The sequence below is a fragment of the Amedibacillus sp. YH-ame6 genome (assembly GCF_053848845.1).
Genome location: NZ_JBSPEZ010000003.1, coordinates 115,344 through 173,014 on the forward strand (window position 1 = coordinate 115,344; position 57,671 = coordinate 173,014).

General features: G+C 34.1%; 57 protein-coding genes and 1 riboswitch (2 of these 58 cut by a window edge). Of the genes, 27 read left to right on the forward strand and 30 right to left on the reverse strand.

Features of this window, described 5'->3' with window-relative positions; all coding sequences use genetic code 11:
• The 4 genes in view from ACWG0P_RS04030 to eda are tightly spaced (at most 17 nt apart) and all read left to right on the forward strand, a layout consistent with a single transcriptional unit that may run on beyond the window.
• On the forward strand, positions 1–526 hold the 3' portion of the coding sequence (locus tag ACWG0P_RS04030; protein WP_455790855.1) for a KpsF/GutQ family sugar-phosphate isomerase. It extends 98 nt beyond the left edge of the window; only the last 526 of its 624 coding nucleotides appear in the window; the start codon falls outside the window, past its left edge; the stop codon is at positions 524–526.
• Complete coding sequence (dapA, locus tag ACWG0P_RS04035; protein WP_455800591.1) at positions 523–1,401, forward strand: 4-hydroxy-tetrahydrodipicolinate synthase; 879 nt, start codon at positions 523–525, stop codon at positions 1,399–1,401. The genes ACWG0P_RS04030 and dapA overlap by 4 nt, the downstream gene beginning before the upstream one ends.
• Positions 1,402–1,418: 17 nt before the next feature.
• A complete protein-coding gene (locus ACWG0P_RS04040; protein WP_455800592.1) occupies positions 1,419–1,919 on the forward strand; it encodes a hypothetical protein in 501 nt (166 codons plus the stop codon).
• Positions 1,912–2,526: a bifunctional 4-hydroxy-2-oxoglutarate aldolase/2-dehydro-3-deoxy-phosphogluconate aldolase gene (eda, locus tag ACWG0P_RS04045; RefSeq protein ID WP_455800593.1), complete on the forward strand. Its 615-nt coding sequence runs from the start codon at positions 1,912–1,914 to the stop codon at positions 2,524–2,526. The genes ACWG0P_RS04040 and eda overlap by 8 nt, the downstream gene beginning before the upstream one ends.
• A gap of 25 nt (positions 2,527–2,551) precedes the next feature.
• Here eda and ACWG0P_RS04050 read toward each other — a convergent pair whose 3' ends face one another.
• The 3 genes from ACWG0P_RS04050 to ACWG0P_RS04060 all read right to left on the reverse strand — a co-directional run bounded on the left by ACWG0P_RS04050 (position 2,552) and on the right by ACWG0P_RS04060 (position 6,835).
• The gene (locus ACWG0P_RS04050; protein WP_455800594.1) at positions 2,552–4,372 is read right to left on the reverse strand and encodes a hypothetical protein; all 1,821 of its coding nucleotides are present in this window, start codon (positions 4,370–4,372) and stop codon (positions 2,552–2,554) included.
• 142 nt (positions 4,373–4,514) lie between these two features.
• Entirely contained in the window at positions 4,515–5,750 is a 1,236-nt protein-coding gene (locus tag ACWG0P_RS04055; protein WP_455800595.1) for a pyridoxal phosphate-dependent aminotransferase, read from the reverse strand.
• Entirely contained in the window at positions 5,747–6,835 is a 1,089-nt protein-coding gene (locus ACWG0P_RS04060) for a chorismate mutase (protein WP_455790847.1), read from the reverse strand. Before ACWG0P_RS04060 ends, ACWG0P_RS04055 begins: the two co-directional genes overlap by 4 nt.
• A gap of 273 nt (positions 6,836–7,108) precedes the next feature.
• Between ACWG0P_RS04060 and ACWG0P_RS04065 the strand changes: the two genes are divergently transcribed.
• Positions 7,109–7,420 carry a PTS sugar transporter subunit IIB gene (locus ACWG0P_RS04065; protein WP_455800596.1) on the forward strand — a complete coding sequence of 104 codons (312 nt, stop codon included), beginning with the start codon at positions 7,109–7,111 and terminating at the stop codon, positions 7,418–7,420.
• The gene (locus tag ACWG0P_RS04070; RefSeq protein ID WP_455800597.1) at positions 7,421–8,062 is read left to right on the forward strand and encodes an RDD family protein; all 642 of its coding nucleotides are present in this window, start codon (positions 7,421–7,423) and stop codon (positions 8,060–8,062) included.
• Positions 8,063–8,153: 91 nt separating this feature from the next.
• On the opposite strand, the gene ACWG0P_RS04075 is transcribed toward ACWG0P_RS04070, so the two are convergent.
• The gene (locus ACWG0P_RS04075; RefSeq protein WP_455800598.1) at positions 8,154–8,876 is read right to left on the reverse strand and encodes a MurR/RpiR family transcriptional regulator; all 723 of its coding nucleotides are present in this window, start codon (positions 8,874–8,876) and stop codon (positions 8,154–8,156) included.
• Positions 8,877–8,939: 63 nt separating this feature from the next.
• On the opposite strand from ACWG0P_RS04075, the gene ACWG0P_RS04080 reads away from it, so the two are divergent.
• From ACWG0P_RS04080 to ACWG0P_RS04120, 9 genes are all read left to right on the forward strand, one after another.
• Positions 8,940–10,346: a family 4 glycosyl hydrolase gene (locus tag ACWG0P_RS04080; protein ID WP_455800599.1), complete on the forward strand. Its 1,407-nt coding sequence runs from the start codon at positions 8,940–8,942 to the stop codon at positions 10,344–10,346.
• Between the two features lie 5 nt (positions 10,347–10,351).
• Entirely contained in the window at positions 10,352–11,650 is a 1,299-nt protein-coding gene (locus ACWG0P_RS04085) for a PTS sugar transporter subunit IIC (protein WP_455800600.1), read from the forward strand.
• Positions 11,650–11,955: a PTS lactose/cellobiose transporter subunit IIA gene (locus tag ACWG0P_RS04090; protein ID WP_455800601.1), complete on the forward strand. Its 306-nt coding sequence runs from the start codon at positions 11,650–11,652 to the stop codon at positions 11,953–11,955. Before ACWG0P_RS04085 ends, ACWG0P_RS04090 begins: the two co-directional genes overlap by 1 nt.
• Before the next feature lie 356 nt (positions 11,956–12,311).
• Entirely contained in the window at positions 12,312–13,322 is a 1,011-nt protein-coding gene (gene aroB / locus ACWG0P_RS04095) for a 3-dehydroquinate synthase (RefSeq protein ID WP_455800602.1), read from the forward strand.
• Complete coding sequence (gene aroC / locus ACWG0P_RS04100) at positions 13,319–14,416, forward strand: chorismate synthase (protein ID WP_455800603.1); 1,098 nt, start codon at positions 13,319–13,321, stop codon at positions 14,414–14,416. Before aroB ends, aroC begins: the two co-directional genes overlap by 4 nt.
• A gap of 23 nt (positions 14,417–14,439) precedes the next feature.
• Positions 14,440–15,456: a 3-deoxy-7-phosphoheptulonate synthase gene (gene aroF, locus ACWG0P_RS04105; protein ID WP_455790844.1), complete on the forward strand. Its 1,017-nt coding sequence runs from the start codon at positions 14,440–14,442 to the stop codon at positions 15,454–15,456.
• On the forward strand, positions 15,456–16,721 hold the full coding sequence (gene aroA, locus ACWG0P_RS04110) for a 3-phosphoshikimate 1-carboxyvinyltransferase (protein ID WP_455800604.1): 1,266 nt from the start codon (positions 15,456–15,458) through the stop codon (positions 16,719–16,721). Before aroF ends, aroA begins: the two co-directional genes overlap by 1 nt.
• Positions 16,718–17,566, forward strand: coding sequence for a prephenate dehydrogenase (locus tag ACWG0P_RS04115; protein ID WP_455800605.1), 849 nt, complete (start codon positions 16,718–16,720; stop codon positions 17,564–17,566). Before aroA ends, ACWG0P_RS04115 begins: the two co-directional genes overlap by 4 nt.
• 12 nt (positions 17,567–17,578) lie before the next feature.
• Positions 17,579–18,643: a CPBP family glutamic-type intramembrane protease gene (locus ACWG0P_RS04120; protein ID WP_455800606.1), complete on the forward strand. Its 1,065-nt coding sequence runs from the start codon at positions 17,579–17,581 to the stop codon at positions 18,641–18,643.
• Here ACWG0P_RS04120 and ACWG0P_RS04125 read toward each other — a convergent pair.
• A complete protein-coding gene (locus tag ACWG0P_RS04125) occupies positions 18,634–19,362 on the reverse strand; it encodes a nucleoside/nucleotide kinase family protein (protein ID WP_455800607.1) in 729 nt (242 codons plus the stop codon). The genes ACWG0P_RS04120 and ACWG0P_RS04125 overlap by 10 nt on opposite strands.
• A gap of 104 nt (positions 19,363–19,466) precedes the next feature.
• Here ACWG0P_RS04125 and ACWG0P_RS04130 point away from each other — a divergent pair, with 104 nt between their 5' ends.
• A complete protein-coding gene (locus ACWG0P_RS04130; protein ID WP_455800608.1) occupies positions 19,467–21,242 on the forward strand; it encodes an ABC transporter ATP-binding protein in 1,776 nt (591 codons plus the stop codon).
• A gap of 48 nt (positions 21,243–21,290) precedes the next feature.
• On the opposite strand, the gene ACWG0P_RS04135 is transcribed toward ACWG0P_RS04130, so the two are convergent.
• Positions 21,291–22,340 carry a lactonase family protein gene (locus ACWG0P_RS04135; protein ID WP_455800609.1) on the reverse strand — a complete coding sequence of 350 codons (1,050 nt, stop codon included), beginning with the start codon at positions 22,338–22,340 and terminating at the stop codon, positions 21,291–21,293.
• Between the two features lie 294 nt (positions 22,341–22,634).
• On the opposite strand from ACWG0P_RS04135, the gene ACWG0P_RS04140 reads away from it, so the two are divergent.
• Together ACWG0P_RS04140 and ACWG0P_RS04145 are read left to right on the forward strand one after the other, a co-directional pair.
• Positions 22,635–23,414, forward strand: a complete 780-nt coding sequence (locus ACWG0P_RS04140; protein WP_455800675.1) for an IS91 family transposase — start codon at positions 22,635–22,637, stop codon at positions 23,412–23,414.
• Between the two features lie 215 nt (positions 23,415–23,629).
• Positions 23,630–23,836: a hypothetical protein gene (locus ACWG0P_RS04145; protein ID WP_455800610.1), complete on the forward strand. Its 207-nt coding sequence runs from the start codon at positions 23,630–23,632 to the stop codon at positions 23,834–23,836.
• 147 nt (positions 23,837–23,983) lie between these two features.
• Here ACWG0P_RS04145 and nrdG read toward each other — a convergent pair whose 3' ends face one another.
• The 3 genes from nrdG to ACWG0P_RS04160 all read right to left on the reverse strand — a co-directional run bounded on the left by nrdG (position 23,984) and on the right by ACWG0P_RS04160 (position 28,113).
• Complete coding sequence (nrdG, locus tag ACWG0P_RS04150) at positions 23,984–24,508, reverse strand: anaerobic ribonucleoside-triphosphate reductase activating protein (protein WP_455800611.1); 525 nt, start codon at positions 24,506–24,508, stop codon at positions 23,984–23,986.
• Positions 24,501–26,846, reverse strand: coding sequence for an anaerobic ribonucleoside triphosphate reductase (locus ACWG0P_RS04155; RefSeq protein ID WP_455800612.1), 2,346 nt, complete (start codon positions 26,844–26,846; stop codon positions 24,501–24,503). The genes nrdG and ACWG0P_RS04155 overlap by 8 nt, the downstream gene beginning before the upstream one ends.
• A gap of 397 nt (positions 26,847–27,243) precedes the next feature.
• Positions 27,244–28,113, reverse strand: a complete 870-nt coding sequence (locus ACWG0P_RS04160; protein WP_455800613.1) for a GNAT family N-acetyltransferase — start codon at positions 28,111–28,113, stop codon at positions 27,244–27,246.
• 258 nt (positions 28,114–28,371) lie between these two features.
• Positions 28,372–28,545, forward strand: a riboswitch (Lysine riboswitch).
• Between the two features lie 65 nt (positions 28,546–28,610).
• Between ACWG0P_RS04160 and ACWG0P_RS04165 the strand changes: the two genes are divergently transcribed.
• Positions 28,611–30,107: a Na+/H+ antiporter NhaC family protein gene (locus ACWG0P_RS04165; protein ID WP_455800614.1), complete on the forward strand. Its 1,497-nt coding sequence runs from the start codon at positions 28,611–28,613 to the stop codon at positions 30,105–30,107.
• 20 nt (positions 30,108–30,127) lie between these two features.
• On the opposite strand, the gene ychF is transcribed toward ACWG0P_RS04165, so the two are convergent.
• Positions 30,128–31,231 (reverse strand): redox-regulated ATPase YchF, encoded by a 1,104-nt coding sequence (gene ychF, locus ACWG0P_RS04170; protein WP_455800615.1) that lies wholly within the window; start codon positions 31,229–31,231, stop codon positions 30,128–30,130.
• A gap of 245 nt (positions 31,232–31,476) precedes the next feature.
• On the opposite strand from ychF, the gene ACWG0P_RS04175 reads away from it, so the two are divergent.
• A complete protein-coding gene (locus tag ACWG0P_RS04175; protein ID WP_455800616.1) occupies positions 31,477–33,945 on the forward strand; it encodes a transporter substrate-binding domain-containing diguanylate cyclase in 2,469 nt (822 codons plus the stop codon).
• Between the two features lie 42 nt (positions 33,946–33,987).
• On the opposite strand, the gene ACWG0P_RS04180 is transcribed toward ACWG0P_RS04175, so the two are convergent.
• From ACWG0P_RS04180 to ACWG0P_RS04195, 4 genes are all read right to left on the reverse strand, one after another.
• A complete protein-coding gene (locus ACWG0P_RS04180; protein ID WP_455800617.1) occupies positions 33,988–34,194 on the reverse strand; it encodes a DUF951 domain-containing protein in 207 nt (68 codons plus the stop codon).
• Positions 34,195–34,219: 25 nt separating this feature from the next.
• The gene (folD, locus tag ACWG0P_RS04185; protein ID WP_455800618.1) at positions 34,220–35,074 is read right to left on the reverse strand and encodes a bifunctional methylenetetrahydrofolate dehydrogenase/methenyltetrahydrofolate cyclohydrolase FolD; all 855 of its coding nucleotides are present in this window, start codon (positions 35,072–35,074) and stop codon (positions 34,220–34,222) included.
• A 13-nt stretch (positions 35,075–35,087) separates the two neighbouring features.
• On the reverse strand, positions 35,088–35,534 hold the full coding sequence (gene dtd / locus ACWG0P_RS04190) for a D-aminoacyl-tRNA deacylase (protein WP_455800619.1): 447 nt from the start codon (positions 35,532–35,534) through the stop codon (positions 35,088–35,090).
• Between the two features lie 133 nt (positions 35,535–35,667).
• A complete protein-coding gene (locus ACWG0P_RS04195) occupies positions 35,668–36,537 on the reverse strand; it encodes a methionyl aminopeptidase (RefSeq protein ID WP_455800620.1) in 870 nt (289 codons plus the stop codon).
• Positions 36,538–36,861: 324 nt separating this feature from the next.
• Between ACWG0P_RS04195 and ACWG0P_RS04200 the strand changes: the two genes are divergently transcribed.
• Positions 36,862–38,322, forward strand: a complete 1,461-nt coding sequence (locus ACWG0P_RS04200; RefSeq protein WP_455800621.1) for a sodium-dependent transporter — start codon at positions 36,862–36,864, stop codon at positions 38,320–38,322.
• An 8-nt stretch (positions 38,323–38,330) separates the two neighbouring features.
• Here the strand turns inward: ACWG0P_RS04200 and ACWG0P_RS04205 are convergent, their stop codons facing one another.
• Complete coding sequence (locus ACWG0P_RS04205) at positions 38,331–39,392, reverse strand: GGDEF domain-containing protein (protein ID WP_455800622.1); 1,062 nt, start codon at positions 39,390–39,392, stop codon at positions 38,331–38,333.
• Positions 39,393–39,696: 304 nt separating this feature from the next.
• On the opposite strand from ACWG0P_RS04205, the gene ACWG0P_RS04210 reads away from it, so the two are divergent.
• Positions 39,697–40,224 (forward strand): DUF5662 family protein, encoded by a 528-nt coding sequence (locus ACWG0P_RS04210; protein ID WP_455800623.1) that lies wholly within the window; start codon positions 39,697–39,699, stop codon positions 40,222–40,224.
• A 13-nt stretch (positions 40,225–40,237) separates the two neighbouring features.
• Here ACWG0P_RS04210 and ACWG0P_RS04215 read toward each other — a convergent pair whose 3' ends face one another.
• Genes ACWG0P_RS04215 through ACWG0P_RS04235 form a run of 5 tightly spaced genes read right to left on the reverse strand, consistent with a single transcriptional unit; the run spans position 40,238 to position 44,459 of the window.
• Positions 40,238–41,095, reverse strand: coding sequence for a Nif3-like dinuclear metal center hexameric protein (locus tag ACWG0P_RS04215; RefSeq protein WP_455800624.1), 858 nt, complete (start codon positions 41,093–41,095; stop codon positions 40,238–40,240).
• A gap of 18 nt (positions 41,096–41,113) precedes the next feature.
• Positions 41,114–41,422, reverse strand: coding sequence for a PTS sugar transporter subunit IIB (locus ACWG0P_RS04220; protein WP_455800625.1), 309 nt, complete (start codon positions 41,420–41,422; stop codon positions 41,114–41,116).
• Between the two features lies 1 nt (position 41,423).
• The gene (locus tag ACWG0P_RS04225) at positions 41,424–42,755 is read right to left on the reverse strand and encodes a PTS sugar transporter subunit IIC (protein ID WP_455800626.1); all 1,332 of its coding nucleotides are present in this window, start codon (positions 42,753–42,755) and stop codon (positions 41,424–41,426) included.
• A complete protein-coding gene (locus tag ACWG0P_RS04230; protein WP_455800627.1) occupies positions 42,752–44,140 on the reverse strand; it encodes a glycoside hydrolase family 1 protein in 1,389 nt (462 codons plus the stop codon). The genes ACWG0P_RS04225 and ACWG0P_RS04230 overlap by 4 nt, the downstream gene beginning before the upstream one ends.
• A gap of 1 nt (position 44,141) precedes the next feature.
• On the reverse strand, positions 44,142–44,459 hold the full coding sequence (locus ACWG0P_RS04235) for a PTS lactose/cellobiose transporter subunit IIA (RefSeq protein WP_455800628.1): 318 nt from the start codon (positions 44,457–44,459) through the stop codon (positions 44,142–44,144).
• A 169-nt stretch (positions 44,460–44,628) separates the two neighbouring features.
• Between ACWG0P_RS04235 and ACWG0P_RS04240 the strand changes: the two genes are divergently transcribed.
• The 3 genes from ACWG0P_RS04240 to ACWG0P_RS04250 all read left to right on the forward strand — a co-directional run bounded on the left by ACWG0P_RS04240 (position 44,629) and on the right by ACWG0P_RS04250 (position 48,054).
• Entirely contained in the window at positions 44,629–46,521 is a 1,893-nt protein-coding gene (locus tag ACWG0P_RS04240; RefSeq protein ID WP_455800629.1) for a BglG family transcription antiterminator, read from the forward strand.
• Between the two features lie 187 nt (positions 46,522–46,708).
• Positions 46,709–47,143 carry an HTH domain-containing protein gene (locus ACWG0P_RS04245; RefSeq protein ID WP_455800630.1) on the forward strand — a complete coding sequence of 145 codons (435 nt, stop codon included), beginning with the start codon at positions 46,709–46,711 and terminating at the stop codon, positions 47,141–47,143.
• Positions 47,113–48,054: an IS3 family transposase gene (locus ACWG0P_RS04250; RefSeq protein WP_455800631.1), complete on the forward strand. Its 942-nt coding sequence runs from the start codon at positions 47,113–47,115 to the stop codon at positions 48,052–48,054. Before ACWG0P_RS04245 ends, ACWG0P_RS04250 begins: the two co-directional genes overlap by 31 nt.
• A 298-nt stretch (positions 48,055–48,352) precedes the next feature.
• Here the strand turns inward: ACWG0P_RS04250 and ACWG0P_RS04255 are convergent, their stop codons facing one another.
• The 5 genes from ACWG0P_RS04255 to ACWG0P_RS04275 are packed head-to-tail and all read right to left on the reverse strand — an operon-like array spanning position 48,353 to position 53,349.
• Positions 48,353–48,766 carry a PTS sugar transporter subunit IIA gene (locus ACWG0P_RS04255; RefSeq protein ID WP_455800632.1) on the reverse strand — a complete coding sequence of 138 codons (414 nt, stop codon included), beginning with the start codon at positions 48,764–48,766 and terminating at the stop codon, positions 48,353–48,355.
• Positions 48,766–49,575 (reverse strand): PTS system mannose/fructose/sorbose family transporter subunit IID, encoded by an 810-nt coding sequence (locus ACWG0P_RS04260; protein ID WP_455800633.1) that lies wholly within the window; start codon positions 49,573–49,575, stop codon positions 48,766–48,768. The genes ACWG0P_RS04255 and ACWG0P_RS04260 overlap by 1 nt, the downstream gene beginning before the upstream one ends.
• Complete coding sequence (locus ACWG0P_RS04265; RefSeq protein WP_455800634.1) at positions 49,565–50,365, reverse strand: PTS mannose/fructose/sorbose/N-acetylgalactosamine transporter subunit IIC; 801 nt, start codon at positions 50,363–50,365, stop codon at positions 49,565–49,567. Before ACWG0P_RS04265 ends, ACWG0P_RS04260 begins: the two co-directional genes overlap by 11 nt.
• Positions 50,366–50,396: 31 nt before the next feature.
• Positions 50,397–50,879, reverse strand: coding sequence for a PTS sugar transporter subunit IIB (locus ACWG0P_RS04270; protein ID WP_455800635.1), 483 nt, complete (start codon positions 50,877–50,879; stop codon positions 50,397–50,399).
• Positions 50,872–53,349: a hypothetical protein gene (locus ACWG0P_RS04275; protein WP_455800636.1), complete on the reverse strand. Its 2,478-nt coding sequence runs from the start codon at positions 53,347–53,349 to the stop codon at positions 50,872–50,874. Before ACWG0P_RS04275 ends, ACWG0P_RS04270 begins: the two co-directional genes overlap by 8 nt.
• 208 nt (positions 53,350–53,557) lie before the next feature.
• Between ACWG0P_RS04275 and ACWG0P_RS04280 the strand changes: the two genes are divergently transcribed.
• Positions 53,558–54,406 carry a MurR/RpiR family transcriptional regulator gene (locus ACWG0P_RS04280; protein WP_455800637.1) on the forward strand — a complete coding sequence of 283 codons (849 nt, stop codon included), beginning with the start codon at positions 53,558–53,560 and terminating at the stop codon, positions 54,404–54,406.
• 89 nt (positions 54,407–54,495) lie between these two features.
• Positions 54,496–54,834: a helix-turn-helix domain-containing protein gene (locus ACWG0P_RS04285; RefSeq protein WP_455800638.1), complete on the forward strand. Its 339-nt coding sequence runs from the start codon at positions 54,496–54,498 to the stop codon at positions 54,832–54,834.
• Positions 54,835–54,923: 89 nt separating this feature from the next.
• On the opposite strand, the gene ACWG0P_RS04290 is transcribed toward ACWG0P_RS04285, so the two are convergent.
• The 5 genes in view from ACWG0P_RS04290 to ACWG0P_RS04310 are tightly spaced (at most 27 nt apart) and all read right to left on the reverse strand, a layout consistent with a single transcriptional unit that may run on beyond the window.
• Positions 54,924–55,751: a PTS system mannose/fructose/sorbose family transporter subunit IID gene (locus ACWG0P_RS04290; protein ID WP_455800639.1), complete on the reverse strand. Its 828-nt coding sequence runs from the start codon at positions 55,749–55,751 to the stop codon at positions 54,924–54,926.
• Positions 55,748–56,545: a PTS mannose/fructose/sorbose/N-acetylgalactosamine transporter subunit IIC gene (locus tag ACWG0P_RS04295; protein ID WP_455800640.1), complete on the reverse strand. Its 798-nt coding sequence runs from the start codon at positions 56,543–56,545 to the stop codon at positions 55,748–55,750. Before ACWG0P_RS04295 ends, ACWG0P_RS04290 begins: the two co-directional genes overlap by 4 nt.
• Positions 56,546–56,565: 20 nt before the next feature.
• Positions 56,566–57,063: a PTS system mannose/fructose/N-acetylgalactosamine-transporter subunit IIB gene (locus ACWG0P_RS04300; RefSeq protein WP_455800641.1), complete on the reverse strand. Its 498-nt coding sequence runs from the start codon at positions 57,061–57,063 to the stop codon at positions 56,566–56,568.
• A 27-nt stretch (positions 57,064–57,090) separates the two neighbouring features.
• Positions 57,091–57,534 carry a PTS sugar transporter subunit IIA gene (locus ACWG0P_RS04305; protein ID WP_455800642.1) on the reverse strand — a complete coding sequence of 148 codons (444 nt, stop codon included), beginning with the start codon at positions 57,532–57,534 and terminating at the stop codon, positions 57,091–57,093.
• On the reverse strand, positions 57,531–57,671 hold the end of the coding sequence (locus tag ACWG0P_RS04310) for an RpiB/LacA/LacB family sugar-phosphate isomerase (protein ID WP_455800643.1). Its footprint extends 510 nt past the window's final position; 141 of the gene's 651 nt are visible here — the last part of the coding sequence; the start codon falls outside the window, past its right edge; the stop codon is at positions 57,531–57,533. The genes ACWG0P_RS04305 and ACWG0P_RS04310 overlap by 4 nt, the downstream gene beginning before the upstream one ends.

The window sequence follows — 57,671 nt, forward strand, 5'->3', positions numbered from 1 at the left end:
TAGGGATCTTATCATCAATGCAGAAAAAAATAAGAATCGTGTACATGTAACAGGTATTGGAAAACCAGGACATGTGGCTGGATATATTGCAAGTTTATTATCCTCTACTGGTACCCCATGTTATGAATTACATGGAACCGAAGCAGTGCATGGAAGCAGTGGTCAAGTACAAGAAGGGGATGTTGTAATCGCCATTAGTAATTCAGGAGAAACAAAAGAATTGATGGCAACTGTGAATACGCTGAAACAAAACGGAGCGAAAATTATTTCTGTTTGTGGTAATCTAGAATCTTGGCTTGCCAAAGAAGGAGATGTTGCACTATATGCAGGTGTATCTCATGAAGGAGACACCATGAACAAACCTCCAAGATCTTCCATTCTTGCGGAAATCATCGTTCTTCAATGTTTGAGTATTCTATTACAATATGAAAAGAATTTAGATCCAAAACAATATGTAAAATGGCACCCAGGTGGTAGTCTTGGAAAAAGCATTAAAGAAACATTAAACGAAGGAGAGAGCATATGAAATTCGAAGGAATTATTACACCGTTAGTAACACCATTTAATGAACAACAAGAAATTAACTATGATGCGACAGAGCAATTGATAGAACACTTAATTGCACATGGTGTAAAAGGACTATTTATTTTAGGAAGTAATGGAGAATTCCATGTAATGGAAGATGAAGAAAAGGTTACCTTCGCAAAATTTGTAATCGAAAAAACAAATCATCGCGTTCCTGTATATGTTGGTACAGGTGGAAATTCAACAGCTTCTGTCATTCGTTTATCTAAACAAATGGAGGCATTAGGTGCTGATGCGTTATCTGTAATTACACCGTACTTCATTGCCCCAAAAGAACAAGAATTGATTACACATTATAAAATGATTGCAGAAGCAGTACATCTTCCAATTATCTTATACAACATTCCAAAAAGTACAGGTATCAATTTAAGCTATGAGGTTGTTCGTGAATTAGCTGCAGTAAAAAATATCGTAGCAATTAAGGATAGTAGTGGCAACATGGACAATATGAAAGATTACTTAAAGGCAGCAAATGGAAATGAATTTGAAGTAATGGTTGGTAGTGATTCTAAAATGTTAGAAGCATTTAAAATGGGTGCTACTGCTGCTGTTGCTGGAACGAGTAATTTATTAACAGATATTGATGTCGCAGTATATGATAACTTTAAAAAAGGTGATTTAGAAAAAGCAGCATATTATCAAAATGAAATCGAACCACTTCGTGATGTATTAAAACTAGGAACGGTTCCTTCTGTATTGAAAAAGGCAGTTCACTTGATGGGAATCCCGGTGGGTCCTGCTCGTTATCCTGTATGTGATTTGAGCGAAGAATCTGTCGATAAAATAAAAGCAATGCTTTCCTACTATCATATGTAGGAAGAAAGGATAATCTTATGAAATCAATTCGTATACCCTTCGATCGTGTAAAACTAACACTATCTTGTATCTTATATCTATTACTATTCCTCATGATGCCAGCCTTATGTCTTTATATCTCTTTAGATCCTCTCATGATTTTCTTTCTACTTACTATTTGTTGGTTTATGATAAAGGGCGCTATTCGTAATGTGAAACGCTTATTCAAGAATAAGCCGATTTGCAGTATTGATGATAAAGAAATTCAAATCAATTCTTTAAGCAATAAGACATATACCATGAAGTGGAATGATTTAGAAAAGGTAACCATGAAAGAAAAACATCATAGTGTGCAATTCTTATTATTTGGAAGTCATGTGGAACACGCGAGTGGTGTATATATGATTCATATTGATTATCCTTTTCTTGGAAAAGATTTAGAGTCAAAGAAACAAGCGTTACTAGAGTGCTTTGCGAAACATAAAGTACCTGTAGAAACAATACAAAAAGATAGAAAAGGAGTTCGTGTTCATGTATAAAACATTACAAAGACTTGATGAAATAAAAGCAATGGCTATCGTGCGTGTAGAGACAGCTCAAAGAGCTTATGAAATAGCAGATGGTTTAATTGATGGTGGAATTCCTTGTATGGAAATTAGTTTCACACTTCCTAATGCTGCCGAGGTTATCAAAGCATTAAAAGAGAAATACAAAGATACTCTACTTGTGGGAGCTGGAACTGTTTTAGATAGCGAAACAGCACGACTTGCAATACTCGCTGGTGCACAGTTTATCATTGCGCCAAACTTCGCACCCGAAGTAGCGAAGACTTGTAATCGTTATAGAATTCCTTATATGCCAGGATGTACAAGTGTAACTGAGATGGTACAAGCAATGGAAGCTGGTGCTTCTATGATCAAAGCCTTCCCTATTTCTAACTTCTATGGCAAAGATTTAGTGAAAGTACTAAAAACTCCTCTTCCTTATATGCCTATTATGGCAAGTGGTGGTGTTACATTGGAAACCATTCAAGATTGGATTTCTGCAGGCGTAGATTGCATTGGCTTTGGTGGATTATTGACCAAAGGAACAAGTGCAGATATCGCAAGTAATGCAAAAGCTATTCGTAAAGAACTAGATAAGTAAAAAAAATCTGATCACTCAGATTTTTTTATTGCTGTTTTATTTTTTTATATTTCCATACCAGGAAGCCAGCTATTGCAAGTAGCGTAACTACGAAACCCTCCCATAGGATAGAAGATGTCATTTCATCAGTTTTGCTAACGCGTTTAGTATTCACTATTGTATTCGTTTCATCTTGACTAATATTTTTATGTGTTACTTCTTTCTTAACTTTATTGAGTGCAGTTTCTTTTACAACACTTTCTTGTTGAGTGGAGTCTTCTTCTTGCTCGGGTTTATCTCTACCTGTTTCATTTTGACCTCCACCTCCACGGTTTCCGCCACCTCCATCAATTTCAGAAAACAAATTGTCAATGGTTAGCTTATTTGCTTTCCATGTTCCTTCAAAAGGTCCACCTACAATCACAGAACGAATATATCCTCCATGCTTAAGTTCTGAAAAGTATACATGTGTTATTAGCTTTTCAGATAAACGTTCACTAGAACGTAACAAATTCGTATCTTTCTCTTGATCTTGTTCACGAATACAATATCCATCAACCCAATGTATTCCATCATTACTATATTGCAATACAAGACTGGTTGCTCCATATGGACGATACATAAAAACTTTCACATTAGCCACAGTCGCATCCGCATTTATTTCTGAGAAGGATATGGTATCCATTAAATCTGCACGTACTACTTTTACTTTTAATGTTGGATTTAAGGAATTGGCTTTATAGATATGTTTACTAGCAAGTTCTTCTTGTGAGAAACTTCCTGTAATTGTAAACTCTCCATAGAAATCCAAATACTCCTCTATATGTTCAACGTTCCAAGTAACAGCAAGTTCCACTTCTTCTGCTTCCTTGTGTTCATCATATAAATAACGCAATTTACATCGTATTGTTTTTGGAAGTACCCATTGATTACTATTCATATGAATTGGTACATTCATCGTATCTGGTGAAAGGATGGTTTGTAAACGATAGATATCATCATATTTCACAGGCAAATCGATTGCTGGAAATATGGAAGTAGTAGTATCTGCGATAATATGTTCTACACCTACACTACTTACAACACTTTTCGCATCGCTTCCTTTTGCGATGATTTGAGTATTACTTAATGTGATACGATTACCTGCATGTATAGCAGTTGCTTGACTGTTATGTATACCATATTGAGGATCTATTTCAGCAAATATGTAACTATCCTGTATTGTGATATTTTGTGTTGCTTGTATGGCAAGAACATCTGCATTTTCTTCATTTCCTTGAACACATATTGAAAGATTCTTTAATACCACATTTTCTGTACGAATATCAATTACATTGCGAAATCCCCATAAGCGAAAACGATATGCATCCTCGTTATTAACGAAACTTCCCTCTTTTTTACTTTCGGGACAAATCAACTGTCCTGAATCTACACGTAAGGCGCTTGTTCCTCCTTGTATAGCTCCTTGTTTTAGAGTTAGTTGTGCCTCTTGTGTTACTACCATAGTAGGGTTGGTTGGTTCACTAGATGACGAATAAAAGGTTAAGCCATCATGATCAATTTCAACGAAGCTTCTGATATAAATAGTATGATTATTGGCATCAATATACATACTTTTGCTAGTTCCGTTAAATTGAATAGGCTGCTCAATGGTTCCTCCATCTAAATAAATGTCTTCTTTCAATTCAAACATTTCATAATTTTTATCAAAATCTTTATGTTCTTCATACCATTTTAAAAACCGCTCTGTCTCAGTATCAGCTTCAACGCTATCTTGTGCATGTATACTATCGCTTAAATTTATCCCCATAAAAGGTAGACAAAATAAAATTGTACATAGCACGATAAAATATTTTATGATTTTCATATTTGCCACCCTTTCATTTGTAATTTCATTATACAATGGTTATCCCTTTCCTTCAATTTTATATTTACATTTTTTCATAGGTATGCGAAAAAGAACGAGTTTCCTCGTTCTCAACATCATATATATATGAAGCCCTTAACCATTATGCAACAGTATCTAAAATATCTTTCATTTGTTTTGCTAAGCCTTTGCATTTATCAGTACTTAAACTACATACTGCAACACGAATTCCTTTGTTTACTTTTACAGTATAGATATGTTTTTCCATCAATGCCTCATGGAATTTATCACGACACGCATTATCTTCAATCTTAACTGTTACAAAGAATCCTTCTTTATATGGATAATATGCTAATCCACAAGCATCAGATTCCTTTAAGAAAATTTCACTTCTTTGTTTTAATAGTTTTACATAGTAATCTTTTTCTTCTGTATATGCAGCTAAGTTTGTTGTGGTAACATAGGTGAAGTTTTCCATAGCGGCATTGGGTACATTAGACCAAAATGCACGTGCTTCTTTTTCAAATACGATTTCCACTGCACGAACATCTTCTTCCTTTTGCGCCATGATAATCGCAGCTCCACAACGAAGTCCATAAGAAGTTAATGATTTACTACAACTAAAGGCAATGATTGCCATTACATTCTCACTGAATTCATTAAATGTATTGATATAATCATGACAGTGTTCTAAATCATAAGAATAATCAATGTACGCAATATCATTCAATAAGACAACTGGTACTTTCTTTCCACATTCATTTAAGAAAGCGACTACTTCTTTCCATTCTTCCATTGTAAGTGAATATCCCGTTGGATTATGACAAGGGTCATTGATAATCATCAATAATTTTTCTTGTGTTTCCATAACTTCCAAACAAGTTTTCTTGAAAGACTCCAAATGGAAGTGATCTCCATCAAATAAGGAATAGGTCTTTACTTTCAGGTTATCCATAGTTGCCATCAGTTTATAAGATCCCCAAGCAATCTCAGGAATAATGAGTGTTTCTCCATCATCTAGTATTTCTTGTACCGTTAATGCAACTGCCCCTGTTCCACCAGGTGTCGCAATAACACTGTGTGCTAGTGTAGAATTACTATCTCCCACAACCCACTGGTATACTTGTTTACGGAAAGAATCATTTCCTACAAAGCTTCCTGCATAGGCTGCCTTGGTTTCTTTTGCGATATTGTTGTAAGGTGTAAATACACTATCGAATGCGACAATGGAACCCTCTTCATTGTACAAGGAACCAATGGTTGCGTTGATGACCCCCTCAGGCCCATTCTTCGCAATATCTTCTTTTGCTTTCTTTACAATCGCAAATACTGTATCTTCAATTGGTGTAGTGTCTACTTTCTTTTTTACAAAACTCATTTTTCGTCCCTACTTTCTTTTTGATATGCCCCTAATACACGTACATAAGCACATGCCTTTTTCAAATCTTCCAGTAATTTTTGTTCTGCCTCATGTTGTAGATTCCCAACGATTTCTACATAAAAATAATATTCCCATGGGCTATCTTTCATGGATCTAGATTTAATGCTCTCCATATTAAATCCATAGTTGGATATGATTTGCATAACTTCTAACAGCGCCCCTGCTTTATGTTGTGTTTTAAATAAGATACTGAATTCATTACCATGAGGTTCTAGCTCTCTTTTAATGATAATGAATCGAGTTGTATTTTGAGCACTTGTATTGATATCTTCTGCTAAGATATCTAAGCCATACAATTCTGCATTTTCCTTTGCGGCAATCGCTGCCTTTGTTTTATCATTTTGTTTTGCGACATATTCTGCCGCAAGAGCAGTATTCGCATATGGAATAAGTTCCATATTACGTCCTTCTAAGAACTTCTTTGATTGATAAATCGCTTGGTCTTTGGAATACACTTGGCGTACATCCTCAATACGAGCACCTTTTACACCTAACAAATTCTGAGAAATTTTCAAATCGTATATGTCATGAATATATACATTTTCATATTGTATGAGAATATCCAACACTTCTCCAATTTCTCCCGTATAACTATTTTCAAAAGGAATTACACCATAAGTAATCTCACCACTGCTTACTGCATTTACAACATCTTCAAAAGTTGCATAACGTTGTTTTTTCATATCTGGAAAAACATGTGTACAGGTAATATAAGAAAACGCCCCTTGCGTTCCTTGATAACCAACCACATCTTTACTAATTACCATCTTTTGATAACGTCTTGATTGTGCCATCACATTCTTCATGAAATCTTTGTATAATTCCTTATACTCTTCCTTATGTATATAGTGAATATTCTTATCCAAAATTTCTTGTTCTCTGGATGTATCAAGTACTGCTAAATTGTTTTCCTGTTTATAATGGATAACATCTTCCACAGCCTGCATGCGCTTTTCAAACAGTTCTGCCATCTGTTCATCAACTTCATTGATCTGTTTTCGTGCATCCTCTAGCAAACTCATGTCATCACCTCATTTTCTTATATATTATACAATAAAGTAAACAATACGAACACTATTTTATGAAAATATTTGCAAAAATGTAAACAGATTACATTTGTAATTTACATAAATTGGTTTTATAAAAGATAAAGAAATAGATTTCAGTACATTTACATTTTCAAAATCAGTGATATAATGAAATTAGCCGAAGTTCAAACAATTATCAAACAATCCAATTGGGAAGATGGAATGCTTTCATTTTTGTTATGTAAAAAACATTAGGAGGATATTACCATGATACATATTGGAATGTTTTGTTTTGCTGGTATGAGTACTAGCGTATTAGTAGCGCGTATGAAAGAATGCGCAGATAATGATGGAATCGAATGCACAATCAACGCTTATCCTGAAACAGAAGTTGCGGATAAAGCAAAAGATTTAGATATTGTACTAATTGGTCCACAGATTAAATATATGAAAAAAAGAATTGAAGCACTATGTACACCTCTTGGTGTAAAAGTAATGGTTGTTTCAAATGTTGATTTTGGACGCATGGATGCACGCCATGTATTAGATGAAGCCATGAAACTATTAGAGGAAAAGTAGATGGTGAAAGCCAAACAAAAAAAGGAAGACTTATATTCACGTCTTCCTGATATTAGTGGCAATTCTTTAAAAGCACGGTATGTGCGTCGCATCAAAACACAATTAAAATATGCATCTTTGATGAAGCGCTTTTTAGCTTTTCTTATTGATTTTCTTCTTAGTTCTATATTTGTAAGTATCATTCCGATGATTATCACAAGTATCGCAACTCAAGAAAAATCATTTACAATCACTAATATGATGAAATTATCGATAGAATTGCAAATATTATGTTGTTTAATTGCCATTGTTTTTGCTATTTATTATTTTTGTATCTACCCTTCAAAATCAACACATTGCGGTCAAACTATTGGAAAACGAATTATGTATATCAAAGTTCAACGACGAGATGGACAAGACGTTTCATTACGTGATCTATTGAAGAGAGAATTGCTAGGTTCTATGTTGTTAGAAGGAGAAACAGCTTTTCCTTCCGCCTTTGTCCGTTATATAATCTTTTTATGTATACCTTCCATGGTTTCGCAAGTTTTAACCACCTTAACCATTCTTATTTCACTTTGTTCCATCCTTTACTGCATTGTTGATTCAAACCGTCGTATGCTTCATGATTTTGTAGCAAAAACAAATGTTGTTGATTTGTAAACATGTTTTTTCTTATAGGTAACATGTTTTATACTTACCTCAATTTATAGACAAAAAGAACGGATTCTCTATAATGGAAATTAGAAGAGGTCTAGTTCTTTTTTTCGATATATGTCTGCAGAATATATTCAAAGGCTAGAATCGTTAATGCGCAAAACGTGTCCGCTTCAAATAAAAGAGGATGTTTATTACTACAGATTTCAATAACAAGATCACACTTCTTTGCCAATGTACTTTCCATATTTGCTGTAAACAGGATTGTTTTGATATCAGAATTTCGGGCGATTTCAACATTTCTAAGCAAGTCTTCCGTTTCACCGCTTTTGGAAACTACCATCAACAAAGCTGCCTTCTTGTTTAATGGTCCTGCATCGTAAACATCTAAATGTGCGCCGTTATAAGACGTGAATCCTAGCATGGATAGTTTTCGGGTTATATAATCACATACGATTTCAGAATACCCTAAACCTAAACAACTAATACGATTTTGTTCACATTGTATGATAGTTGTAATTATTGCATCCATCTGTCGCTCACTGTAATTACGCACAATATCTTTTAAAGAGAAAAGAGAAGAAGTTTCACTAATAGGAGAAGATAAAGCATTTTTGATTTGGAATACCATTTCACTGTATCCATTGAATCCAAGCTTTTTAACTAACTTGAAAATTGTGGATGTTGAAACATAATTGATTCTTGCAATCTCGCGAATTGTACAGTCATCTTGTGCTAATATTTGTCGTTCAATCGAATCTAAGATTTCAATTTCTGCAGCCTTCAAATTAGAATAACTGCTTAAGTTATGTATTACCATAGTCATCACCACTTTCACTTTTTCTATTATACCACGTGTAAAAACGAAATGAGAGGAGAAACAATGAAACGTTATTCAATTGTTATTTGTGGGGGCGGAAGCACCTATACACCAGATATGTTAGAGTTATTATGTTTTGTGCAAAAAGATTTTCCTTTAAAGAAAGTCATGATTTATGATATTGACCACGATCGTCAAGAGAAAATTGGCGAATATGGAAAGATTTTATTTAAAGAATATTATCCAGAAGTTTCTTTCGATTATACAACAGATAAAAAAACAGCCTTCGAAGATATCGACTTTGCCTTTGTACAAATTCGTGCAGGAGGTATCGATATGCGAAACTTTGATGAAAAAATTCCTTACCGTTATGATTGCATCGGTCAAGAGACTTGTGGAGCAGGTGGATTATCTTATGGAATACGCTCCGTTACACAAATGATTGAGCTCATACGCGATATACGTAACTATGCACCAGATAGTTGGATCATTAATTATTCTAATCCTGCCGCTATTGTAGCAGAAGCAACAAAACGAGTTTTCCCAGAAGATAAAAAGTTAATAAATATCTGTGATATGCCAACACAGATTATGGATTCTTATTTACCACTTGTAAACCGTGTAAGAAGTGATGTAGAACCTATCTATTTTGGATTGAATCACTTTGGATGGTTTACACATTTCTATGATAAAAAAACAGGAAAAGATGTTCTTCCTGAAATACTAGAGATTTGTAAGAATGATCCTCAACGGGTACATAATGAGCTACATGAAATGTATAAAAATGATCATCACTGGGGTGGAACTTTTCAAGAACATGCAGATTTTGTATTAGACTATCCTTACTCATTGCCAAGTACATATTTACTTTATTATTTGTATCCTGAAAAATGTCTAAAACATTATAATAGTGAATTTACACGTTATGATGAAGTTTTAAAGGGTCGTGGCGAAAATGTTAAATCTTATTGTAATGGCATTGTGTCCCTTGGAAAGATGCGAGGTACGCAATATGATATAAGTAAGCATATTGATCAGAATGCAAGTGATGTGTCGCAAGCTACTTCCTCTACAATAGCTTATAATGATGTACATGCAACTTATCTAATCGAATTAGCAATCTCAATTATTAACAATAAAAATGATATCTGTCTTGTGATGGTAAAGAATGATGGAATCATACCAAATATTGACCCAGGCATGATGATAGAAGCAGCATGCCGCATTGGAAAAGAAGGAATACAACCAATTGCGATTGGAGAAATTCCTACATTTGAAAAAGGATTAATGGAGAATCAATACGCTTGTGAGAAATTACTTGTCGATGCTATCACGGAACACGATTATCAAAAACTTTTACAAGCATTTACAATCAATCGTCTAGTGAATGATACCGAAAAAGCTAAAAAGATGATTGCGGATTACATGGAAGTAAATAAAGATTATTGGCCAACCTTTGAAAGGAAGTAATAGTTATGTCTAAATTTCTAAATACATTGGAAGAAAAAACAATGCCAATCGTTGAGGTAGTTTCTAGCAATAAAATTTTAATGGCAATACGTGATGGTTTGGTTCTCTGTATGCCATTAATGATTGTAGGTTCCATTGCTTTAGTAATCTCAGACTTTCCCCTACCTGCTTTTCAAGAGATGATGGCATCAATTTTTGGGGAGAATTGGAGTTGGTGGAGTGCCACTATCTCCAGTGCAACAACCGGGCTCGTTGCGATTTTCACTACTTTTGGTGTTGGTTATTCTCTAGCTAAAAACTCTGAAGTAGAGCCTCTTCCAGCAGGAATGATTAGTGTCGCTGCTTATTTTATGCTCTTAATACAAATCGAAGATGGAGCTTTCTCCGCAGCTGACTTTGGTGCACAAGGACTATTCTGTGGTATGATTTCCGCACTCATTGCAGTTAGTATCTATGTAAAAGTAATAAAAATGAACCTTGTTATCAAAATGCCACCAAGTGTTCCTGCCTCTATTTCTCGTTCTTTTACTGCTTTGATACCAACTGCTATCATTTTGCCTTTATTTATTATCATTCGTTATATTTTTCTTATTACACCATATGAGAGCGCGAATGAGTTTATCTTAAATGTACTTCAAATTCCGTTATTAGGTGTTGGGACATCACTTATTGGTACAGAGATTACAGCTGGTTTCTTTAATACTTTCTTCTGGATTTTCGGGATTCATGGAACCCTTATTGTGCAATCTGTAATGCAACCGATTTGGGAAGCCGCAAAATATGCAAATTTAGCTGCACACCAAGCTGGATTAGCTGTCCCCTATGTTGTTACCACAGAATATTTAGATCACTTTGTTTTCCTTGGAGGATCTGGGATTACTCTTCCATTCTGTGGCATGCTTGCATTCAAAGCAAAATCAAAACAGCTTAAAGAATTAGGAAAATTATCGTTAGTCCCTAGTATATTCAATATTAATGAACCACTGATATATGGTTTACCAATCGTTATGAATCCTGTTCTCGCAATCCCATTCTTTGTAACGCCAATGCTTTCAATCTTGATCAGTTATTCCGCTATGTATACTGGTTTAGTATCTGCACCAACTGGGGTTGCTATACCATTTACAACACCTGCCTTAATTGGAGGATTCTTGATAACTGGAGATATCAAAGTTGCTATTTTACAACTCTTGATTCTGGTAATGGCTGCAGCAATTTATTATCCATTCTTTAAAATCTGGGATAAAAAATGCGTAAAAGATGAAAATGATTATGAATTATCAAATAATCAAGAGGTTAAGTAATGGAAGAAATGATATGTTTTCAGATGATAGCCAGTATGGGAGAAGCATCTTCCTCATATATGGAAGCGATTGACTGTGCAAAAGAAGGCAAAATCGATGAAGCTCGTGCATGTATTACCAAAGGTGAGCAGGAAGCATTAGAATGTCATCGAGCACATGCAAATTTATTAAAAGATATGGCAAACAATATTAAAATAGAAGTTACACTTTTACTTCTTCATGCAGAAGATCAAATGATGAATGGTGAACTCATGAAGTTGATGGCTAATGAATTGATCGAAGTCTATTCAAAAATAAACGCTTAAAAAGAGACTCTTTGTTCAAGAAATCTATTACTTAGATTAAACTTGGCAAAGAGTTTTTCTATTCAAGATAAGCTATCATTTTCTTTAAACACATCAATATCTTACATAATTTTCATTTTTCATGAAATTTTTTACATGTTTTGCTTGTTTTCCTTGTAATTCCATTCTTTTTATATTATGATATTAGAGTAATTGGAGTGATTATTTATGCAAAACAAAGGATATTATTATTTTAGCTGAATTCGTTATGAAGCCAACATTTGCATATGATGGTCATTTTCCATATTCTTTATAACGAAATATACATTAGCATCTGTCCTATGAACGGTGCTTTTTTTCTTTAAGGGAGGACTTTTATGAAACTACACATTGATTTAAAAGAAAATGGATACGACATCATACTAGAACATGGTGCTTTACATCATGTGTCAGACTATGTCAATCTTGAACGTAAAGTGATGATTATTACAGATTCAGGAGTACCTACACAATACGCGAAAATACTAAGTGAACAATGCCGTGAGAGTTACATTCATATCGTTGAACAAGGAGAAGACTCTAAGAGCTTTGAAGTATATAAGGAAATTTGTGAAGATATGTTGTCTCATAAGTTTTCACGTAAGGATTGTGTCATTGCGTTAGGTGGCGGCGTTGTAGGTGACTTATCAGGATTTGTCGCTTCTTCTTATATGCGTGGAATTGATTTTATTCAAATACCAACAACGACCCTATCTCAAATCGATAGTAGTATTGGAGGAAAAGTCGCCATCAATTTACACGAAGTAAAAAATATCATTGGTGCGTTTTATCAACCTAAGCTCGTAATTGTGGATGCGGATACATTACAAACACTACCAAAACGTCACTATATCAATGGGTTAATAGAAGCGATTAAAGCTGGTTTAATCTACGATAAGGAATTGTTTGAACTATTTGAAACAGGCGATATTTATCAGGATTTAGATAACATCATTTACAAAGCTTTATGTGTGAAAAAAGATGTAGTGGAAAAAGATGAAAAAGAACAACATTTACGTAAGATTTTAAATTTTGGACATACCATTGGACATGCGATAGAAAGTTACTATCATTTAAGTGATTATCTACATGGAGAATGTGTGGCGATGGGAATGTTGTACTTCATTGATGATAAAGATTTAAAACAAAGGGTATTAGCCCTATATGATAAATTGGGAATTTGTAAAGATGCTCCTTATGATGAACAACAAGTTTATGAAACATTATGCAGTGATAAGAAAGCTGGAAATGATAGTGTTACTCTTGTACGTGTAAAGGAACTTGGAAGTGCACAATTAGTGGAAACACCACTTACGCAGGTGCGTGAAATATTGAGAGGTCAAGTATGAAAAATACATTCGGAAATTTATTACAAGTGACAATCTTCGGAGAAAGTCATGGAGAAAGTATTGGGGCAGTGATTGATGGACTAGCACCTGGTATCAAATTAGATATGGATTTTATAGAAGCACAGATGGAGAAGAGAAAAGCGAAGGGTCGTATTTCTACACAACGTAAAGAAGGCGATGAACTTCATATTGTGAGTGGATACTTCAATGGGTATACAACAGGTACACCACTTACCATTCTCATCCATAACACAAATACAAAAAGTCATGATTATGAAAAGACAAAACATAGAGTTCGTCCATCGCATGCGGATTATACAGCAGATGAAAAATATCAAGGATATCAAGATTATCGTGGTGGAGGACATTTCAGTGGAAGAATTACTGCCCCACTTGTGGCAGCAGGAGCGATTGCTTTACAAGTATTAAAAGAAAAAGGAATTGAAATAGGCTCCCACATATTACAATGCAAGGATATTTATGATCGACCTTTTGATAGTACACATTTATTAGAAGATCTTGAGAATGTGAATGAAAAAGAGTTCCCTGTTCTTGATGATGAAAAAGCAGTGCAAATGAAAGAAATGATTACAGAAGTTGCGCAAGAAGGGGATAGTGTTGGCGGTATATTGGAAAGTTGTATTTTGAATATGCCAACGGGTGTAGGAGAACCTTTCTTTGATTCTATTGAAAGTAGATTATCTCATTTGTTGTTTAGTGTTCCTGCCTTAAAAGGTGTGGAATTTGGATTAGGTTTTGGGTTTGCGAACTGCTTGGGTAGTGAAGCAAACGATGCGCTCACGTATACAAATAAAGTAGAAACGAAAACAAATAACAATGGTGGTATCAATGGAGGTATTAGCAATGGAATGCCAATTATGATACGTAGTGTAATCAAACCAACACCATCTATTTATAAAGAACAAGATACCATTGATCTAAAGAGCCATGAAGCTGTGAAGCTTGTTATTGAAGGACGTCATGATCCTGCCATTATCCACCGTGCAAGAGTTGTGGTAGATAGTGTACTAGCAATTGGTATTTTAGATTTAATGATGGAAGCAGAAGCAACCAAATCGATGCATAAGAAATAAAAACTATATAAGGAGGAACTGTTATGATTATCACAATGAAAAAAGATGCGACAAGACAAGATATAGAAAGTGTCATGAAGCAATTAAAAGAAAAAGGTTTACAAATACATGAAAGTATCGGAGAAAATTACAATGTGTTTGGTGTAGTTGGGGATACTTCTCAAGTAGATCCAAAACGTATTGAGGCAAACCCTCATGTGGATAGCGTTGTACGTGTATCCTCTCCATACAAAAAGGCAAGTCGCATGTTTCATCCCGAAGATACCATTGTGGATGTTAATGGTATACGCATCGGGGGAAAAGAGAAACTCGTTGTGATTGGTGGTCCATGTTCTGTAGAAGGAAAAGATATGATAGTACATCTTGCGAAGGAAGTAAAAGAAGCAGGTGGCGTAATGCTTCGTGGAGGTGCGTATAAACCTCGTACAAGTCCTTATGCGTTTCAAGGGATGGGAAGTGAAGGAATTCAAGCCATGGTTGAAGCTCGTAAAGAGAGTGGACTTCCTATTGTTAGTGAACTTATGAGCGCTGATAAATTAGAGGAGTTTGTTGAACACGTGGATGTTATTCAAATTGGTGCACGTAACATGCAGAACTTTGATTTATTAAAGGCTGTTGGGAAAACCAATAAGCCTGTGTTATTAAAAAGAGGATTAGCGAATACAATTGAAGAGTGGATTATGTCCGCTGAATATATTATGTCCGAGGGAAATGAGAATGTTATCTTGTGTGAACGAGGCATTCGTACCTTTGAACCATATACAAGAAACACCTTAGATTTAAGTGTGATTCCGTTGATTAAGAAGAAAACGCATTTACCTATTATCATTGATCCAAGTCATGCGACAGGAGATTGGGAATTGGTTGAAGCTGCATCCTTGGCTGCGATTGCGGCTGGTGCGGATGGATTGATTATTGAAGTTCATGACTGTCCACAATGTGCATGGAGTGATGGAGCACAATCTTTAAAACCAGATAACTTTAAAGAAGTTATTCGAAAAGGAAAGGCAATCGCTAACGTTATCGGGAGGGATATGTAATGAAAGCAAAGGTATCCCCTTCTATATGTAATGGAAGTGTTCATATACCTCCAAGTAAATCGATGTCTCACCGTGCCATTATATGCGCTGCCCTTGCACAAGGAAAAAGCACGATTACAAACGTTGCATTCTCACAAGATATCTTAACTACAATCGAAGGGATGCGTAATCTAGGTGCACAAATTACTGTAGAAAAAGATAGTGTTACCATCGAAGGAATCAAAGATTTCCAACATTTAGCAAAGAAAGAAATCTTTTGCCTCGAATCTGGTTCTACGTTACGTTTCTTTATTCCCATCTTTTCTTTATGTAATCAAGAGGTTATCTTTACTGGACAAGGTCGTTTACTACAACGTCCTCAAAAGGTATATGAAGATATCTTCCATGAACAAGGATTGGATTTTGTGCAAAGTGAAGATGGCATTCATATTCATCAATCCCTACAAGCAGGAAGCTATACAATGAAAGGGGATGTAAGTTCCCAATTTATTAGTGGTTTACTGTTTGTATTACCACTACTTAAAGAAGACTCTACACTTCACATTCTTCCACCTTTCGAATCTAAATCTTATGTAGATTTAACATTGCAGATGATGGAACTATATGGAGTTCATGCATCTTTTATGGATGAACATACCCTTCATATTCCAGGTAATCAAACGTATGTAGCTCATGATTATGAAATTGAAGGGGATTATTCACAATTGGCGTTCTTTGCTGTACTAGCGGCTTTAAATCATGATTTAACCATTACAGGTGTACATCATGATTCTAAACAAGGCGATAAACAAATCTTATCAATCTTAAAAGATTTCCAAATACAAGTGGATGAAATAGAACGTGGATATCATATTCATAAAGGCAATCCGATAGCACATGAAATCAATTTAGAAAATTGTCCTGATTTAGGACCAATTCTATGTGTCCTTGCGATGTATTCACAAGGAGAAACACACATTTATAATGCAGGAAGATTACGTATCAAAGAGAGTGATCGCATCGAGGCAATGCAACAAGAACTTCATAAGTTCAATGTAGATATGCGTTCCACTGAAGATGAAATCTTCATTACAGGGAAACAACAATATACTTGTAGCAAAGAATTACAGGGACATAATGATCACCGCATTGTTATGGCATTGAGTATCGCAACCTCCTGTAGTCAATCTACCGCTATCATCGATGATGCACAAGCAATCAATAAGAGCTATCCTGCTTTCTTTGAAGATTTGCTTGGTGTAAATGGAAAGGTGGAAATGCTATGATTCAGAAAGATACACGTTTTTTAATCGTAGGTCTTGGTCTTATTGGTGGTAGTTATGCCATGGGTCTTAAAAAGAATGGTTATCATGTAGATGCAATCGAAATCAATCAACTTAGTATTGATTTTGCGATGAAACATAATATAATAGATAACGGCTCCACCTTTGATTTAGATTTGATTTCAGAAGCTGATTTCATCATATCAGGACTCTATCCAAATGCAATGATTGAATGGATTTCAACATACCAAAAGTATATGAAACCGAATGCGTTTATTACGGATGTAAGTGGTGTAAAAAGCAGCGTTGTTTACCGAGTACAAGAGTTGCTTAGAGAAGATCTTGAATTTCTAGGTTCTCATCCTATGGCTGGTAAAGAAGTTAGTGGTGTAAAATTTGCGGATGACGCAATCTTCAATATTGCGAACTTTATCATTACACCAACGGATAAGAATACGAAAGAAGCTATTGAAACCTTACGTTCCTTTGCGTCCATATTAGGATTCTCTAATATCACTGTATTAACTCCTGAAAAGCATGATGAAATGATTGGTTTTGTATCACAACTTACACATGCGATTGCGGTTTCTTTAATGAATACGAATGACAATACGCATTTAGTAGAGTATACTGGAGATAGCTTCCGTGATCTAACACGCATTGCAAAAATCAATGAAAATTTATGGAGCGAACTATTTTTCTTGAACAAAGATATATTGATTCAAGAAATCGATGATTTCGTAGATGAAATCAACCATTTAAAAGAAACACTGATTAACAATGACAGTGATTCTTTGAAGAAACTGTTTATTCAGTCTACATCACGCAGAAAACTGTTTGATAGATAAGGGGAAAATTTTATGTATTGTAGATATTGTGGAAAAGAACTTGATGAAAAAGCGGTAATGTGTCCGGGTTGTGGAAAGATGTTGGATGAGTCATTATTACCAAAAAAATCAAAACATGAAACAGAAAGTTATGTATGTAATGCCACAGCGGGTGCACTGCTTGCGCTGATTGGTTCAGAAGTAGGAATTATCTTATGTATGGTTCCATTTATGGTTGCCATGATGGTATCCGATATGTCGACTTCGTATTATGGAATGTATGATTTCGAAAATAGCATGGGTATGATAACCTTTACCAATGTTTCCACTATTGTGGCGACAGTAGGAGCAACCCTGTTTGTAGTTTACTTATTTAAAAAGTCTTTAAAGATTACAATTCCTACCCTAAAGAAAAATCCATTTAGTTTTGGTAAGATTTTGTATTATACGGGTATTGGAATGGGACTATCTAGTATCGCAGGCTTCTTAATATTTTTCTTGAATATGTTCTTAAACATTTTCGGAATTGCCTTAACAACACCAGACTTCTCTTTACAGTATGATTTGTTAAACAACATTTTAATGTTTATTATGGTTTGTATTGTAGCACCAATCTTTGAAGAGTTGTTATATCGTGGTTTGATTTTAACCGCATTAAAACGTTTTGGAAATATGTTTGCGATTATTATTACATCTATACTATTCGCACTAGCGCATGGCAATATCCCACAAACAATTCCAACATTCTTTATATCTCTTGTATTATGTTACGTGGTATTGCGCAGTAATTCATTATTGCCCGCCATCCTCATTCATTTCATAAATAATGCGATTAGTATGGTCGCAACTATGTATATGGATAATAATATCGTGTCAATTGGGTTTACAATTTTTGAAATTGCACTTATCCTATTTGCATGTATTGCATTATTCTTAAAAAGAGAGAAGATCGCTTCCTATATTAAAAAACATAAAGGTGCTTCTCTACTCTCCTATTTCAAACATATCACGCCGATCATTTATCTTGTTATTTATCTTCTTATTATTGCGTTTAGTGTGTCTCTTGTGAACTTAGTAAATAATGTAAATTACATTTGATGATACATTCCAAGAGCATCTAATTCTAATTTTAAATCAGCATCCGACGTATTCTCTAGAACTCGTTGGATGTTTTTTTGATCACTTTTTTGATAAAAAGCAATCGCTTCTTCTCTTGTATTGGAACTTTTTGCCTTGCGATCAATCAATCTTTTTTCAAGTACATGTTCATTTGCTTGGATATAAACAGAGTAATCACAGTACTGTTTTAACTCTTTCCACCCGTCTTCTTCCAACAATAAATAATTTCCTTCAATCAACACAATATCCTTATGGATATGAATCGCATACTCCTTAGGATTATGAATGCTTCGATCATATTCTGGCCAATCTATATCTTTTGTCTTTGTTTCTATAATATAGGTTCTAAGTTTTTCTAAATCAAAGCTTTCAGGACACCCTTTCACTTCTCTTAATAGCTTCCCTTTCATAAAATGGAAATCCAAATATTCATTGGGATAATGAAACCCATCCATACCTACAAACTGCATGTTTTCATACCCCATATCTTTCGCAAGATCACATAGGAAAGTTACCAACGTTGATTTCCCACATGCTGGAGGTGCCGCAAAGAACACCAATATTCTTTGTTGTTTTTGTTGTTGGAGCTCTTCCAGTTGTGTAATCAGTGGTTGAAAAATAGTTTCTACATTTTCTTTTGTATACTTTGCGCTGACTTGATATCCATTAATGATGTAATCTTTTTCTATCCATTCCATTATTCTCACCTTTTTCGTTTTTCTTACGCATGTTACTAGAGCTTTCTCTCATAATAGATTATAATAAGTCAGAACGTTTATGTAAAGAAGAAGGAGGATGTAACATGAATATAATGAAAAAATTTATAAGTTACTATAAACCCTATAAGCTTATATTTTTCCTTGATATGCTTTGTGCACTTGTAATCAGTGTCATAGATTTAGCTTTTCCACAGATTTTAAATTACCTAAATAGGACGTTGTACTTGGACACAAAAGAATCCATTTACAATAGCTTACTATTACTAGCGGGTGGCCTTGGAATCATGTATATCATTCGCTCCATTGCTCGATACTATGTTTCAGCACAGGGGCATGTTATGGGAGCACGTATGGAAAGTGATATGCGACAAGATTTATTTGATCAATTTGAACGCCTTTCCTTTTCTTACTATGATAAGAATAACACAGGAGAAATGATGAGTAAGCTTGTATCTGATTTGTTTGATATATCCGAACTAGCACACCATGGACCTGAAAATGTTTTTATTTCTTTATTAAAAATTATTGGTTCCTTTAGTTTATTATGTATGATCAATATCCCATTGACTATCCTATTGGTCATTATCACCATATTGATGTTAGTATTTTCTTTAGTTCAAAACAAAAAGATGCAATCTACCTTTATGGATAACCGTAAAAAGATTGCGGGTGTGAATGCTCGTTTACAAGATAGCTTAGCTGGTATTCGTGTCGTAAAATCATTTGCAAATGAAGATGTTGAACGTGATAAATTCTTCCATAGCAATCAACAGTTTTTAAAATCTAAAGAAAACAATTACTATCGTATGGGATTATTTTATGCAGGAAATAACTTCTTTCAAGGGATGTTGTTTTTAACCTTATTGGTTGCGGGTGGATATTTCATTGCGAATGGAACATTAAGTGCAATTGAATTAGCGACGTATGCATTATATATAAACATCTTTGTTGCTCCTGTTGAAGTATTGGTAGAATTTACAGAAATGTTTCAAAAGGGTTTCTCTGGTTTTAAACGTTTCCTTGAAGTTGTGGAAACAGAACCTGATATTTATGATCAACCAAATGCAAAAGATATTAAAGATGTAAAGGGAGTGATTGATTATGAGGATGTGTGCTTCTCTTACAATAACGATGAAACCGTATTAAATCATGTAGATATTCATATAGAAGCAGGTAAAGCCATTGCCCTAGTAGGTCCAAGTGGAGGAGGGAAATCCACCCTATGTTCCCTATTGCCTAGATTCTATGATGTAACAAGTGGTAGTATCCGAATTGATGGGCAGGATATTCGTGACTTAACGTTAAAGAGTCTACGAAATGCCATTGGTATTGTTCAACAAGATGTGTATTTATTCACTGGTTCTATAAAAGACAACATTGCGTATGGAAGACCAGGGGCAAATGACGAAGAAATTGTAGATGCTGCGAAAAAAGCAAATATCCATGATTTTGTAATGTCTTTGCCAGATGGATATGACACCTTTGTAGGAGAGCGTGGAACTCGTTTATCAGGAGGGCAAAAACAACGTATATCCATTGCACGTGTCTTCCTAAAAGACCCTAAAATCCTTATCCTAGATGAGGCAACCAGCGCATTGGATAACGAGAGTGAACGCCACATTCAAAAGAGTTTGGAAGAACTCGCAAAGAATCGTACGTCCATTACAATCGCACACCGTTTATCCACAATACGTAACGCGGATGAAATCATTGTCATTAATGAATTTGGTTTAAAAGAACGTGGAACACATAGTGAATTATTAGCGAAGGGTGGCGTATATGCAAATTACTATCGTTTACAGTTTGATGGATTGGATTTTGATGAAGAAACAATGAATTCCTATCATATAAGAGATTAGAAAAAAGCAGCAAACTAGTTCGTAAAACAAACTGGTTTACTGCTTTTTTTACCATGATGCAATACCCTGTGCACCAATGTTTGGTAATCCTGTATTCGCAAATACCTGAACTAACACAAGATCTCCATTTTTTCTAATTTCAAATACACTAATGGTTCCCTCATTTCCATTTAATACATATAAGTTCTTTCCATCACAAGGAGTCGTACTATCTAAAGGAGCCGCTCTACCATTAGGATCGCTCAATACATTTTTTATAAGGTTTACATTGCCCATTTGATCAATTCTGTAAATAGAAATAGTATCTGTCCCTGCATTACTTGTATAAGCATATTGCTCTTTTATATCTACAGATACCCAACAAGTTGCTTTTTGTTGATTAGGAATAGATTTTGCGATCGCATGAAGTTGTAAACAATTGGTGATATGGTAGGTAGATAGAGACGCAGCACCTGCTTCACTCACAACAAAAACTCCATTCCTAAGAAAGAGTGAACCAAATGGACCAGCTCCATTTGAAGCATTCACAACGCCTCGTCCTAAAGTACCATCACAATGAACAGGAAATACCATAAACTGATTGCTTGAGAGCTCTGAAACAATTAAATAGTCTGCTTTTGTACTAAATACCACACAAGAGGGCTTTGCACTAGGAGAGCTTAATGCATAGGTTGCATTATAAAGCTTATGCATTCTTCCATGACAATCAACTTGAAAACCACTTATATTGGATGGATGTTGATCATCACCACGATTAGATACATATAAGATATCTTGATATATAGATAAGGAATTTGGCATAACACCATTTGAAGGCACTACATCTATTAAAATTAGATTACCATTTTCTTCGATTGAAAAGCTACTAATGCTATTACTTCCAGCATTCACAACAAACAATAAACGATCACTATGTGATAGGATAATGGACCCTTGAGAACTTAATGGATCCACTATTTGTTGACCAGTTCCTTTTCCCCCAGTGTCATATCCTCCCACACGTGACAACATTCCATTCATACTACGCGAATATACCATTACTTCGTTATAATTTGAAGAATTTGTCATGGAATACACAAATCCATTTACACAGTACATACACCAAAACCCCTTTCTATATCAATATTCTAGTATATTTCTTTATTCCGATATTGGTACTATCTTTTTGCTATTTTATTTAGAAAAGTGTTTTTTCAAAACACTACAAGGAACAGATTAACATTGAGAGTATATAACATCTTGTATAATATACTTAGGCGATATTATGCTTAAAGATAAAAGTAGTGTCATAGCTTCTGGTCATTGTGATTCATATTTACCCAGAGACAAACATAGTCTTTTAACCAATTTTACAATTGGTAGAAAGGGTCTTAGCCCCGTTATCTCCATAATCTGGGCCATTCTCTTTTTGCTTGCCCTGCTTGTGATAACTTTACCTTTGTTTGGCATACGTGCAGATCTCGTTTCTGTAATAAATGTGGTATAAAATATCAAAAAATAAGATCTGCTTCCATTTTGAATAAAGTTTTTGATGTTTCTCATCGCCACGGTGTCTTTACAGTTCCTGATCCTCTTTGCTCTTTCTTTCTCGAAAATCGCAACTTGCTAAACCTTCTCTTTGACTCTGTTAATGATACGATTTCCTATGCTATACATAAATTGAGCGATAAGAATGATGATCTTATTCCTTGTGCTGTTCCTACTCTTCATACTTTTGGCAGAAGTCTTAATTGGATTCCTCATATTCATTCGCTTATTGCTGAAGGTGAACTTCGCAAAGATGGCCCTTTCAAAGCATTAAAACATACAAATTATGAAACTTTACGTAAATCTTTTCAAAAATATCTTCATAATCGTCTTGATGCTCACTTTGGTTCTTTTGATTTCAAGTGTATCAAGCGTCAAATGTATATAGATTGTCCTGATGGTTTCTATGCTTATTTTCCTCCTTCAAAACACAAATCACTCAAAGATTGTGTAGATTACGTAATACGATATGTTGGCAGATTAGTGAGGGCTTTTTCTTGTATTGATGATTACGATTTTGGTATCAATCACGTATTATGGCATTACACCGATCATGCCACAAAACATCGTGTTGATGTTTTTGAAGATACTCTTTCGCTCATAAAAAACTTGTCATTTACATTCCTGACGAGTATTTTAAAATGATTCGATATATTGATGGGTATGCAAGAAAAAAGATAAAATTTCAAATTTTGTTAAAATGATGGTTTCAAAATCTCATACTTAGATTTTGAAAAAACAGTATCAGTATCGCCGATTTCGTATTGACACCACATGCATTGACCCAATAAAATGTTCTTGTGGTCATGAAATACAATTCCTTGAAGCGCATTTTCCTGGCAATATGGAGGAACAAATTAATGAATGATGGAAGTTATTCGACTGGAGACAATGTGATCCTCTTCAAGTGTATTAAATGTGCACGTATAGAAGATATGGACAAAGACATTGCTTGTGAAGTTTTAGATGTTACTAACTACAAAGGAGAGCGTTGCTATTTTGCATACTGTGCTAAATGCAATTCAAAATTGTATCCAGCTTATATAATAGAAGCCTTAAACAAATAATTACATATACTAAATAATTTTAAGTCCCCCACTTTTGTATGTAGATTTTCTGTGCTTCTGACATTTTGAAATGTTATCTTTATCTAACAACTGTTTGTTTTTCTTGATTATGCAGATTCCTAATAGAAAAAAAGGACAAGTTTTTACTTATCCTAAAATTTGATTTCGTTCATCATAGGTTGATATGACAACTTCATTTCTTTTTAATGATTCCTGTACGTCAATAATTCTTTGATTCTTACTTCCTTTGAATACGAGTCTATAATCCTTTAATTCTTCTATAAATTTACCATCTACTAAAACATCCAAATTAGATAATAACTCTTTTTTCTGTGCGTCCATTACAAGTTCTTCAAATAAGAACCCACTATAAGCCCAAATAGAATAGTTTTTTTCTTTTGTGGCATTTGCTAGTGGCAATAAGTTCTCCGCTTGTAGAAATGGCTCTCCTCCTGAGAAAGTAATTCCTGTTTGTAGGTTCACTTCTTGAATTTGTTCAACAAGCTCATCTACATCATACACTTCTCCCCCAAAGGCATCCCACGTTTGTTGATTATGACAATTCTTACATTGATGAATACATCCTTGTGTCCATACAACGATACGCACACCAGGTCCATCTACAATGCTATCAAATTGTAATGGTGAAGCTAGGCGAATCTGATTAACCATGTTTTACACGGTCTCTCTCTTCACTTGCTTTTCCATTATTGAATCGATCTACAGTTCCAACTAGATAACCTGTAATACGACGAATTTTTTCAAATTTGTATTCACCTTTTGTTTCATCACGTCCACATTTTGGACAAATATGTCCTTCAATGACACCGCTATATCCACAACAAGGGTCACGGTCTACTGGATGGTTAATACTTCCATAACCAATACCCGCTTCTTTCATACAACGAACGATAGATTCAAATGCTTCTAAGTTTTTAGATGGATCTCCATCCACTTCCACATAAGAGATATGTCCACCATTTGTATATTCATGATAAGGAGCTTCCTTCTGAATCTTCTTAAAGGCAGCAATATGATAGTATACAGGTACGTGGAAACTATTTGTATAATAATCACGATCTGTAACTCCTGGAATAATTCCATAAATTTTCTTATCAATACGTGTAAATCTTCCTGATAATCCTTCTGCAGGAGTAGCAATAAGAGATATGTTCAATTTGTACTTCTCTGTCGCGTCATCACAAATCTCGCGCATATGTTGAATGATTTTAAGACCTAATTGTTGCGCACGTTCACTTTCTCCGTGATGTTCTCCAATCAATGCTTTTAAACACTCAGCTAAACCAATAAACCCGATAGTTAAGGTTCCTTGTTTTACTAATTCTTCAAGTGTATCTTCCCATCCAAGTTTTTCAGAACCGATCCAAACTCCTTGACCCATTAAGAATGGGAAGTTCTTCACTTTTCTCTTTCCTTGAATTTCCATGCGTTCTAATAACTGTTGAATAATGATTTGCATTTTTTCATCTAATTCATTGAAGAATGCGCCTTCATTAAATTCACCATTGATAGCAACTCCATGTTTGATTCCAATACGTGGAAGATTCAATGATGTAAAAGAGTTATTCCCTCTTCCTGTCGCAACTTCAGGACCATTTACATTTCCCATTACACGAGTTCTACAACCCATATAGGTTGTTTCTGTTTCTGGCTGTCCTTGTTTATAATATTGCAAATTGAATGGCGCATCCATGAAACTAAAGTTAGGGAATAAACGTTTTGCAGATACACGCATCGCTAATTTAAATAAATCATAGTTTGGATCTTCTGGATTATAGTTAATTCCTTCTTTTACTTTGAAGATAAGAATTGGGAATATTGGAGTTTCTCCATTTCCAAGCCCCGCTTCTTGTGAAAGCATAAGTTTCTCTGAAATCAATCTTCCTTCAGGTGTCATATCTGTACCAAAGTTGATACTTGAGAAAGGAACCTGTGCACCAGCACGTGAATGCATGGTATTTAAATTATGTACGAATGCTTCCATTGCTTGGTATGTTTTACGATCTGTCGCTTTCGTTGCTTCTTTATAACTAAATGCATTTATCATAGAAATCTGATCATCACTTAATTGATATTCTTTCTTCATCATCTCATTTAACGCAATAACGTAGTCCTCATCAATAATCATAGTTGCAGTTTTCCCTGTTTGTTCTTCTACTTCCATGAATTTTGCTTTTACATCAACATCCAGGTCTACAATCAATTCTAAAGCACGATTCATATTATTCAAATACTCTTTACGGAATGTTTTTGCAACACCTGGCGCAAGATAATAATCAAATGCAGGGATACTTTGTCCCCCATGTTGATCATTTTGATTACTTTGAATCGCAATTGCTGCTAAAGCACCATAACTCGTAATATCTTTTGGTTCTCTTAAATGACCATGTCCTGTAGAGAAACCATTTTTAAATAATTTATCTAAATCAATTTGGCAACAAGTCAAAGTTCCCATATTCATAAAGTCCATATCATGAATATGAATATCCCCATTTTCATGCAACTGCGCGTGTTGAGGATTCATTAGTTGTGACATACAGAATTCTTTAGAAACAGCACTTCCATATTGCAACATTGTTCCCATCGCTGTATTTCCATCGATGTTCGCATTCTCACGTTTGATATCTGCTTCATTACTATCCGCAAATGTAATCTCTTCAATAGATTTCATCAAACGAGACTTCATGCTACGAATTCTAGTACGTTCTGCACGATATAAAATATATGCCTCACTTGTTCTAGCGTGACCATTTTCAATCAAAACCTTAACAACGGCATCTTGTACTTCTTCTACCGTTGGAATTGTATTCTGGTACATGTTGTTCAACAAACCTACTGCTTGTTCTGTCAACATTTCTGCTGTTGCATAATCTGCAGCAGTCCCCACCTCTTGTGCTACATGTGATGCTGCCAAAAAAATTGCTCTTGTAATTTTTTCTGGAGAGAAATGGATCTCACGACCATCTCTTTTCTTAATAACTGTAATCATAATGACTTCTCCTCCTCTATCATAAGAAATACGGTAAAACATAAAAAAAACAAAAGCTTTATATACGTATTTCTTTCACATCAGCTTTTTAATAGAAAGGATTGATTTCCGTTCTATGCCCATAGAAGATGGATACTATCCATAAGCTGATCTTCTTCGTACTATTATACAGTAAAAAATCTAATTATGGCATTGTAAATAAAAAAAATTCAGTTACATTTTTTATGAAACAATTTGCCGTTATAAATTCACTATTTATACCCTAAATAGTCACAAAATCTTGAATAAAACACTATCAGAAAAATCATTAAGAATATTTTAAATTCAAAAAAACCTTAAACTACCACTTTTGTGGATTCTTAAGGTTCTCTTTACTTAAAAAGATGCAGCTATATAATCACAGATTATTCCTGAACATGAACACTTTCTCTTCACAATCTTTTTGAAATCCGACATTCACTAGATTATTACGCATTGCAAAATTATGAACATCGATATCTCCAATCAGATTATCTATTTTGGCATGATATGCAATATCCATCGCTTTATTTAATAACACACTACTATAATGATATCCTTGTTTTTCAGGTAGAACTCCAATATAGGTGATACCCGCAACACCTTCCACCAACTCGTTGATTGCGACGAATCCAACAGGAGCACCCTGTACCCATAAGATTTGAAAGAATTTATTACTATCCTTATCTTCTAGGATTTCTTTTAATGTACTTTCAACACCTTCCTCTAATCCTAAATCTTTGTACTCTTTTTGAAGAAGTACATCTAGTGTGGTGGAACTTGCCTTTATCATGAGTTCTAATACATCTTTATATTCCATATCCATCGCGCTTGTAAATGTATAACCAGAGGTATCCTTGCTTATCGGTTTGATTGTGTAACTCTCCCTTTCTATGCATAAATTTGCATAGCACTGACAGGCTTTATATATTTTTTCATAATGTATCTTATCTGTATATAAATCTAAGCGCCACTCCACATTTCTAGGTAGTTGTATGAACACATCGCTTAAGAAACTATCGACTTCCTCTTGAGGTATATCTTCTACTGTGAAATGTGCTAAATAGTGCATTTCTTCGAAGATTATCAATCTACATACTACCTTTTCATCTTGAACTTTAACAAAGCATTTTTCCAATGGAAATCCTTCTTTTATTTCTTGTCTTAAGGACTCATTTTGTGCATCACTACTTGATGGCATAGAAACCATCGATTCTACAAATTCTTTACTACATGTTGTTGTTTTCATTGTTTAATATCCTTTCCATGTATGTTTGTTGCATAGGGAAAGAAAAAGCATCCCAAAGAAGGGATGCTAAACACACTGTTAGATTATATTAAACAGGCGTTTTGTATCTTTCCTTTGTTTCATTATTAGGTTTTTCATACAAACCACCTGCCTTTCATTGTTTTTATATTAACATGCACAGCATAAATTGTAAACTGGATATTGATTTACAAGTACTTCCATTGACATTTCGTTGGAATGATGGTAGTCTAAACAACGTTAATTGATAGAGGCGCAAATCACAAGAGTACATCTTCACATCTGCTTGGTGGCAGTGAATATGGAAAGGGTTATTTGCCGAAGAAACATATGAACACCAATTCAATGTTTCTGGTATTTTGCACAACATGCACAATACTGTCACTTTACATAAAGTGGAGAGCTATCTAAAGTATAGAAATTATATGCTTTGATGGAGTCTGTCCAACAAGGCATTTTTTTATGGAGGAGATGATTTTATGGAGTTTACCGCAACATTTTTCTCGCTATTACCACCAATTATAGCGATTGCTTTAGCACTGATTACAAAAGAGGTGTACTTGTCCTTATTTATAGGGATTGTATCAGGGGCGTTACTTGTGAGTGGGTTTCAAGTACTAGACGCAACAAATGTTATCTTTGATACAATGGGTGAAAATTTAGGAGATACTTGGAATATAGGGATTCTTATTTTCCTTGTATTTCTAGGTATGATTGTTTCCTTGATGAATCGTGCAGGTGGTAGTAAAGCATATGGCGCTTGGGCAAATAAAAAGATACATACAAAACATGGCGCATTATATGCAACGTTTGCCCTTGGTTCTTTTATATTTGTAGATGATTACTTCAATTGTTTAACCGTTGGGAATATTATGCGTGAAGTGAGTGATTCCTTTAAGATATCGCGTGCTAAGCTTGCTTATATTATTGATTCTACGGCAGCGCCGATTTGTATCATTGCGCCGATTTCTAGTTGGGCTGCGGCTGTTAGTGGATATACGAGCGGTGATGGGTTTACATTATTCCTTAGCACCATTCCTTATAATTTATATGCATTATTAACCATCGTAATGGTGATTCATGTTATACGTAATGATTTTGATTTTGGTAAAATGGAAGAGAATGAGAATTGTGCTGCATTAGGTGATGTTCACTTTGGCCTACATGATTATCAAAATAATGAAGAAATACCTACATCGGACAAAGGAAAAGTACTAGATTTGGTTCTACCTGTTCTATTCTTAATCATTGCTTGTGTTACAGCTATGATTTATACTGGAGGATTTTTCGAGGGTGTTGATTTTATTACTGCCTTTACAAATTGTGATGCATCTAGTGCTCTTGTATTAGGATCGTTCTTTACTTTGATTTTCACCTTCTTGTTGTACATTCCTCGTCGTATTATTCGTTATCAAGATTTCGCAGATTGTATACCGCAAGGATTTAAAATGATGGTTCCTGCCATTATCATATTAATACTAGCTTGGACATTAGGTGACCTTGTTTCTACCAAACTTGAAGCAGGTATATTTGTATCTGAACTTTTGAAACATGCGAGTATATCTTCCGCAATCTTACCCGCAATCTTATTTATTGCCGCAGCTGCTTTGGCTTTCTCTACTGGTACTTCTTGGGGTACCTTTGGTATTTTGATTCCTATTGTGACTGCTATCTTTGCAGAAGGAGAACCTTTATTAGTAATTTGTATATCTTCTATTCTTGCGGGTGCTGTTTGTGGAGATCATATTTCACCTATTTCAGATACGACCATTATGGCATCTGCTGGTGCACAATGTAATCATATTAATCATGTTACCACACAGACACCATACGCTTTAATTGTTGCCGTTTCTTGTGTGGTTGGATATCTTGTTGCCGGATTTACTAAGAACGTTTATATCACCTTTATTGTAGCTTTACTTACAATGGTAATTGTGAATAAAATTGTATGGAAGCTAAAGAAAAGGAAACGATGAATAATCGTCTCCTTTTTCATTTACACGTTAAATCTAAAATGCAATACATCTCCATCTTGAACAACGTACTCTTTACCTTCTAAACGAAGCTTTCCAGCTTCTTTTACAGCAAGTTCTGTTTCTAATGTATCAATATCATCAAACTTGTAACATTCTGCACGAATGAATCCTTTTTCAAAATCCGTATGGATAACACCTGCACATTGAGGAGCCATCATTCCTTTTTTGAATGTCCATGCACGACATTCATCTTCACCTGCTGTAAGGAATGTACATAAATCAAGAATATTATAAGCTGCTTTCACAACCTTATCTAAGCCACTTTCCGCAATCCCTAAATCATTTAAGAATTCGGTTTTTTCTTCTGCATCTAAAGAAGATAATTCTTCTTCAATCTTTGCGCAGATTGCGACAACTTGGTTGTTTTCTGCTTTCGCAAATTCTTTCACCTTTACATAATATGGATTTTCATCAGGATTAGAAATTTCTTCTTCTGACATATTCGCAATATAAATCATTGGTTTCAATGTTAACAAACTAAAAGCTTTGATAATAAATAGTTCATCTTCATTCAGTTCTACACTACGAGCTGGACTAGCTGCCACTAAAGCCTCTTGCAATTTCTTTAAAACTGCAACCTCTTTTATAGCATCTTTATCTTTATTTGTCATAGCTTTACGTTCAATTTTACCTAAACGATTTTCTACTGTTTGTAAGTCCGCTAGAATTAGTTCTAAATTGATAATCTCAATATCACGAATAGGATCTACATCCCCTTCTACGTGTGTAATATTAGCATCATCAAAGCAACGTACAACATGACAGATTGCATCTGTTAAACGAATGTTACTTAAGAATTGATTTCCCAACCCTTCACCTTTACTAGCACCTTTTACAAGACCCGCAATATCGGTAAATTCAAATGTTGTATAAATCGTCTTTTTTGGATGAAACAATTCTACCAAGCGATCAATTCTATGATCAGGTACTTCTACTACTCCTACGTTTGGTTGTATAGTAGCAAATGGATAGTTCGCTGCCTCCACTTGTGATTTTGTTATGGCGTTAAATAATGTGGATTTACCAACGTTTGGCAATCCAACAATTCCTGCTGTTAATGGCATAATATCATTCCTCTCAATTCAATGGTTACATTTTATCATGTTTTATGCTTTATGCAAAGAACTTAAGCATTATCCCCTACTTCATTATATATCTCGAAAAATGCGAGTTGTTTTTTTTCTCTATAGAATCCATCCATTTTTATGAAGTTACTTACATTTTCATATTCTTAGTTTTTAATTTTCTTATGTTACTATTCTGTGATAAAATAAGTATAACAAATAGTTATGTTTAGAGAGGGGAATTTATGAATAATAAAAAAAGGTACACATCCTTTTTAAAAATGATAATAATCATGCTTGTTTTTAGTTTGAATGTATTTTCTATTCAAGCGAATGATAAAGAAGTAATCCGTGTAGGATTTCCTTCATTAAAGGGATTATCCATGAAGGACTCAAATGGAAATTACTATGGCTATGATTATGATTATCTTATGCAAATCGCTCAATATACTGGGTGGAAATATGAATTTGTTGAAGTAGAAGGAGATGCCAACCAAAGAATTACAACACTCATGGAAATGTTAAAAAAAGGTGAGATTGATTTATTAGGAGACACAAAGTATATTGAATCTTTATCAAACGATTATGATTATACAAGTGAGCCTTATGGAAGTGCCTATAATGTAATTGCAGTGAAAGATGATAGCAACCTATTGGATTTAAACGGAATACTGAATAAGAAAAATCTGAAAATCGGAATTATGAAAAATTCCTCAAAACGTGAATCCTATCTAAACCAATACGCCGATTCTAATGGTTTTAGCTATGAAAAAGTTCTCTGTGAAAATGAAGAAGATTTGGTAACAAAACTTGATAAGAATGAAATAGATGCCTTTTTATATGTAGATTTAAGTTTACCTGATAATTGTCATTCAATCGCTAGGTTTTCACCTGATCCCTTTTATTTCATTACAACAAAGGGTAATTCTGCATTAATGAACGATTTGAACAAAGCATTAACAACCATCGATCAAGTCAATCCTGCCTTCCCCTCTTCCTTATATAATCGTTACTTCGTAGATACATCAACAACCCTCGTCTTAAATAGCGAAGAACAATCCTTTATCAAAAATCATAAGGAAATTGCTGTACTCGTCCGTGATGGAGGCGCTCCAATTCAGTATTACGATGGGAAAACAAAAGGTATCGCAAAAGATATCCTTGATACATTAAGCGAAACTTATGATGTTTCATTTCGTTATGTATATGCCAAGGATTATGATGAATACCAAAAACTAGCACTTAGTGGTGATATTGATATCATATTAAGTCTTCCTTATAATCTTGAAACTGCAGATGAAATTAACATTATGCTGAGTGACCCATATCTCTCTAGTAATTTGCTTCTTGTTAATCACACGGATGTTGATCCAACAAAGCTGGATTCGCTGAAACAAGCTTCTGTAAAATACTCAACGGAGTTATTTGAAAGCAATAGTCTAGCTATGTCTTATGAGAGCACTGAAGAACTTATGGAGGCTCTTAATCGCCATGAGGTTGACTATGCGTACATTAATAGTTATATGTTTACGTATTATATGAACAAACACGGATACAAACATATTTCTTCTCTTAATGCCCCAGAACATTTAAAGAGCCAATACGTATTTGGAGTCTCCAAATCAGAGAATTTAACACTGTTAACTATTTTAAACAAAACAATACGTGCACAAAGTGCAAACATCGATAGCTATATATACAAGAACGCTTATATGAATACAACGTTTGATTTATCGGAATTCATTTTAGATCATATCGTTGCTATTAGCTTTATCTTTATTTCATTAGTAGGCATGATTCTTTATATCATACGCTCTTACTACAAGAAACAATTGAAGATGAAAAAGGCAGTAGAAATAGAATACAAACGTTATCAATTATTATCAGATATATCAAAAGAAATGACATTCTCTTATGATTATATCCATGATTATTTGAAGGTTTCAAATACAGGGATTGGTAAAATATCAGACAACGAATTCATTTATCATTTCGCAAGAGACACCAAGCATGGTCTTATTCAATCAGATATATTATCCATAATTCATACGTATATTATGAAAAAAGAAGATATTATCTGTGAAGTAGAAACGTGTTTACAACAGGGTCATAAAAATTGGTACCAACTATCCTTGAAAGTAATTCGTGATAAAGAAAAAGATAAAGAGTCTACGATATATGCAGTTGGTAAAATTGTTGATATACAAAAAGAAAAACAAGAGAAAGAAGCTCTACGCATCAAGAGTGAAACGGATATCCTTACAGGCATATTGAATCGTGGTGCAGTACAGAAGAAAATCTCTAGTGTGCTCTTACAACAGCGAAGCATCGGTGCACTTATTATGGTTGATCTTGATAATTTCAAACGAGTAAATGATGAATATGGGCATTTGGATGGCGATGAAGTATTAATTGAAACCGCTACCTTATTAAGTACTCTTTATAAAGATCATATCGTTGCTAGGTTGGGTGGAGATGAATTTATCATTTATATCGAAGATACGAGTGGAGTTGACCTTGAAATTCTATTCAAAGAAACATTGGACAAGTTTGAAAATCTAACATCTATGAAAAATAAAAGTTTCAATATTTCCATCAGCATTGGATGTGTGTATACTACATATAGTAGAGATTACTTAGAACTCCTTAAACACGCGGATGAGAATCTATACGAAGTAAAACGTAATGGAAGAAACAACTATGTTATCACTTAGACTTTATCTATAAAAAAGATCGTACATATCTTACGATCTTTTTTAGTCTTCACGTTCAGCTTTTTCAATCACTTTCTTAAGTTTCTTCTCGAATTCAACTCTAGGAAATAACACACTTGTACCACACCCCATACATTTGATACGAATATCTGCCCCCATACGAATCACTTTCCAATATTTTGATTTATGGCAAGGATGTTCTTTTTTCATTTCCACGATATCATTTAAATCATACTCTTTATTTACCATAAGACCTCCAGAAAATCTAAGATTTTCATTTCTCCCTTTTACAATAAGATTCCAATGTATTTTCCATTAACATCGCAATGGTCATTGGACCAACACCCTTTGGTACAGGCGTAATATAAGATGCTTTTTCTTTCACATCTTCAAAATCAACATCTCCGCACATTTTATTATTTTCATCTCTATTGATACCAACATCAATCACTACAGCACCATTTTTGATCCAATTCTTAGTGATCATCTTGGCTTTTCCAATTGCCGCAACTACGATATCTGCTTTTGAAGTCACACTTTCAATATCTTTGGTTCTTGAATGACAGATTGTAACCGTTGCATTTTTATTCATTAGAAGCTGTGCAACGGGTTTTCCTACAATGTTACTTCTTCCAATAACTACTGCAGTTTTCCCACTTAAATCATCAAAACCTATGGTTTCTAGAATACGAATAATTCCTTTCGGTGTACAAGAGATAAAGGTATCTTCTTGTAACATAAGTTTCCCTACATTATATGGATGGAAGCCATCTACATCTTTATCAGGACGAATCGCCAACAATACTTCTTCTTCGCGTATTTGACTTGGAAGAGGCAATTGTACCAAAATGCCATCGACTTTTGAATCGCTATTCAAGGATTCAATTAATTCCAATAACGCTTCTTCACTTGTATCTTGTGGAAGTCGTAGAAGTTCATTTTCCATACCTATTTCATGACATGCTTTTTCTTTTCCAGTTACATAAGAAATACTTGCTTGATTGTCTCCTACAAGAATTACTACTAATTTGGGAACTCGTTTCCCTTCTTCTTTTAATCGATCAATTTCTAACTTTAGTTTTGATTTTACATCTTTTGCAATTTCACTACCATATACTATTTCTGCCATATGTATGCCTCCTTTACCATTGTGAGCTATCTATAATGATGGTGACTGGACCATCATTGCATAAGTCTACTTTCATATCTGCACCAAACACACCTGTTTCCACATGTATTCCTTCTTGCATTAATACTGTATTAAAATATTCATATAAAGGCTTTGATATCTCTGGTTTTGCAGCCTTATCAAAACTTGGCCTTCTGCCCTTCTTACAATCCGCAAAAAGCGTAAACTGCGAAATCGATAGAATTGCTCCACCTATGTCATCTAACCCTTTATTCATCTTTCCCTCTTCGTCTTCAAATACACGAAGTTGCGCACATTTCTTTGCGACCTTGGAAACAATTTCTTCATTATCTTCATGTGTAATTCCTACAAGAGCTAAAAATCCTTGTTGTATTTGTCCATGTATTTTACCATCTATTGTTACAGAGGCATGTGTAACTCTTTGAAGTACAACGCGCATTCTATCACCCTTTCATGTTCTTACATATTTTAACAGACTTCCTCTATATTTAAAAGAAAGAACGTAAAAGATTATAATAAAAACATTCATCATATAACCAAGGTTATCGACAAATGCTTTAAAGTATTCTTTCTTAATACGTTAAGATTTCAATCCCGTGTTCCGTTACTAGAATAGTATGTTCCCACTGTGCACTCAATTTACCATCTTCTGTATAAGATGTCCATCCATTATCCGCATCTATAAACAAGTGATAATCTCCTTCATTGATCATAGGCTCTACCGTAAACACCATACCTGGTACTAATACCATACCAGTTCCCACTCTTCCAACATGAGATACAACAGGATCTTCATGGAATTCTTTTCCAACACCATGACCTGCAAAATCTACTACAACACTATATCCATTCTTTTTGGCATGTTCCATAATCGCAGCCCCAATATCACCAACATGTCCCCAAGGCTTAACCGCCTTAATACCGATTTCTAAACATTCTTTGGTAACTTCCACAAGACGTTTTGCCTCATCTGAAACATTTCCAATCATAAACATACGACTAGCGTCTGAATAATATCCATGATAAATGGTAGACACATCCACATTGACAATATCTCCATCCATTAAAATAATATCTTTATCCGGAATACCATGGCACACTTCATCATTGATAGAAGTACACACACTCTTTGGAAAGCCTTGATAATTTAAAGGTGCAGGAATTGCTTTATGCTTTGTTGTATAATCGTACACCAACTGATTAATTTCATCCGTACTCATACCTACATGAATATGTTCTGTAACATAATCTAGTACACCCGTATTAATCTTTCCACTTTTACGAATGCCTTCGATTTCTTCTTTATTTTTAATCAATGAACGTTGAGGAATTGTCTTTCCTTCTTTCGCAAGTTTCGCGAGTTTTTCGTCAAACTTTTCATGACATTGTTTATATTTCTTTCCACTTCCACACCAACAGCGGGAATTTCTTCCTATTTCCATAATTTACACCTCTTTTTTCTTTCTATAGTATAGCACTATCTAAAGATTTATGCATGTAGATATCACAACAAATCTTCACGCAATTTAAAAGACCTCTATGAGGGAGTATAGAGGTCTACAGGAATGAAGGAGGGTAATGATATATTATTTTAAATGAGGAAGAGACATTACCCTTATGATAGACAGACACCTTTCCTTGTCTGTAGCTATATCATACTCTTTGAATGTGTAATCTATGTGAATACGAATTGAAGATTATGTAAAATTATTCTTTGACTTTATGAACATTGCCCTTTACAATAAACCAAGAAAGGATGCATGCTTATGAAATCTAGGGAAAAATTATCATCACGTTTAGGATTTATATTAATATCTGCAGGATGTGCAGTTGGACTTGGCAATGTTTGGAGATTCCCTTATATTACTGGTCAATATGGAGGAGCTGCATTTGTATTACTTTATCTTGTCTTTTTAGTGCTATTAGGATTACCAATTATGGCAATGGAATTTTCTGTTGGACGCGCTTCGCAAAAATCTGCCGCTAAGAGTTTTGATGTGTTAGAACCAAAAGGCACAAAGTGGCATAGAATTAAATATATTGCTATTGGTGGGAATTATTTATTAATGATGTTTTATACGACCGTAGGTGGTTGGATGTTGAATTATTGTTTTAAAATGATGAGTGGACAATTCCATAATATTAACAAATCTACTATAGACAATACATTTAAAGCAATGACTTCAAATCCAGGAGAAACTATCTTTTGGATGATGGGTGTAATTGTGATTGGTTTTATTGTCTGTAGTCGTGGTCTGCAAAATGGAGTAGAAAAGATTTCTAAATATATGATGTCTTGTCTATTTGCGGTTATGGTTGTCTTAGTCATACGCGCCATTTCACTTCCTAACGCAATGGAAGGTTTGAAGTTTTATCTCATTCCAGACTTTCAGAAAATGATTGCGAATGGATTAGGGGATGCAATCTTTGCGGCTATGGGTCAAGCATTCTTTACTCTGAGCCTCGGTATCGGTGCACTTGCGTTATTTGGAAGTTATATTGGAAAAGATCGTAGCTTATTTGGAGAAAGTATCAACGTATGTATATTAGATACTTTTGTCGCAATTATTGCGGGATTTATCATATTCCCTTCTTGTTTTGCTTTTGGAGTAGCACCAGATAGCGGACCTGGATTAGTATTTGTCACATTACCAAATGTTTTTAATTCTATGCCCCTAGGAAGTTTGTGGGGTGCTCTATTTTTCCTCTTCATGTCCTTTGCAGCGTTAACAACCATCATTGCAGTATTTGAAAATATTGTGGCATTCGCTATGGACTTAGGTTGGACAAGAAAAAAAGCCGTGATTGTAAACTTTGTTTTGATTGTTGTTTTGTCTTTACCTTGTGCACTAGGCTTTAACGTATTATCCTTTATAGAACCGCTAGGATCTGGAACCAACATCCAAGATTTAGAAGATTTTATAGTAACGAATAATTTATTGCCTTTAGGATCTTTGTTGTACTTGATGTTTTGTACATCTCGTTATGGATGGGGATGGAAAAACTTTATATCAGAAGCAAATATGGGAAAAGGTATAAAATTTCCAATCATAGTTTTCTTCTATGTCGCTTACATCCTTCCATTCATTGGATTGTTCATTTTCTTTCAAGGATATGTAGATAAGTTTTCATTCCCTATCAATTATATACTACCAACTATACTTGTATTGATTGTAGCCTATATTCCGTTTCAAGCATGGCGATCCCAAAGGTACTCAAAAAAATAACCGCAAGGTTATTTTTTAAATATCTGTACTTGACTCTTCCCGTTATGCTTTGCATTATATAAAGCTGTATCTGCATAATAAATCATATCATCATTACTTTGCATACCCTCTACTATATAAAGTCCCATACTGATCGTTACAACTTTTCCCTTAGAATGACCGTGTTCTATCTGCAAGTTTTCAATACTTTTCACGCATTTCTCAGCTAATCCTATGATTTCTGACTCCTCTAAGTTATAAGCCACTCCTATAAATTCTTCTCCTCCGTAACGGAAAAATTCGATATTCTTATGAAGAGATGCTATGCATACACTTACCTTTTTCAAACACTTGTCTCCTGCTTGATGTCCAAACGAATCGTTATATAATTTGAATTCATCGATGTCAATCATCATTATCGCTACAATTGAAGGATTTTTTTCTTCTAACACATCAAATAATCTTCTGCGATTACTTAAACCTGTCAAAGCATCGATATTTTCTTGTATTACCGCAATCCTTTTAAAATTAAAATTTTCAATTTGAGCATACCTTAGATGTGCTCCTAATATTGTCCCCATAATGCTCGCCATGATTACATTTACACATTCATCTAGCATATGTTCTTTATCTTTAAAGCAGATCATAACCACTATATATAAAAGCAAGAAAGCAAGTTCTAATGCATGTATGTTTCTATTACGATCCAAAATCACAATAGGTATTTGAAATAAAATCATGAATGCCCACACACTCAAGCTATCATCGATTAGAAAAGCACTTGCGTAAGTGGCAATTCCCATCAGCATCACATAAGATCCATATATTAACAATAGAGATGAAACTTTCGCATATCGATTAACGAATATAATCACTATCAACAACACAATTATAAATCCATATGGTATTTTCATTACTCCATAATCATCCGCTATAAAAGTCATCACAAACAAAAGTAAAAAACTAAGCAAGCCTAAAATCAATAGCCATCCTAGCATACGTTTATTTGCCTTTCTAATATCTTCTTTGTTATTCTTCATCATTTCTATTAAGTTTTTTTGATTCCCGAAAAACGTTTTAAAAAAATTCATATATTCCCTCTTCATTCATTTTAATTTTATCACGTATGTATCTCACTGTACAATTAAATTTTTTGATTAAAAAGACCTTTGCGAGGGACAAAGGTCTAAGTATGAAGGCAGATAATGGAAAGTAAAATTGTAAACATGATAATCGTCATAAATTTTATAAGGGATGGGGAATCATTTCCATTAACTGATACAAGCTTATTTCTAGCTTGTACTGATATCATAAACTATGAATGTGAAGTCTATGTGAACAGACTATGAAAATAAGAAGAAATAATGTTATACTAGTACAGAAAGGATGATAATCATGTCAAAATTATATGGACACTTTAAAACAATTACGACACATAAACTAGCTGTCACAAAGCTATGTTTTAGGTGTGGTTTATATAAACAAGGACTCTTGCATGATCTATCTAAGTACTCTTGGATTGAGTTTCATTCTGGTGTGAAATATTTCCAAGGAAATAGAAGTCCTATTGATAAAGAGAAGGAAGTAAAAGGGTATTCTTTGGGATGGCTTCATCATAAAGGACGTAATAAACATCATTGGGAATATTGGCTTGATAACGCAAAAGGGGGAATTAAACCAATTGAGATGCCAGTGAAATACGTTGTGGAAATGTATTGTGATCGAACAGTAGCTTCGCGTATCTATATGAAAGATCAATATCATGATGGAAGTGCTTATGAATATTTTATGAATGGGTATGATCATGTCATTATGCACCCTAATACAAAGAACCTTATTCAAACGATATTAGAATACCAAAGAGAGCATGGGACAGATAAAACGATTCCATATGTACGTAAGGAAATTCTACGAAACAAATAAAGAACCTGTTTGATTATATACAATCTACAGGTTCTTTATTTATATAATACTCATACATATCTCCAGATTGTACGTAAGTATAATGAATATTGTTACCTAATATATCTGGCAAATAGGTTATCATATATTGCATCCCTGCTTCTTCTACATTAAAATGTCCTAAAATGAGCATAGCTTTTTGAAATCCTATTTGTGAACTATCTTGAATATATTCATTTACTGTAAAATCTACTGTTTCCCCTGGAATCAATAACTGTATCTCTTCATCTTGTATCTTGCTTATTAATTTATTATCATTCGAGGTCCCCCAAATATGATAGAACAACAAAATTTTCGATATTTTGGAACTTTTATCACCAATATATTTTACTCCATTTAAATGCAGTTTTTCCGATATATATTCTACAATACTCTTTAAAGACGTCTTGGGAATATTTAATAGTGTCGGTATTGCACAAGTCCCATCAACATAATCTTCCCATTCAAGCTGCTTAAGTAAACCAAACAATATTCCATCATGGTATTGGTTATTAATAAATAACCCCGAATGGATATAATCATGATTCCGCCAAACAACAATACGATGATGCTCCAACATTTTTCGCTTAGATAAAAAAGTTGTGTTTTTACTTTCCATCAACCATTCCTGACGGTCTCCATGGTTATAAAACAAAGCTTCATGGCAAATTATAAGATTTGCTCCCAAAGAAATAGCTTTTTTTATTACATTAATTGATGCAAAGCAAGTCGTCACAATTCCTTTACATTCTTGATCTACATCTCCGAAAAGAATTTGATCGCGTGTCTTATTTTCGTCAACATTTCCTTTGTAAAATCCTTTAATTTTTCTGATTGCTTCATGAATCTTCATATCAAGACCTCTTCTTGTTTATTTAGTAAAGCTTGCAATTTCTAACAAAGCTCTGTCCAAAACACTATTCGCATTCATAGATCCGTATTCTTTCATATCCATCACAACAATAGGCATATCAGGATATTGCTCTCTCATTTCTTTTTCAATAAAGCGTATTTGAGGACCAAGAAGCAATACATCTGTTTCATCCATATATTCCTCTATCTCTGAAATAGGTACAGCCTTTACGATAGAAGAAATTCCACGGTTTGCTGTTTCTTGTTCAAGCTTCATTTTCATCATACTTGTTGACATACCTGCATTACAGGCTAATATAATCTTCATGTTATTCTCCTTTATCTGCATTAGATTTTATTGTATCCATTGCGTTTTCTTCTTCTAATTTTTGCTTTTCATATGTTTTAAAGAACGGTACCCAAATGAGTGTAGAAATAAACAGCATAATAATCGCAAGAATAAGGGCACGTACATCCATGGTTGCCAAGAATTGACTAATTGGCGTTGGCATATTCCATCCAGGTAAAACAAAACTTTTATTTAGAAATCCCATTTTTGTTGCAAAATAGAATACACCTCCACATAACGGTGAAATAATTAGATATGGAATGAATAAAACTGGATTATAACAAATCGGCAAACCAAATACAAGAGGTTCTCCAATGTTAAAAATCGCTGGTACAATACCTACTTTCCCAATAGTTTTAATTTGCTTAGATTTACTTCTTATACATAAGAATGCTAGTCCAAGCATATTGGAACTTCCACCTACTAACATTATACTCCACCAGAATGGTTCTGTAACTATATATGGTAAATCGGCGACTGCTGTTCCTGCCGCAAAAGCAGCTGCATTCACTGTGAAGTTTGCCATCAAGAACGTATCAATTGGTCCTGTGATAAAGCCATCATGAATCCCAAACCACCAGCATAAACAAACAAGCATTTCCAATAGAATAAAACCAAATGGTGTATCGATAATACCTGAAACAGGAGCAAGAAGTAATCCAACTAGCTCTGGAATTCCTACCCCAGTTAAGAAGACACAAACTGTACTTAATGATCCAACAATTACCATTACAATCAAAGATGGAAATAAATTTCCAATACCATCAGCAATTGCTTCAGGAACACCTACACTTCCCATATTTATGAATCCAATTTTACGCACTACAAGAAAACGGTATATTTCAAAAGCAAGAATACAGATTACAATTGCACTAAACATACCACTAGAACCAAAGTATTGTGTGTTGACTGTAAATCCCTCTCCTTGACAGCAAATAATTAGAAATGAGGCAACTGTAACAAAAGTCGGTAATAAAGTATTCATTTTATAATGTCTTGATAAGAAGAAACCTATTCCTATCGCTACATAGATAGCAATCATTCCTAATGTAATATTATAGATTGGTAATAAAACAGGCGATAAGAAGGTAGCTAACTTTGCCCAACCTTCCATAAACATTCTTAATACGCCTGCTTCCATCGTTGTAAAATCACTAACAGGGGAGCAAATTAGCAATGCAAAGCTACCAATCGTCATAAAGGGAACTGCTGTTAAAAAAGAATTCTGCAATGCTTTTAAATGTCTTTGTCTTGCTAGTTTACTAGCAATAGGCGCAATTTTATTTTCTACAAGTGCAATTAGCTTTTTCATTTCTCCATCTCCTTCTCAATAAAATCCTTATACCAGTAATAACTATCTTTGGGTATTCTCCGATTATGATGTTCATAGTCTACATAGACTAATCCATAACGTTTCTCATAGCCATTTATCCAACTATATAAATCCATGGTTGACCATACAAAATAACCCCTCACATCAACCCCATTTTTGATTGCTTTTTTTATCCATTCAATATAACCTGAAAGGAAATCTACACGGTAAGTGTCATGTATTCTCCCTTCTATTAGTTTATCATAATAACCTAAACCATTTTCAGTAATAATAATCGGTGTTGCAGGATATTTATAGTTTAAATCCAATAAAAGATTATAAATTGATTTTGGATACATTTCCATTCCCCAAGCATTTTTTGGAATATTCTTGTCTTCATCAATCTCGAACCAATTTTTGATAACATTTCTATTTTTCTGTTTTTCATCTCCTGTGTTGTTTGTGCTTAGAATACTTTCTCCTATTGTATATGGTTTTACACAAATTCGATCATATGCATTTAACCCAAGATAATCTACCACTCCAGTAACAAATATTGCTTTATCACTCTCCAACATATATGATACATCATAACCCTCTATATTTAACTTTTCAATAAAGTCATCGGAATATTCACCATTGATACAAACATCATTTACTGAGCGATTAAAAAACAAATCGGCGAGTCTTTGAGCCTCTTTATAGGATTCATCATCATTTAATATCTCAATAGAATAGCTATCACTAACCAAACCAATAAAACCTTTATATTTTTTTTGTTTAAATAGGGTAATTGCTTTAGCACTTGCTAGCATAATATGGTACATTGCTTTGAATTTTCGCTCAATACTTTGGACATTAGGCGGATAGTTACCAAAACCATAACAACATAGCGTTTCATAATTTGGTTCATTAACTGTTGCCCAATACTTTACTTTTTCATGATAAGCGTTAAAACAAATTTCTGCGTATTTCTCAAAATCATATATTGTATTTCTGTTTTCCCATCCCCCTGCTAGATATTGTGGGAGTGGCAAATCATAATGATAAAGAGTAACAAGAGGCTCTACATTGAATTTTAAGCAAGTATCTATTACCCTGTGATAAAACTCGAGTCCTTCAGGTATAATTTCACCTTTTTCATTTAATATTCTTGACCATGAAATAGAAAAACGATATGCATTTTGATTTCCTTTTGCAAGCATTTCTATATCCTCTTCATAACGATTATAAAAGTCAGATGCTATATCCCCAGTTACTGGATTTACATCATTTTTTTCACTATGACAAAAGAAATCCCAATTACTCAATTGCTTCCCCCCCTCTTTCCATCCTCCTTCACATTGGTATGCCGCAGTAGCACTTCCCCATAAAAATTTCTCCATATTATTTCTCCACCTTTTTGCAAATATCAATCATTTGCTTTGCAATTCTTTCATACATAATTGAAGTCATTAGATGATCTTGCGCATGCACCATCATAATGCTAAACTCGATATCCTTTCCACTCGCTTCACACGTCAACAATTCTGTTTGCACTTTATGTGCTTCATTCATTGTAATACCGCCATGTTTCATAAGTTTCTCTGCATCTTCAAATCGACCTTTTTTCGCTTCTTCTACTGCTTCATAGAAATCAGCAAATGCATCTCCAGCAAAACTAATAATTTGAAATGATACATTTTGTACATCTTCTTTTTTCATAATCTGCACTCCTTTCTTATCCCCATTTTATAAAACAAAACCAGTGTACACAAATTTAAAAATACGGCCTATCCCGCATTAAAATATTGCGGGGTACACCGTAAATAAAGATATACATTTTTTTGTGCATCTTTTATAATATTAGTGTAGAAACGAAAGAGGGAAACAGATGTTTAATAAACGACAAAATGAAATTATTACAATTTTATCTTCTTCTACACAACCAGTTACTGGAAGAGCCCTCAGTAGCATTTTAAACATTTCATTACGTACCTTACAGAGTGAAATTTCCTCTATCAACCGCACCTATCACTTTATTTTATCAAGTAACAAAGGCTATTTAGTAAATAAGAAAGCTCTTTCTGAAATACATACAATAATCGATATTGAAGATTCTCATGAATATGATTTTATTCAAAATCTTTTACATACAAAGAAACCTATTCGCATCGAAGAACTTGCGGATGAAATTTTTGTAAGTGTATCTACTTTAGAAAAGAGAATAAAAGAGTATAAAGAAATGTTAGAAAACTTTAACCTAAAAATCATAAGAAATCATGCATGCCTTAGCATAAGCGGAAAAGAATCGGATAAACGTAATTTAATAAAATCAATGATTATTAATGAAATCGAGCCAGCATTTCAAGATTTAACAATCTTGAATGATTATTTTCCCAATACAAATATTGACAAGATTCAAACTATCATTTTAAATGCCCTTATGCATCATCACTATTATATTGATGATGTCTATGTTAAAAGCTTAACTATTAATATTATTATTTCTTTATTTAGAATGGAATTAGACAATTATATTATAGAGGAAACCACAAGTGCCTTCATTGAAGAGGATATGGAATATAAAATCGCATTAGAAATTTGTACACAATATGCCCAACATTTTTCCATTCATCCTAATAAAGAAGATATTTGTTATATCGCTTCGCTATTGGTTGGTCAAATAAAGCCTGATTTAAATAATCCTTCTATTCAAAAAAAACGGATCATTCATGAGCAGTTTATCAAGGAGATTGATCAAATTTTAAAAAATACATTCTCTTATTATTATTTAAATATTGATTATGCGGATTTTTTATATAACTTTGCATTACACATTGATGGTTTAATTCTACGATCAAAAAACAATCAAAACAACCATAATGATTACCTTTATACACTTAAAAAGAGTTTTCCATTTATGTATGATGTATCCGTAAAAATTGCGAAAGATGTTGCGGATACATTCCATATTGTTGTTTGTGATGCAGAAATCAGTTTAATTACCATTCACGTTGGTTATCTGATGGAGAATTCATTAAAACAAGACCATAAAGTGAATATTCTTTTATCTTGTGATGAATATCATCAAATCACTGATAGTATAAAAACGCAATTACTTAAACATTATGTTGATTTAATTACTATTAATCAAATCCAAAATAATGAACGTATAAAGGATCAAAAGTTTATAAATAGCTACGATTTAATAATCACTACGAAACCTATCTTGTCCTTATCTAGCAAGGTTCTTCATATTTCACCTTTTTACACCTTGCAGGACAATAAGCTTATTGGAGATGCAATAAACGCCGCCCTAGCATCAAAAAGAAAAAAACAACTTCACGCATTATTTTCTAAATATTTCAAACCAGAATTATTTTTTATGGATGATACACTTCATTGTAAACATGATGTTATTGAGTTCTTAGGAAACAAACTTATTGAAAAAGGAATCACGGATGCAGACTTTATTAACTCCGTAAAGAGTCGTGAAGAATTATCTTCTACTTGCTTTTATGAAGCCTTTGCAATTCCTCATGGAATATCCTTAAATGCTAAAAAAACAATGTGTTGTGTTTTAATAAATAACAAGGGGATTCGCTGGGATGATACGATTATCCATATCGTTTTAATGATTGCCGTCCAAAAAAAAGACCGTAAGGATTTCATGGATATCTATGAAGGCGTTGTAAAAACCTTAGAAGATAAGAATCTACTTCATCATATATTAGAGGTAAAATGTTTTAATGAATTTATTGATATTTTAAAAAGTGATTTTTAAGAACACAATTGCAATGATATTTAATTTTTTCAATTCACTCAGTTCTTAGAGAAGATTAAGAGGCTTTCGCACATTAAAATGTACCCTGTAAAATGGACAGTATGAAAAAAAGGTATAAACACATACTGACTCTGTTTTACAGGGTCTTTTCTTTTGGTATACTATAAGAAGAATGAGGAGCGATAAAATGGGAGTAAATCATTTTACAGAGGAACAATTAAAAATATTGCGAGATAATCCGTATGTTGAAAATGCAACTGAAAAAGCAATCACATATACAGAAGGATTTAGAGAAGAATTTTTTCTTAAATATTCATTAGAAGAAAAAATACCAAGCTTGATCCTTTATGAAATGGGATTTGATCCTAAAGTTTTGGGAAGAAAAAGAATTGACAATATCGTTCAAAGAGTAAAAAAGCAATCTACTAGAATTGAAGGTTTTCGTGATATTAGGACAGATAATGTTGGACGTCAAAAAACAAGAGAAATGAGTACAGAAGATGAGCTAGTATACTTAAAACATAAAATAGCTCTACAGTCCCAGCAAATAGAAGCATTAAAAAAAATCAACACCATAAATCGCAAGGCATCGTGGATTCAACAGAAGAAAAATTCCAAGTAATACAAGATTTAATATCTAGAGATAATAACCTTTTGAATATAAGTTGGCTATGTGAAATAGCAGAAGTATCAAGATCTGGATATTATAATTGGATTAATAATTTGGAAAAGCGAAAAAGAAAAGACGAAAAAGATAAAGAGGAATTTGAAAAGATATTAAATGCATATAAGTATCGAGGTTATGACAAAGGTATAAGAGGCATCTACATGAGATTATTACATGATGAAATAAAAATGAACAAAAAGAAAATAAGGCGCTTAATGAAGAAGTTTGGCTTAGTATGTCCTCTCCGTAAAGCAAACCCTTATCGCAGAATGGCAAAAGCGTTGATAAGTGATACAATCTCGCCAAACGAAGTAGAAAGAAATTTCAAACAAGGTTCACGTAAAGTGATACTTACAGATATCACCTATCTATTTTATGGGAATAATCAAAAAGCATATCTGTCCGTCATGAAAGACGCATATACAAATCAAGTATTATCTTATGTCGCAAGTGCCTCACTGGAAGTTGACTTTGTGTTAGAAACAGTAGAGCAGCTTATAAAAGTGCATCAAGTAACACTTACCACAGAAACTATCATACATTCAGATCAAGGTTGTCATTATACAAGTATTTCATTTAGAGAATTATTGAAAAACAAAAACTTGAGGCAATCAATGTCACGCAGAGGAAACTGCTGGGACAATGCACCTCAAGAATCATTTTTTGGACATATGAAAGATGAAATCAATATCAGCAAATGTAAAACATTTGAAGAATTAACCGTCTGCATAGATGATTATATGGATTATTATAATAATGATAGATATCAATGGAACTTGGCGAAGTTATCTCCTAATGAATATTATGAATACAGTATTAGCGGACATTATCCAAATGATTTTCTTGATCCAAAGAAAGCAATGTAAGAAGTTCTCCCTCTATATGTTTATATGTATTAAACAAAAAATAATCTAATCATATTTATCATCAAGAAAGGTTAGAGATAGAGAATCATACATAAAGAAATGGTATCAACTTCATCATTCAGTATGTTTTGTAAAATATATTCTTCCATGGCACTTTATACAAGAAAGACATATAAATTGAATTACATGCCTTTTTGTTTTCCGCTTATCGCTAGGATAATTTAATTTTTTATGACTTCAAATACCTTTTTTTAAAATTGTCCTTGACAAAGGGTACACATTACATTGCGAAAACCTCTTAATCTTCATCCTCGTAATACATTCGTTGATATACATCTTTTACATCCATAATGGCATTTCGTCCTATATTTAGTAGACTATTCACTTCTTCCTCTTTACTTAACACAGCACTTAATACCATTGAAAGATTCATGCCACTAATTAATTCACAACGTGAATTTTCAAGTATTTTTTTTAAAGCCATTGTACATGGACTTCCACCATATAAATCTGCAAATACAATCACGCGTTCATAACTCTGTGTTTGTTCAAGTGCCTCATGTAACAATGCTTCGAAGCGAGGACTTCCTTCTTCATTAAGAGTTACACAATAGATATCTTTTGCTTCTCCAGTAATCATCTGTATGGATGCTTTCATTTCAAAAGATAATCCTCCATGACTGATGAGAATAATTCCTTGATCCTTTTCCATTATGGAATAAACACTCCCATCGCAGACATCGCAACGGATAATACAATCACAAAGAGGATCAATTTTGTTGTTGTCATTCCTTTACGACCAATCAACCAAAACAAGAAAATTGCGAGCAATGCTTGTGGCAATTTTGGCATAATTTTATCAAATAAATCGGCTTGTAAATTCAATTTACTTGAAAACATTGGAATCGTCCCTAGTTTCAAATTCACCATACTAGAAACCATGGACCCCACTACAATTAACCCAAGAACGGAAATGGATTTTGTAATAGATTTTAATTTATCACTATAGACACTGATTAAATTTGCGCCTTGTTTATATCCTAATCGAAAGAAGAAAGGACGTAGAATAAACAATACAAATAAATACCAGATTTCCCAAATAAGCATTCCAATGTAACTTCCATCTACTGCCATTGTAGCCGCAATACTTCCAAAAACAACAGAGTTCATAACTGCGAAGATGGTATCTCCAATACCAGATAATGGCCCCATCAAAGATGTTTTGAGAGAACTTACAGTATCAATTGCTTTGATCCCTTCTTTTTCTTCAATTGCAATATCCATTCCCAATATAATATGAGTCATATGCGGTGTACAATTATAGAATTGAGAATGTGCCTCTAATGCTTTTTGTTTTGCCTCTGGATCATCACCATAAAGCTTCTCAATTACTGGCAACATGGTTGTTAAATAACCAGAACCTTGCATCTTTCCATAATTCCAGCATAGTTGTCCCATTGCAACCCATCTCCAACTGATACGTCGAAGTTCCTTTGCTGTAAATGTTTTATTATTCGTCATAGTCGTCACCCTCATCATTCCCTACACTTTGAACAAATCCTACTTCTGGTGTCTTGTTCATATTCTTATAAATTATCATAGCAATTATAATTCCAATTAAGGCAACACCTGTTGTATTCAAATTGAAATATGCAGATAGTACAAATCCTAATAAAACGAAATGAATATTCTCTTTTGTTGGAAGATACTTCAATAGCACAACAAACCCAACAATTGGTAGAATAGAACCAGCTACCTTAAATCCATCCACTAACCAAAGAGGTGTATATTCTTGTAGTATCGTTACTAAACTAGGTCCTACAATCAATCCCAATGCAACTGGAACTGCTCTTCCCATAAACAAGGATAGCGCTCCTAGAATATTATATCTTTGAATCAATTTGAAATCCTGTTTCTGTACAGCTTTATCAATCTTTCCTTGGAAAATGGAATTACACATCTTCGCAACTACATCTAATTGAATCGTTAATGCCGCAACAGGAATACCAAATGTTACAACATATCCATTTGCAACATCCACACCTCCATTTAAGGAAGCCAGTGCGATTACTAAGATTGCTGCGGATCGATACTCTGGAATTGAAGATCCTCCAATCGCCGCCATACCCAGTGCTAATAATTGAAACGTTCCACCTATCGCAAGACCTAAAGGTAAATCTCCAACAATAAGTCCTGTAATCACTCCTGTTAATACAACATTGTGATACGCTCCAGTCATAAAACTCATCGCATCTACAAAGCTTAACCCTGCAAATAAAGCTAATAGTATAATTTGCCAAATCTCTAACATGTTATTCTCCTTTCAAACATGATGTTCTATTTTAATCGTTTATCAATGATAGGAAATCTTCTTTTGTATCCCCAGGAGTCATTTGCAATACGACATGAACTCCTTTGTCTGTAATTTGTTTAATTATCTGAATATCTTCATCGGTAACATAAACGGATTTTCTAAGCATTTTAGAACCTATTCTTGAAGACATATTCCCAAGCACAAGATCATCAAAGTAAATTTCATTTTCTAATAACTTTAGAAAATATTTTGGATGTTTACATACGATAAATATCTTTTCATCTCCGTATTTATTATCCTTTAGATTCCATACTGCTTTATCACTTGATAAGATGGATAATTTACAATTTGCTGGACAAGCCATTTTTAATGCCATCTTATCCATATCGCTTTTTACTGCCAGATCATCAATTACCATAATCCTCTGTGCACCAACTTTATTTGTCCAAGCAGTTGCTACTTGTCCATGAATCAGTCTCTCATCAACTCTCAAGCCTACAAGATTACTCATATAATTTTCTCCTCTTATCTTCAAGATAGGTTACATCGTCAAACTCCATAGAATACATGATTTTACCTGTAACATGCTCTGCTTTATAGGCCTTACCCCATACCGTATCCACTAGTTCACATGTAAAATCTTCTCCAATAATATTCGGTTTTTCAGAATTTAATAACAATTCACATTTTTGTTCTTTTCCTGCTTCTGGGAAGACATAAATAGTTGCGTCTTTTAAACCTTCAAGCAACACCCTACGTTTCATAATGACACTCACTGGCCCATACTCACTCATGGAAATCGTTCCATTTTCTTTTTGTTGTACAAACACTCGACACTCCTTATGGAAGGAGCGTGGAAAGTGATAAATACCATAACCATTCTCCACAAGTACTTCATGACCAATCATCACTGGGATTCCTAATGGGAATTTCAAACGTGTTCCTATGGTTGTATTCGGTACATATCCAGAAAAATAGAACGCATTATTATGACGATGTATTGTTAGTGCAGGTTCTTTTGAAGTTTCATCCTGCTTAATAAATTCAATTGATAAGTCAAACTTACACAACGCACGACGCAACATCTCTTCTTCATGGATGGAAATACTAGTATCTAAAGGTTGTAAGAGGTTTGCGCCTTTTTTCGCAACATTGCAATTGGTACCACGCAACCACACAAGTTTTCCACCATGATTGCTGTGAATGCCACAAATACGTTCTGTACTTCCCTGCGTAACTTTACTGATAACATCTACTTCTTTCTTATCATCATCTAACACCGTATCGATTTTACCATTTGACAATACTGCATCATGATATAGCATTCCTTGCTTTTCTGCTTTTTCACTTATAAAATCTATATACTTCATTCTTCCATCAATGCCTTCGCATATTTTTAAATTCAGCATATGAAGTAATTGCTTGCTTGCATTCGTCAAAGAACCGTAAAGTAACACATTCCCGTTTTCTTCAAGAAAAGAAAATAAAGCTTTTTCGTATGCACTATTCTTTCTTGGCACTGGTGATAAAATGATAGAACCTTTGAAATAGTTTGCATTTTCCTTTTGATGATTTTCAAAGTTATCCGTGGATATAACAGTATTTAAAGGAAGTCCTGTATTTATGGCAGATGTTATGTACCAATCTTCATAGAATGATTTTTCTAACTCATAAACACCTTCCTCATTAGCACTTTGATATTCATCAAATGGGTATACCCATACAATTGGTGCTGCTTGATCAGGCATATTCTTTATTGCTTGATTCATATGTGGCAATACATGTTGTACAGCATCTTCTGGCATTTCGCCAAGAGAAGTATCCACGGTAAGAATGTTCATATAAGAAGGAACTTCAATTTCATATGATTGATTGATTCTTGCAATGGAGAGAGGAAGATAAATATCATGAGGTTCTCCTTCATAGCGATCAAACCAAGGACTATTCATCCACCATGGATCATGTAGATAGAAACGATACATGAAGCCAGAATCATTTGGAAGTTTCGCAATCCTAGACATGAATCCACTCATCTCTAACCCAAAGTTTTTATCCAATGCAGCCCATGGAGAATTTGGTGGTGGTACGATGTTAAAATTCCCATCATAGATATCTTTTGTATCAACTCCATCTGTCGCAAAATCAATTCCAACACTCAAATTTGTTCCTCTTGTTTGTACCTCATAATGAGGACATCCTTCACGGAATTCTTTCCAAAACTGCAACGTCTTCTGCTTTACATCTAATATTTTTTCTTTATCGTTCGTAAACTTTTCACCACTGAATAATGGTCCAATAGTAGCCCAATTTTCAGCACCAAACCCAAAACCATTCGAAAACCAAATATAGTCAAATCCCATATCATCTAGAAAGACTTGGCTCTGTTTACCAAAGAACTCCGCAAATGGGGTCCCTTCCGGAATTCCATTCGGATATGCACGATAATGACACTTGTCACCTTTCAACGTTTCATAACTTACCACAAAGCTCTTGTCACCCATTGTACCCGCTGTACAGATTTCAGGATGTCTCTTGTATTTAAATTCAGATTCCGCAAATTCAGGACCTGGGTCAAAGGTTGTTCCTACTCGTATATTCTTTCCAGTGATTTGTATCCCCACTTCCTTAAGGATTTGTGTTATATACTTCAAATCCTCATAGAGGAATATTGGTGGATTATCCATATAAAGGTATTTTTGTGCATGAGGACTTAATTTTTCAGGATCTCCCTCTTTATTCCAATCTCCATCAAACTCATTTGCCCTACCAATATATTTTGCCCATTCAATCTTTTCTTTCAAATCTCCACTATATTCTAATAATTCACTTCCATCCCCTATCCACAATAATACACATATCGTTTCGGCATTTTTTACAAGTGGTAACCATTGCGTGAACATAGATTTACAAACCGCTTGTATCTCATCATGTGTATTAATTTTAAATGGTTTTAGACTCATTTCTAACGTTATTTCCTTCATATACATTACATCAAACTCCCTTCTGTGAGTATTTGTTTCCTAGGATAAACAAAGTATAGTTTCTAACTTCACAAAGAACAATACCTTTCATGTATCTTAAAACAATGTACCTTAAGAAATAGCTACCATATGTATAAATACAGGAACAACGTTCCAGTTTTACTAATTATTCAAATGTGTTATAATACAAAAAAATGAGGACAACAATATGAACCTATTGAAAATGATGGAAAACAACGATGTCTTCTCTCAATCGGAACTCATCATCCGAAATTTCGTTTTAAATGAAAAAGAGAACATCGCAAACTTTACCGTGAATGAGATTGCTTCTTCAAATTATGTTTCAAAATCTACATTGGTAAGATTTGCACAAAAATTGGGGTTCAATGGGTGGAATGATTTTAAATTAAGTTTTTTGAAAGAATTATATATTGAAATTAAACAGATCGGTGATGTTGATTTCAATTTTCCTTTTACAGCAAATGACTCTCCTGTATTTATTGCGAATAAATTATGCGCAATGAAGAAAAACAATATTGAGGATACGTTACGCTCTCTTGCTATTGCGGATTTACAGCTTGCTGCACAAATGCTTGCTAAACAAGATAGAATACATATTTTTGGTGAAGGGTATTCTTTATTAGCAAGTGAGGATTTCTGTTACCGAATGACAAGGATGGGAAAACTTGTCTCATGTACGAATGATATGGGTATGAGCTATATTGCAAAGACACTCAAGAAAGAAGACCTAGGTATAATTATTTCTTATAGTGGGAGAACAAAAAATGTAGTGAAAGCAGCTACCATTTTAAAGAGTCAACATGTACCAATCATCTCTTTGAGTGCAAGCGAAGCAAATCCAATTTCAGAATTGAGTGACATTTGTCTTCATTTACCTTCTAATGAGGACTTATATTCTAAAATTTCTAATTTTGCTACAGTAGACTCCATTCGTTTTATCTTTGATATCCTTTTCAGTGTCTATTTCAATAAGAACTTCAATTCTAATTTAAATGACCGTGTTTCTATGGCACGAGTAGTTGATAAAAAAGAATAAGTAATATGCAACCTATTCTAGCGTTATAGTTGGTGGATGTGATATTTCGAAAATGCTATGCTATGAATATCAAGAAAGGAGTTCTAATTATGAAAATTTCATTCATTTTAATTTTAATCTCACTTGTTACGATTAGCATATTTATCACCCTTATTGTTTTGCTTATCCGCGTTTTATTGAAATATGGAAAATCAAAGGAAGTTCGTGAAGAAAAGAATTTGATTAAGAAATCATTATCACAAGCTTTAAAAGAGGAACGTTTAAAATGTAAGATGACACAAGAGTTCGTGGCAGAAGCACTTGGTGTTAGTAGACAAGCTGTTTCAAAATGGGAAAGTGCTACTTCTGAACCAAGTACCTCGAATCTTTTAGCTTTAGCGAAGCTATATGGTATCTCTGCAGAAGAATTATTAAAAAGCGTTATATAGTATAAGGAAGAACGAATAATCCTTCCTTTTTTCAATTCAAAACAAGAAAAACGCAGAAGAATTTGAACTTCTGCGTTTTCTATTTACGTTTAAGCAACTCCCAACAATGCTAATACAATTGCTAAAGCGAACACACCTAACATGATGAAGTTTATATTCACTTTTTTGAGTTGCGCATATAAACATCCTAATGCTAATGCTATTGGCACTAGCCCTTTAAAGATAGAGTCTAGATATGTTTGTATCATAATTGGATCTGCGCCTTCAACTGGAATGGATAGCTTACAGCTGAATGTTACAGTTGAAGCAACCATTGCTCCAACCATGATTAAACCAAGGATGGATGCCGCTTTTGTTAGTATCTTCATGGCGCCCGTTTTCTGCATAGTGGACAAGAAATTTGTTCCAAGGGTAAATCCAGCATATGTCAGATAATAACGACAAATGATTTGTGGAATGTTGTATAAGGCAAGAAAAATAAATGGTGCTGCAATTGATCCAGTCGCACCAAACCCAATGGCGATACTCGCTGCAAGTAGTCTTAATACACCCCAGAAAATAGAATCGCCTATTCCTGACATTGGGCCCATTAATGAGGTCTTAACAGCAGCGATGGATGCTGGATCAAAATCTGGATCTTCATCCGCTTCTTTTTCCATAGCTGCTACGATTCCCATACAGAATGTGGATACAGCCTGTGTCATATTGAAATATGTAGTATGACGAACCAAGGATTCTTTATGTTTTTCAGGATCTTTATGATATCGATCCAACGCAGGCAAAATGCTATAAATAAAACCGACAGCATGCATACGCACTTGTCCACCACAACGCCCTGATGATAAAAACATTGAACGCCAACAAATGGAATTTAACATCTTTCTATCTTCAGCACTTACATTTGCTTTTAGTTTCATGCAAAGAAATCCTCCTCTTCATCAACCATTGTTTCGATACCCACCCTTTTATTTTTCAAATCAAACACTTCTTTATCACGCAACGCAACAACTACGACAATGATTCCAGCAATTACTGCGATTGCAACATGTGGTAATCCTAAATATGTATATAATACAAACCCTAAGAAGAAATATGCACATAATTCTTTTGACCAAAGCATTTTCATCAAAATTGACAATCCTACTGCTGGCAAGAATTTACCTGCAAGAGTTAATCCACTTAATACTGCCGCAGGAATTTTATCAATGAATGACTGTACTGCAGATTCTCCTGCCATGATTGCGGCAAACAAACAGACTGCAACGATTAAGAAGCGAAGAAACCATAATCCGAAATTCATACGAATCAAACCTTTAGCATCATTCTTCTCTGCTAATCGATCTATTGCTGGTGCAGTGAAGTTATATAACATATTATTGATAATCATAAACAAGAATGCCGATAATACGCCTACTGGAACAGCTAATGCAAGAGCTGTGTCTGCATTAATATTTTCCATTGTTGCGAAAGCAACTGCAAATGCGGCGGCGGCAGCAGGTTCTGCAGATATATTTCCACCAATGTTTACAGAACCCATAAAGATAGCTTCAACTGCACAACCAATAATAATACCAGTTGTTACATCCCCCAAAAATAAGCCTGTGACAAATCCGACTACGATTGGACGTTCAGTCATCGATTGACCAAACAACCAGTTACCACCAAAGCAGATAAAGTAAGCTAAGGCAGCTAAAAATGCTCTCATAACCATAATTTATTTTCTCCTCTTTCTTAATATTTTTTTATTAAGTCTTTTACTGATTTCTTTGAATCACTAGGGATTACTTGTTGATATGCTTTAATATCCATTTCTGCCAATTCTTTCAATGCATTCATTTCATCCTTATTGACAATGATTGTACTTGAAATTACTGTTTTTTCAGAAGGTGGCAATGTGTCAAAACGTCCGACATTTGCAACATTAACAGACTTAATCAAATCAGGGCATGCTTTTACAATTTTCACAGCATCTACGATATTATTTGTAAGTACAAACATATCTTTTTCTTTAGCTCTTGGATCATGAAACAAACGAATTGCATCGTCCACGGTTTTAATTAAAAGCTTAATTCCTGTTGGAGTTGCCATTTGAAGTGAAACACGTGTCACTTCATCTGTAACTGCATTATCATTTGCTACTACAATGCGATTTGTTCCAAATTCTTTGCACCAAACCAAAGCAATTTGTCCATGAATTAATCTGTCATCTACTCTCAAAGATGGAATCATATATGTTCTCCTTTCTTCTTTATTAAACTAATCAAGAAAGTCATCATCATTTATGATATCGTGATGATGTTCAAATAGTTTCAAAGGATCAACTGCTACAGGCATCATATTAATTTCTGTTACCATTTGATTCACTTCTTCCACAGATTTGAATTTCTGATTTGTTAACAATTCTATTACGATGGCTACATTTACATTTGTAATGACTACTATTTTCTTTTGAGAAAATTTCATTACTTCTGCAATGACTTGTTGATGTACGCTTCCTCCAAGTAAATCTGTAAATATATAAGCTTCATCATCGACTGTTATACTTTCTACAAACTTTTTGATATCGATTACATAATTCTCTTCTGCACCTCCCAAATAAGCATCGATACACTCAATTGGTAATTCTCCCATAAATAGTTCTACTGTAGAACGTATTCCACTTGCAGTCCTGCCATGTGTTGCAATCAGTATTTTTCTCATAGTTTCTCCTTTTTCATAAATTCTGAAATGTAAATACTGGTGTTATTGTACACCGCATTTTTTTCAAAGAACAACTTGAAATTTTTGGAATTTATTACCTTTTTGATAACGGATGAATCGATTCGTTTTAAAATATG

What these genes read in the sequence shown, in the direction of transcription:
- dapA (WP_455800591.1), top strand. Translation starts at nt 523, where the DNA reads ATGAAATTCGAAGGAATTATTACACCGTTAGTAACACCATTTAATGAA.
- ACWG0P_RS04040 (WP_455800592.1), top strand. Translation starts at nt 1,419, where the DNA reads ATGAAATCAATTCGTATACCCTTCGATCGTGTAAAACTAACACTATCT.
- eda (WP_455800593.1), top strand. Translation starts at nt 1,912, where the DNA reads ATGTATAAAACATTACAAAGACTTGATGAAATAAAAGCAATGGCTATC.
- ACWG0P_RS04050 (WP_455800594.1), bottom strand. Translation starts at nt 4,372, where the DNA reads ATGAAAATCATAAAATATTTTATCGTGCTATGTACAATTTTATTTTGT.
- ACWG0P_RS04055 (WP_455800595.1), bottom strand. Translation starts at nt 5,750, where the DNA reads ATGAGTTTTGTAAAAAAGAAAGTAGACACTACACCAATTGAAGATACA.
- ACWG0P_RS04060 (WP_455790847.1), bottom strand. Translation starts at nt 6,835, where the DNA reads ATGAGTTTGCTAGAGGATGCACGAAAACAGATCAATGAAGTTGATGAA.
- ACWG0P_RS04065 (WP_455800596.1), top strand. Translation starts at nt 7,109, where the DNA reads ATGATACATATTGGAATGTTTTGTTTTGCTGGTATGAGTACTAGCGTA.
- ACWG0P_RS04070 (WP_455800597.1), top strand. Translation starts at nt 7,421, where the DNA reads ATGGTGAAAGCCAAACAAAAAAAGGAAGACTTATATTCACGTCTTCCT.
- ACWG0P_RS04075 (WP_455800598.1), bottom strand. Translation starts at nt 8,876, where the DNA reads ATGGTAATACATAACTTAAGCAGTTATTCTAATTTGAAGGCTGCAGAA.
- ACWG0P_RS04080 (WP_455800599.1), top strand. Translation starts at nt 8,940, where the DNA reads ATGAAACGTTATTCAATTGTTATTTGTGGGGGCGGAAGCACCTATACA.
- ACWG0P_RS04085 (WP_455800600.1), top strand. Translation starts at nt 10,352, where the DNA reads ATGTCTAAATTTCTAAATACATTGGAAGAAAAAACAATGCCAATCGTT.
- ACWG0P_RS04090 (WP_455800601.1), top strand. Translation starts at nt 11,650, where the DNA reads ATGGAAGAAATGATATGTTTTCAGATGATAGCCAGTATGGGAGAAGCA.
- aroB (WP_455800602.1), top strand. Translation starts at nt 12,312, where the DNA reads ATGAAACTACACATTGATTTAAAAGAAAATGGATACGACATCATACTA.
- aroC (WP_455800603.1), top strand. Translation starts at nt 13,319, where the DNA reads ATGAAAAATACATTCGGAAATTTATTACAAGTGACAATCTTCGGAGAA.
- aroF (WP_455790844.1), top strand. Translation starts at nt 14,440, where the DNA reads ATGATTATCACAATGAAAAAAGATGCGACAAGACAAGATATAGAAAGT.
- aroA (WP_455800604.1), top strand. Translation starts at nt 15,456, where the DNA reads ATGAAAGCAAAGGTATCCCCTTCTATATGTAATGGAAGTGTTCATATA.
- ACWG0P_RS04115 (WP_455800605.1), top strand. Translation starts at nt 16,718, where the DNA reads ATGATTCAGAAAGATACACGTTTTTTAATCGTAGGTCTTGGTCTTATT.
- ACWG0P_RS04120 (WP_455800606.1), top strand. Translation starts at nt 17,579, where the DNA reads ATGTATTGTAGATATTGTGGAAAAGAACTTGATGAAAAAGCGGTAATG.
- ACWG0P_RS04125 (WP_455800607.1), bottom strand. Translation starts at nt 19,362, where the DNA reads ATGGAATGGATAGAAAAAGATTACATCATTAATGGATATCAAGTCAGC.
- ACWG0P_RS04130 (WP_455800608.1), top strand. Translation starts at nt 19,467, where the DNA reads ATGAATATAATGAAAAAATTTATAAGTTACTATAAACCCTATAAGCTT.
- ACWG0P_RS04135 (WP_455800609.1), bottom strand. Translation starts at nt 22,340, where the DNA reads ATGTACTGTGTAAATGGATTTGTGTATTCCATGACAAATTCTTCAAAT.
- ACWG0P_RS04145 (WP_455800610.1), top strand. Translation starts at nt 23,630, where the DNA reads ATGAATGATGGAAGTTATTCGACTGGAGACAATGTGATCCTCTTCAAG.
- nrdG (WP_455800611.1), bottom strand. Translation starts at nt 24,508, where the DNA reads ATGGTTAATCAGATTCGCCTAGCTTCACCATTACAATTTGATAGCATT.
- ACWG0P_RS04155 (WP_455800612.1), bottom strand. Translation starts at nt 26,846, where the DNA reads ATGATTACAGTTATTAAGAAAAGAGATGGTCGTGAGATCCATTTCTCT.
- ACWG0P_RS04160 (WP_455800613.1), bottom strand. Translation starts at nt 28,113, where the DNA reads ATGAAAACAACAACATGTAGTAAAGAATTTGTAGAATCGATGGTTTCT.
- ACWG0P_RS04165 (WP_455800614.1), top strand. Translation starts at nt 28,611, where the DNA reads ATGGAGTTTACCGCAACATTTTTCTCGCTATTACCACCAATTATAGCG.
- ychF (WP_455800615.1), bottom strand. Translation starts at nt 31,231, where the DNA reads ATGCCATTAACAGCAGGAATTGTTGGATTGCCAAACGTTGGTAAATCC.
- ACWG0P_RS04175 (WP_455800616.1), top strand. Translation starts at nt 31,477, where the DNA reads ATGAATAATAAAAAAAGGTACACATCCTTTTTAAAAATGATAATAATC.
- ACWG0P_RS04180 (WP_455800617.1), bottom strand. Translation starts at nt 34,194, where the DNA reads ATGGTAAATAAAGAGTATGATTTAAATGATATCGTGGAAATGAAAAAA.
- folD (WP_455800618.1), bottom strand. Translation starts at nt 35,074, where the DNA reads ATGGCAGAAATAGTATATGGTAGTGAAATTGCAAAAGATGTAAAATCA.
- dtd (WP_455800619.1), bottom strand. Translation starts at nt 35,534, where the DNA reads ATGCGCGTTGTACTTCAAAGAGTTACACATGCCTCTGTAACAATAGAT.
- ACWG0P_RS04195 (WP_455800620.1), bottom strand. Translation starts at nt 36,537, where the DNA reads ATGGAAATAGGAAGAAATTCCCGCTGTTGGTGTGGAAGTGGAAAGAAA.
- ACWG0P_RS04200 (WP_455800621.1), top strand. Translation starts at nt 36,862, where the DNA reads ATGAAATCTAGGGAAAAATTATCATCACGTTTAGGATTTATATTAATA.
- ACWG0P_RS04205 (WP_455800622.1), bottom strand. Translation starts at nt 39,392, where the DNA reads ATGAATTTTTTTAAAACGTTTTTCGGGAATCAAAAAAACTTAATAGAA.
- ACWG0P_RS04210 (WP_455800623.1), top strand. Translation starts at nt 39,697, where the DNA reads ATGTCAAAATTATATGGACACTTTAAAACAATTACGACACATAAACTA.
- ACWG0P_RS04215 (WP_455800624.1), bottom strand. Translation starts at nt 41,095, where the DNA reads ATGAAGATTCATGAAGCAATCAGAAAAATTAAAGGATTTTACAAAGGA.
- ACWG0P_RS04220 (WP_455800625.1), bottom strand. Translation starts at nt 41,422, where the DNA reads ATGAAGATTATATTAGCCTGTAATGCAGGTATGTCAACAAGTATGATG.
- ACWG0P_RS04225 (WP_455800626.1), bottom strand. Translation starts at nt 42,755, where the DNA reads ATGAAAAAGCTAATTGCACTTGTAGAAAATAAAATTGCGCCTATTGCT.
- ACWG0P_RS04230 (WP_455800627.1), bottom strand. Translation starts at nt 44,140, where the DNA reads ATGGAGAAATTTTTATGGGGAAGTGCTACTGCGGCATACCAATGTGAA.
- ACWG0P_RS04235 (WP_455800628.1), bottom strand. Translation starts at nt 44,459, where the DNA reads ATGAAAAAAGAAGATGTACAAAATGTATCATTTCAAATTATTAGTTTT.
- ACWG0P_RS04240 (WP_455800629.1), top strand. Translation starts at nt 44,629, where the DNA reads ATGTTTAATAAACGACAAAATGAAATTATTACAATTTTATCTTCTTCT.
- ACWG0P_RS04245 (WP_455800630.1), top strand. Translation starts at nt 46,709, where the DNA reads ATGGGAGTAAATCATTTTACAGAGGAACAATTAAAAATATTGCGAGAT.
- ACWG0P_RS04255 (WP_455800632.1), bottom strand. Translation starts at nt 48,766, where the DNA reads ATGGAAAAGGATCAAGGAATTATTCTCATCAGTCATGGAGGATTATCT.
- ACWG0P_RS04260 (WP_455800633.1), bottom strand. Translation starts at nt 49,575, where the DNA reads ATGACGAATAATAAAACATTTACAGCAAAGGAACTTCGACGTATCAGT.
- ACWG0P_RS04265 (WP_455800634.1), bottom strand. Translation starts at nt 50,365, where the DNA reads ATGTTAGAGATTTGGCAAATTATACTATTAGCTTTATTTGCAGGGTTA.
- ACWG0P_RS04270 (WP_455800635.1), bottom strand. Translation starts at nt 50,879, where the DNA reads ATGAGTAATCTTGTAGGCTTGAGAGTTGATGAGAGACTGATTCATGGA.
- ACWG0P_RS04275 (WP_455800636.1), bottom strand. Translation starts at nt 53,349, where the DNA reads ATGAAGGAAATAACGTTAGAAATGAGTCTAAAACCATTTAAAATTAAT.
- ACWG0P_RS04280 (WP_455800637.1), top strand. Translation starts at nt 53,558, where the DNA reads ATGAACCTATTGAAAATGATGGAAAACAACGATGTCTTCTCTCAATCG.
- ACWG0P_RS04285 (WP_455800638.1), top strand. Translation starts at nt 54,496, where the DNA reads ATGAAAATTTCATTCATTTTAATTTTAATCTCACTTGTTACGATTAGC.
- ACWG0P_RS04290 (WP_455800639.1), bottom strand. Translation starts at nt 55,751, where the DNA reads ATGAAACTAAAAGCAAATGTAAGTGCTGAAGATAGAAAGATGTTAAAT.
- ACWG0P_RS04295 (WP_455800640.1), bottom strand. Translation starts at nt 56,545, where the DNA reads ATGGTTATGAGAGCATTTTTAGCTGCCTTAGCTTACTTTATCTGCTTT.
- ACWG0P_RS04300 (WP_455800641.1), bottom strand. Translation starts at nt 57,063, where the DNA reads ATGATTCCATCTTTGAGAGTAGATGACAGATTAATTCATGGACAAATT.
- ACWG0P_RS04305 (WP_455800642.1), bottom strand. Translation starts at nt 57,534, where the DNA reads ATGAGAAAAATACTGATTGCAACACATGGCAGGACTGCAAGTGGAATA.